Here is a 56,287-nt window from a genome sequence, read left to right as displayed (position 1 = left end):
CGCCCGCCTCGCGTGACGCTCAGCCCGCGGTCCTCATACGGTCTCGCCCGGTCCTCACACGTTGACGCCGAAGTCCGCGGCGATCCCCGCCAGGCCGGACGCGTACCCCTGGCCCACCGCGCGGAACTTCCACTCCGCCCCGTGCCGGTAGAGCTCACCGAAGACCATCGCGGTCTCGGTCGAGGCGTCCTCGCTCAGGTCGTAGCGGGCCAGCTCGGCCCCGTCCGCCTGGTTGACGACGCGGATGAACGCATTGCGGACCTGGCCGAAACTCTGCCCCCGGGCGTCCGCCTCGTGGATCGAGACCGGGAAGACGATCTTCGCGATCTCGGCGGGCACGCCCGACAGCGAGACCTTGATGGACTCGTCGTCCCCCTCGCCCTCGCCCGTCAGGTTGTCGCCGGTGTGCTCCACCGAGCCGTCGGGGCTGGTGAGGTTGTTGTAGAAGACGAAGTGCGCGTCCGAGACGACCTTGCCCGCCTCGGTGCACAGCAGCGCGCTGGCATCGAGGTCGTAGTCGGCGCCGGTCGTCGTCCGCACGTCCCAGCCGAGGCCGACCGTGACGGCGGTCAGTCCGGGCGCTTCCTTCGACAGAGAGACGTTGCCGCCCTTGGCCAGCGAGACTCCCATGGCTTCCTCCAGGTGTTGCCTGCGTTCCGGGGTCAGGACAAAATCTACAGAAGTGTAGAAGTTTGTGGGCCCGGCCCGCGGCGCCTGGCGACAGACCGCCGTCCGACCATCCGGATCCGGCCACTCGGCGACCGGTCGCTCAGTAAAATGCCCCGATGTCCCGGCGGGCGGGACACCCCGGCGTGATGGGAGGCGACGGCATGGGCGGCAAGCCCTTCGGGAAGGCGCCGGGCGCTGGAGGTGCCCGACGGCGCGGGCAGGGCGAGCTGGAGGCCCAGGTGCTGGCCGCTCTGCACCACGCGCCGGGACCGGCCACCGCCGCCTGGGTGCAGGAACGACTCGGCGGCGACCTCGCGTACACGACCGTGATGACGATCCTGTCCCGGCTGCACGCCAAGGGGGCCGTCACCCGCGAGCGGGCCGGCCGTGCCTACCTGTGGACCCCGGCCGCCGACGAGGCCGGGCTCGCCGCGCTGCGGATGCGCCGCGTCCTGGACGGCGAACCGGACCGGGACGCCGTACTGACCAGCTTCGTCTCCGCGCTCTCGGCGCACGACGAGCAGCTGCTGCGCACCCTCCTCGACCGCGCCACGGCCGCGGAGTCTCCCGCGGGCCCCGGCCGGCACCACCCCTCGGACGAAGCGCGCGGAGGCTGACCGGTGGGCGTCTTCGTGTTCCTGCCGCTCGTCCTGCCGCTCACCGCGCTGCCGATCGCCCGCCTCGCGGAGCAGCACCTGCACCCGCGCGCCACCACCCGCCTGCTGACGCTGCTCGCCACCGTCCTGGGCCTGTGCAGCACGCTGTGCCTGGCACTGCTGATGGTCGTCGGCACCGCACAGCTGCCCGGCAATCCGCTGCCCGACGGCTGGTCGGACCCCGAGGTGCGGGCCGCGGTCCCCTATGCCGAGGTCGCCGGTGCCGCCGCGATCCCCCTGCTGGCCGCCGCGCTCACCGCGTGCGGCGCCGCGCTGCGCCGGCACCGCAGGATCCGGGCCCGTACCCACCGCGCGCTGGACGTGCTGCCGGCCGGCGCCGACCCCGCGGTGCTGCCGGACGACGATCCGTACGCCTACGCCGTGCCCGGCACCCCGGCCCGGCCCGGCCGCCCCGCCCGGCCCGGCCGGATCGCGGTCTCCCGCGGCATGCTGCGGAGCCTGGACGGCGACGAGCGGCGCGCCCTGTTCGCCCATGAACGCGCGCATCTGCGCTGCCGCCACCACCGCTATCTGCTCGCCGTACGGCTGGCCGGCTGTGCCAACCCGCTGCTGCTGCCGCTGCGTTCCGCGGTCTCCTTCGCCACCGAGCGCTGGGCGGACGAGGAGGCGGCGCGGGTGGTCGGCGACCGGCGGCTGACCGCGCGCGCCGTGGGCAAGGCCGCGCTGATCTCGCGGCCCGCGCCCGCTCCGGAGCTGGCGCACTTCGCACTGCCCGGTCCGGTGCCGCGCCGGGTGGCGGCGCTGCTCGCGCCCGTACCGCCCGCCAGGCGGTGGCCGCCGGCGCTGACCCCGGCGGGCCTGGCGGCGCTGATCGCCGCCGCGGGCACGGCCGCCTCCGCGCTCTCCGCGCTCAATGCGGCGGTGGCGCTGTTCCTCGTCCTCAAGGCGGCTACGCCGCTGTGACCGCCGGCCGGTCCGCTCGCCAGGGCGCGCCCGGCGATCAGTGGCGCACCGGCCCGGACTGCGCCCGGTTCGCCGTTCCCGGGGCGGCGAGCCCGCTCTAGCGGCACACTGATCTCCGGCCCTCCCGGGGACACGCACCGCGGACCGCTGCGGCCGGCGGCACGATCGGGAACTTCTACGACCCTGTAGAACTCCCGGTAGAGTTGCGCGGACATATGCGTCAACAGGCGTTTCCGGAGGGGGAGATGGCGACGAGGTGCGGACTCCTGAGCTGGGACTGCCCGCCTCCAGAGGCGGAGGTGCGATGGGTCTACCAGCCCGTGGAGGTCCAATACCCGGACGGCGGCTGGGAATTGGGCCGGATCAGCGCCTGGTGGACGGACGACGCGGGCGAGCTGTGGTGCCGCCTGCGCACCCTGCCCGGCGGTACGGGTCCGCAGTGGTATCGCTACGACCCCGAGTCCATCCGGCTGCTGCCCAGCACCGGCATCTGACCCGTCGCTTCCACCGGTCACCGCTGAGGGCGCTCCCCGGCGCTGTTTCACGTGAAACCGTGCCCTCCCCCGCACAGCACGACTCGCATCGTTCGCACCATCAGCAAGATTCGCATCACTCGCACCATCAGCAAGAGAAGGATCAGAAGGGCCATCGGCGTGCATGACAGGCAGACGCACCAGCGGACGGCCCGGCGGGGCGGCGGCGCACCCGGCTCGTCCCGTACCGGCAGCACTGCCTCCCGTGCCGCCGACGACGACTCCCGGGCGGCCCGCGACGGCTCCCGGGCGGTCCGCGACGGTTCACGGGCGTCCGGTGCCGGATCCCGCCGTAAGCAGTCGGCCGATGCGGACCGCAGCACCCAGGAGACCCGGCGGACACGCCGCGCCGGTGGGGTACGCATGACCCGCCGCGGGCGCATCGTCGCCTGGACCGGCGGCGCACTCGGCGTTCTGCTGCTCGGCGCGGCGGGTGTCGGCGTCTGGGCCTACATCCAGCTGGACGGCAACATCCGCGGCGCAGACATCAGCATCGACGGCAAGCGGCCGACCAACCTCAGCCCCGGCTCCAAGAACATCCTGCTCGTCGGCTCCGACAGCCGCGCCGGCGCCAACGCCAAGTACGGCAGGGACCTGACCACCATGCAGTCGGACACGCTGATGGTGCTGCACATCTCCGCCAACCACGAGTGGGCCACCGCGCTGTCCTTCCCCCGTGATTCCTGGGTGCAGATCCCCGCCTGCACCCGCGGCAACGGCACGAAGTCGTCCCCGCACCACTTCAAGATCAACGAGGCGTTCTCGATCGGCGGGGACACCGGTGAGATCACCAAGGCCGCCGCCTGCACCATCAAGACCGTCGAGCAGAACACCGGACTGCGCATCGACAACTTCGCCTCGATCGACTTCCAGGGCTTCAAGGGCATGGTCAACGCCCTGGACGGCATCGAGGTCTGTCCCAAGCACGCCATCCACGACAAGAAGGCCCACCTCGACCTGGAGGCGGGCTGCCAGACCGTACGAGACGAGAAGGCGCTCGGGTACGTGCGTACCCGCTACAGCGTCGGTGACGGCTCCGACCTGGGCCGCATCGGCCGGCAGCAGGAGTTCATGAAGGCGCTGGGCGAAAAGGCGCAGGAGAAGCTGACCAGCCCCGGGGCTCTCTACGACTTCCTCGACTCCGCGACCAAGTCCGTGACCACCGACAGGGATCTGGACAGCATCGACGCGCTGACCGACCTCGCCTCGACGGTCAAGGACATCCCCAGCGACCGCCTCACCTTCCTGACCGTGCCCAACTACTACCGCGAGGCCGACGTCCCCACCGACAAGGCCAATGTGGTCTGGCAGTATCCGCAGGCCGCCCGGCTCTTCAGCGACCTCGCACATGACCGCGAGATCGGCGCCGCCGGAAAGAAGAGGCTCGCCGAGGCCGCCAAGAACCCCATCACCGCACACTCCGTCCAGGTGCGCGTCCTCAACGGCACCGGCGTCCCCGGGCAGGCCGCCTCCGCCGCCGAACAGCTGCGGAAGCTCGGCTTCACGGTCATCGCCACGGGCAACGCGCCGGCGACCGACAGGACCACCCTCACCCACCCCGCCGCGCTCAAGGCCCAGAGCGAGGTGCTCGCCGCCCGCCTCCCCGGCATCAGGACGGCCGAGTCGGCCGACGCGGCGCCGGGTGCGGTGACGCTGACGATCGGGCCGGACTTCGCGGCGAAGTCCGGCGGGTAGGCCGTCCGGCAGCCTCCCGCAGGGTGCGGCCTTCGGCCAAACCGGCTTCTCCACAGCCGAGTTGAGTGGTACTTCTCTGTCCTGCGGGGTGTCGCCGGATACTGGGGGGACTACATGACCGGGCAGGACCGCAGGGCCGACGTGGACCGCAGGACCGACGTGGACCGCGTCGGCGACCTGACGCAGATGCGGCATCTGGCCGCCGAGGTGGAGAAGATCGCCACCGAGGCCAGGGTCGGCGCGCAGCGGGCACAGCGCCGGGGCAAGCTCTGGAACGCCACTCATCTGGTCCTCGGCTTCCCGGCGGCCGTGCTCGCCGCGGTCTCCGGCGCCGCGGGACTCGCCTCGTCGGACGCGCGGGTTCCGGCCGCCGTTCTGGCGCTGCTGGCCGCCGGCTTCTCGGCGGGGGCCGCGTTCCTGCGCGCCGAGGCCCGGCAGCTGGCCAATCTGCGCAGGCGGTACGCCTGGCAGGAAGTGGAGGTACGGGCGAACCTGGCGCTGGCGCGCGAGGCCTATATGAGCGAGGACGACCTGTACGACGCGCTGTCCCAGCTGCTCGAACTGCGCAGGGCCGTGCCGTCGAGCGCCATCGTGTTATCCGAGCTGCCCACTCCGCCACCACCGGCGAACCCGCTCCCGCGCGGCTGACGGCCCGACCGTCCGAGTCCGTGGGGACAGAGCGTCCAGGATTTGGGGACAGAGCGCCCAGGATTTCCGGCGCGCGGGCTCTGACCTGCGGCTCAGGCGGCGCACAGCGACCGGCGCAGGCCCGCCCGGCGTCCGTACCGCAGGTCATGCCGTACGGACGCAGGGCGCGGCCACCGCGCGTCAGGCCCTCAGGCGCTCCACCGGCTTGGAGGTGTGCACCTCGATGTCGTGTGCGGCCCGCTGCAGCAGCTGATGGCTGAGGTCCGACATCGAGCGGGCCACCGCCAACTCGTCCCCGATGGCCGGGACGTTCTGGTCGGCGGGGTTGCAGCGAGCCGTCCCCTGGCCGACCATCTGCCCGCCCTCCTTGCCGCGCAGCCTGGCCTCGGCTCTGACCTCGCTGCCGGACTCGGTGATGGTGATCTCGGCGTTCCATGTCTTCGTCGTCACCGGAAGCCTCCTCATACGTCCCTACGCAGCAAGGACCTGCCCCCAACAGAATCGTCGCACCGCCCACCACGGACCGCACCTGGGGCTTACCGCACCCCAAGTGTGGGGTTTACCGCATGGTCGCCGCCGCGACGGCCGCCGTAGCCTGACGTACGTGGCCGCAGAGCGGGGAGAGGGCCACCGATCTCAGCAAATTTCCAGCACACCGGGGGACTTCATGGGCAAGCGCGTCCGCATCATCGGGGCCGTTGCGGCGGCCTGCGTCGGGGCATGGGGCATCAGCGCCTGCGGACTGCTGCCCGGCGAGACCTTCGAGGACGACGCCGTGGTGTCGAAGAAGATCACGGCCATACGGCTCGACGGCGACTCCGGCGGGGTCACGGTGCGCGGCGGCAAGAGCGGCGGCAGGGTGTCGGTCCACCGCTCGGTCACGTACCAGGGCGACCGGCCGGAGGAAGCGACGCATCGCGTCGAGCACGGTGTGCTGGTGCTCGGCGACTGCGGCAACGACTGCTCGGTGGACTACACCGTCGAGGTGCCGGCGGGCCTCCCGGTGAGCGGGGAGACCTCGAACGGCGCGGTGAGCCTGACCAAGGTCGGCGCGGTGGACGTGACCACCAGCTCAGGAGCCATCGAGCTGGACGGCGTCAGCGGTGCGGTCGACGTACGGACCAGCAATGGCCGGATCACCGGACGCGGCCTGTCGGGCAAGCACATCGGCGCGGAGACCTCCAACGGGGACATCGACCTCACCCCTGCCAACGCGCAGAACGTCCGGGCGAAGACGTCCAACGGCTCCGTCACGGTGAAGGTGCCGAAGGGCCCCTACCGAATATCCGCGGAGACCAGCAGCGGCACCAAGGACATCGGCGTGGCCACCGACCCGGCGGGCCGCTACCGGCTGGACCTGATCACCAGCAACGGGGACATCACCGCGAAGTCCGCCTGACGTCCCCCGGGGGCGGCCGCGCACGGGCCCGGTCCGCCCCCGCCGCCGCCTCAGTCCTCGCCCTCCAGCTCCCCTTCCGTCTCCAGGAAGGCCTCGCGCAGGGCCGCCAGCGTCTCGGCGTCCGGCTTCTCCCACATACCGCGGGATTCGGCCTCCAGAAGGCGTTCGGCGATGCCGTGCAGGGCCCAGGGGTTGGCCTCCTGGAGGAACGCGCGGTTCTCGGGGTCCAGGACGTAGGTCTGGGCGAGCTTGTCGTACATCCAGTCGGCGACCACACCGGTGGTGGCGTCGTAGCCGAACAAGTAGTCCACGGTGGCGGCGAGTTCGAAGGCGCCCTTGTAGCCGTGGCGGCGCATCGCCTCGATCCAGCGGGGGTTGACCACCCGGGCGCGGAAGACCCGGGAGGTCTCCTCGACGAGGGTGCGGGTGCGGACCGTCTCGGGGCGGGTGGAGTCGCCGATGTAGGCCTCGGGGGCCTTGCCCTTGAGCGCCTTGACGGTGGCGACCATGCCGCCGTGGTACTGGAAGTAGTCGTCGGAGTCCGCGATGTCGTGCTCACGGGTGTCGGTGTTCTTGGCGGCGACCGCGATGCGCTTGTAGGCGGTCTCCATCTCGGTGCGGGCCGGGCGGCCTTCGAGGCCGCGGCCGTAGGCGTAGCCGCCCCAGACGGTGTAGACCTCGGCGAGGTCGGCGTCGGTGCGCCAGTCGCGGGAGTCGATCAGCTGGAGCAGGCCGGCGCCGTAGGTCCCCGGGCGGGAGCCGAAGATCCGGGTGGTGGCGCGGCGTTCGTCGCCGTGCTCGGCGAGGTCCGCCTGGGCGTGGGCCCGTACGAAATTGTCGGAAGCCGGCTCGTCCAGGCCGGCGGCCAGCCGTACGGCATCGTCCAGGAGGCCGATGACGTGCGGGAACGCGTCGCGGAAGAAGCCCGAGATGCGGAGGGTGACATCGATGCGGGGCCGGCCCAGCTCGGCGAGCGGGATCGGCTCCAGGCCCGTCACACGGCGCGAGGCGTCGTCCCAGACGGGGCGGACGCCCAGCAGGGCGAGGGCCTCGGCCACGTCGTCGCCGCTCGTCCGCATCGCGCTCGTGCCCCACAGCGAGAGGCCGACGGACTGCGGCCAGTCGCCGTTGTCAGTGCGGTAGCGCTCCAGGAGGGAGTCGGCGAGTGCCTGGCCGGTCTCCCAGGCGAGCCGGGAGGGGACGGCCTTGGGGTCGACGGAGTAGAAGTTGCGGCCCGTCGGCAGGACGTTGACCAGGCCGCGCAGCGGGGAGCCGGAGGGCCCGGCCGGGACGAAGCCGCCGTTGAGCGCGTGGACGGCGTGGTCGATCTCGTCCGTGGTGGCGGCGAGGCGCGGCACGACCTGGCGGGCGGCGAAGTCGAGGATGCGGGCGACCGCGTCCGGGTGGCCGTCGGCGACACGGGCCACCGCCTCGGGGTCCCAGCCCGCGTCCTCCATCGCCTGGACCAGGGCGCGGGCCGTGTCCTCGGCCTCATCGGCGGTGGTACGGGTCGCGGCGGACTCGTCGAGTCCGAGCGCCTCCCGCAGACCGGGGAGGGCCTGTGTGCCGCCCCAGATCTGCCGGGCCCGCAGGATGGCGAGCACGAGATTGACGCGGGCCTCGCCGGTGGGCGCGCCGCCCAGGACGTGCAGACCGTCGCGGATCTGGGCGTCCTTGACCTCGCACAGCCAGCCGTCGACATGCAGCAGGAAGTCGTCGAAGCCCTCGTCGTCGGGGCGTTCCTCCATGCCCAGGTCGTGGTCGAGCTTGGCGGCCTGGATCAGCGTCCAGATCTGGGCGCGGATCGCGGGCAGCTTGGCCGGGTCCATGGAGGAGATCGCCGCGTACTCGTCGAGCAGCTGCTCCAGGCGCGCGATGTCGCCGTACGACTCGGCACGGGCCATCGGCGGGACGAGGTGGTCGACGAGGGTGGCGTGCACCCGGCGCTTGGCCTGGGTGCCCTCGCCGGGGTCGTTGACGAGGAAGGGGTAGACGAGCGGGAGGTCGCCGAGCGCGGCGTCCGGGCCGCAGGCGGCGGACAGGCCCGCGTTCTTGCCGGGCAGCCACTCCAGGTTGCCGTGCTTGCCGAGGTGGACCATGGCGTCCGCGCCAAAACCGCCGTCCTCCTGCGGGGCCGCGATCCAGCGGTAGGCCGCCAAGTAGTGGTGCGAGGGGGGCAGATCGGGGTCGTGGTAGATCGCGATCGGGTTCTCGCCGAAGCCGCGCGGCGGCTGGATGAGGACGAGCAGATTGCCGCGGCGCAGGGCGGCGAGGACGATGTCGCCTTCGGGGTTCCGGCTGCGGTCGACGAACATCTCGCCGGGCGGCGGCCCCCAGTGCTCCTCGACCGCGTCGCGCAGCTCCTGCGGCAGGGTGGCGTACCAGCGGCGGTAGTCCGCGGCCGGGATCCGGACCGGGTTGCGGGCCAGCTGCTCCTCGGTGAGCCACTCCTGGTCGTGGCCGCCGGCCTCGATGAGGGCGTAGATCAGCTCGTCGCCGTCGCCGGATTCCAGTCCGGGTACGGGCTCGACGGCCTGGTCGCCGAAGTCGTAGCCGTCCGCCCGGAGGCGGCGCAGCAGGGCGACGGCGCTGGCCGGGGTGTCCAGGCCGACCGCGTTGCCGATGCGGGAGTGCTTGGTCGGGTAGGCGGAGAGCACCAGCGCCAGGCGCTTCTCGCCCGCCGGGATGTGGCGCAGCCGGGCGTGGCGTACGGCGATACCGGCGACCCGGGCGGCGCGCTCGGGGTCGGCGACGTACACCGGAAGGCCGTCCTCGTCGACCTCCTTGAAGGAGAACGGGACGGTGATCAGGCGCCCGTCGAACTCGGGGACGGCGATCTGGCTGGCCGCGTCCAGCGGCGAGAGCCCCTCGTCGTTCTCCTCCCAGGCGCTGCGCGGCCCGGTCAGGCACAGGGCCTGGAGGATCGGCACGTCGAGCGCGGCCAGCGCGCCCGCGTCCCAGGACTCGTCATCGCCGCCGGCGGAGGCTTCGGCGGGCTTGGTGCCGCCGGCGGCCAGGACGGTGGTGACGATCGCGTCGGCCGGGCGGAGGGCGTCGATCAGCTCCGGCTCGGGCGCGCGCAGCGAGGCGACGAAGAGCGGGCGGGCGCGGCCGCCCGCCTCCTCGATCTGCTCGCACAGGGTCCGTACGAAGGCGGTGTTGCCGCTCATGTGGTGGGCGCGGTAGTAGAGCACGGCGACCAGCGGGCCGCTCTCGTTGCGGCCCTCCCAGTCGAGGGGGCCCCAGGCGGGCGCGGGCGCCGGCGGCTCGAAGCCGTGGCCGGTCAGCAGGACGGTGTCGGAGAGGAAGCCGGCGAGCTGGCCGAGGTTGGCGGGGCCGCCGTGCGCGAGGTAGGCGTGCGCCTCGGCCGCGATGCCGACGGGGACGGTGGACTGCTCCATGAGCTGGGCGTCGGGGGCCTGTTCACCGGTGAGCACGATGACCGGCCGGTGCTGGTCCTCGGCGAGCAGCAGATCCAGCCCCTCCTGCCAGGCGCGGATGCCGCCGAGGAGGCGTACGACGACCAGGTCGGTGCCCTCCAGCAGGGCGGGCAGTTCGGCCACGTCGAGGCGGGCGGGGTTGGCGAGTCGGTACGGCACCGGGCCCGTGGCCGCGCGGGCGCTGAGCAGGTCGGTGTCGGAGGTCGACAGCAGCAGAAGCATGCGAGCGCAGGCCTTCCTCGGGGTGTCCGCGCCCCGGGTGGTCGTATGGACGGCGGGAGTTCCTGGCTCACCCGGCACGGGCCGGGTTCACAGTGGCGGGACCGCACCGGACTCTCACCGGGCTTCCTCCCTTGGGCCGTAGGCCCGGCGCCGTCGCTGGCGTCCGGCGGGCCAGCCGACCCACCGACCTGCATAGTAAGGGCTGCGGACGGGCAAGGTAAGCGGGCCTGGGGGCCTGCCCCGCCGGGGCGCGGGCCGGCGCCTCCAGATCCGGTTCGGGGCCGGGGCCACGGCCCGGTCTGGCGGCGCCCCGTGACCGGATCCGCCGGGGGTCCATGGCGGGATCCGGTCGGGTCCGTGGCCGGATCCGCCCCGGATCGGTCGCGCATCGTCGTGGGTATGCTCGCCGCCATGCCGCCCTCCCCCTCGATACGGCCCCCCGGGGCCGAACCGCCCGTACGGGATCGCGGTGACGCCTGCCCGGGAGCGCTGCGGCTGCACTCGGCCGCCGACGGGCATCTCGCCCGAGTGCGCCTGCCCGCCGGAGATTTGACGGCCCGTCAGGCCACGGCGCTGGCCGATGCCGCGGAACGGCTCGGCGACGGCCACCTCTCCCTGACGTCCCGGGGGAACGTGGAACTCCGCGGGCTGCCCGACGGCTGCGGCGGCCCCCTCGCCGGCCTGCTGCGCGACGCCGGTCTGCTGCCCTCCGAACGCCACGAACGGATCCGCAACATCCTCGCCTCCCCCTTGGCGGGGCTGGACCGACACACCCCCGCTGACGTGCGGTTGTGGGCCCGGCGCCTGGATGCGGCGCTCTGCGCGAGCGAGTCCGCGACCGCGCTCTCTGGCCGTTTTCTCTTCGTCCTGGACGACGGACGGGGCGATGTGGCGGCGCTGGGCGGGGATGTGACCTTGGTCGCAGAATCGCACGGCGCGGGCGGGCGGCCCGGTGGCACCGCGCTGCTGCGGGTCGGTGACGATCCTGCGGCGCTGCGGATCGCCGGCCCGGACGTGCCCCGCGCCGCGCTCGCCGCCGCCGAGGCCTTCCTGACCGCCGCCGAGGCGAGCGGCAGCGGCGCCTGGCGGGTCCGCGAACTCCCCGGCGGGCACGGGCTGACGGCCGCGTCCGTGGCGGACGGGCTGCGGGCGGCGGGCGTCGCGGCGGAGCGGGCGCACGGCACGGCACAGGCCACGGACACCGCGGCGGAGCGGGCGGACGGTACGGCACAGGCCACGGACACCGTGGCGGCGCGCACGGCCGAGGCGGTGTACGCGGACTCCTCCGCCCCCGGCATCGTCGAGGGCCCCGACGGCAGCTGCGCCCTCTCGGTCCTGGTGCCGCTGGGAAGGCTGTCGGTGGCCCAGTGGCGCCTGGTGACCGCCGTCGCCGCCGATGACGGGTCCGGCGCGCTGCGTCTCACGCCCTGGCGGGGCGTCGTCCTCCCTGGCCTGGCCGCCGGCACGGCCGCCGCCAGGCTGCGCGAGCTGTCCGCCGCCGGCCTGATCACCGACCCGAACTCCCCCTGGCGCCACGTCAGCGCCTGTACCGGCCGCCCCGGCTGCGCCAAGTCCCGCACCGACGTACGGGCCGACGCCGCGGCGGCGATCGCGGCGGGGGCCGCCGTACCCAGCGCCCCGCCCGCCGCACACAACCCCGCGGACCGGTCCGTTCACAAGCCGTCCGTGGGGGATCTCACGCTCCCCGTCCACTGGTCGGGCTGTGAGCGCCGCTGCGGCCACCCCCGCGGCAGCTGGATCGACGTCCTGGCGTCAGCGGGCGGCTACCGGATATCGGTGGTACGGCCCGAGGCCCACCCCACGGCACCGGCACCGGCACCGGCACCGGCACACCCCGCGACATCGTGAACCCCGCGTCCCCCTCTCCCCACCTCCCCGTCTCCCCATGAACCAGACCGACCAGCCCGACCGGCCCGACCGGCCCCCTCAGTTCGACCAGCCCGACCAGCCCGATCAGCCCGACCAGCCACCTCAGTCCGTCCCCGACACCCCCGAGGCCACAGTGACCGCGTTCGACTACGAGAAGGACGGTGCGGCGATCTACCGCCAGTCCTTCGCCACCATCCGCGCCGAGGCGGATCTCGCCGGGCTGCCCGCCGACGTCAGCCGGGTCGCGGTCCGGATGATCCACGCCTGCGGCATGGTCGACCTCGTACGCGATCTGGCCTTCACCCCCGATGTGGTGGCCAACGCCCGCAAGGCGCTGCGCGCCGGCGCACCGATCCTCTGCGACGCCAACATGGTCGCCAGCGGCGTCACCCGTAAGCGGCTGCCGGCCGACAACGAGGTGCTGTGCACGCTCGCCGACCCGTCGGTGCCGGAGCTGGCCGCCCGGATGGGGACCACCCGCAGCGCCGCCGCCCTGGAGCTGTGGCGGGACCGTATGGAAGGCGCCGTGGTGGCGGTCGGCAACGCGCCCACCGCGCTCTTCCGCCTGCTCGAAATGATCGAGGAGGGTGCCCCGCGGCCGGCCGCGGTGCTCGGCATACCCGTCGGCTTCATCGGCGCGGCGGAGTCCAAGGACGCGCTGATCGCGCACCCGTCGAAGCTGGACCACATCGTGGTGCGCGGACGCCGGGGCGGCAGCGCCATGGCCGCGGCCGCGATCAACGCCCTGGCGAGCGAGGAAGAGTAAGCGTGAGCGAGCAGCAGGAAACCGGCGCCGAAGAGCAGCAGTCGGCGCCCGGCGCGGGAAACCACCAGCGGGCCACCGACCGCGGCGCCCCAGGGGCGACCGCCCCCGGCCGCCTATACGGTGTGGGCCTCGGCCCCGGCGATCCGTCCCTCATGACGATCCGGGCCGCCGAAGTCATCGCCGAGGCCGATGTCATCGCGTACCACAGCGCCCGGCACGGACGCTCGATCGCGCGCTCCATAGCCGCCGGGCATCTCCGCGCCGACCACATCGAAGAAGCGCTGATCTACCCGGTCACCACCGAGTCGACCGACCACCCGGGCGGTTACCGCGGTGCGCTGGACGAGTTCTACGAGGCCGCCGCGGCCCGCCTCGCCGCGCACCTCGATGCCGGCCGCACGGTCGCCGTCATCTCCGAGGGCGACCCGCTCTTCTACGGCTCCTACCAGCACATGCACAAGCGGCTGGCCCACCGGTACCCGACCGAGGTCATCCCCGGCGTCACCTCGATCAGCGCCGCCGCGGCCCGTCTGGGCAGGCCGCTCGCCGAGGCCGACGAGGTCCTCACCATCCTCCCCGGCACGCTCCCCGAGGAGGAGCTGACGGCCCGTCTCGCCGCCACCGACACGGCCGTCGTCATGAAGCTCGGGCGCACCTTCCCCACAGTCCGCCGCGCCATGGAACGCTCCGGCCGCCTCCCCGAGGCGCACTACGTCGAACGCGCCACCATGCCCGGCGAACGCACGGACAGACTGGCCGAAATCGACTCCGACACCGTCCCCTACTTCTCCGTCTCGGTCGTCCCCAGCCGCATCGCCGGTCCGCCGCCGCCCGCCGCCCCCTCGTCCGGACAGGGCGAGGTCGTGGTCGTGGGCACCGGCCCCGCGGGCCCCCTGTGGCTCACCCCGGAGTCCCGTGGCGCGCTCGCCGCCGCCGAGGACCTCGTCGGCTACACCACGTACCTGGACCGGGTGCCGGTCCGCCCCGGCCAGCGCCGCCACGGCTCCGACAACAAGGTCGAGTCCGAACGTGCCGAACTCGCCCTCGATCTGGCCCGCCGCGGCCGGCGGGTGGCCGTGGTCTCCGGCGGCGACCCGGGCATCTTCGCGATGGCCACCGCGGTCCTCGAAGTCGCCTCCCAGGAGCCGTACCGCTCCGTCCCCGTCCGCGTCCTGCCCGGCGTCACCGCCGCCAACGCGGCCGCCGCCCGCGCCGGCGCCCCGCTCGGCCACGACTACGCGGTCATCTCCCTCTCCGACCGCCTCAAGCCGTGGGAGGTCATCGCCGCCCGCCTCCGCGCCGCCGCGAGCGCCGACCTGGCCCTGGCCCTCTACAACCCCGGCTCCCGCACCCGCACCTGGCAGGTCGCCAAGGCCCGCGAACTCCTGCTGGAGCACCGCGCCCCGGACACCCCGGTCATCCTCGCCCGCGACATCGGCGGCCCCGAGGAATCGGTCCGCACCGTCGCCCTGACCGACCTGGACCCGAACCAGGTCGACATGCGCACCCTGCTCCTCGTGGGCTCGTCGCAGACACAGGTCGTACGACGCGACGACGACACCGAGGTCGTGTGGACGCCGCGGCGCTATCCGGAGCAGCCGGAAAAGTAGGGCGGCCGCATTGAGGGCGTGACCCCTGTAATGGGCAGGGGCCACGCCACCTCACTTGGACCAGTACGGGTCACGCACGTCCGGCGCATAGTCCGGTCCGCCATCGGGCGCCTTGGGGAATTTGTCGCCTTCTTCTCCCCGAATGTCACCGCTGACCGCGTCGGATGGAACGTCAATGCTGGCACTGATGGAAATGTTGCCGTAGCCACCCACGCGGAAATTAATAACGCAACCGTCCGCGGCTGTAGCGGAAAACGACGGCCCTTGGGGAATCATTTCACCGATCTCATACCCAGCCGCCCGCCACTGAGCATAGATATCCTTGATCAGCTCGGTAAGTTTCGCCTTTGACACCTTGGTGCGTACGTAACGTTTCCGACTAACACCAACTTCACCATTCGCCGTATTCGTGAACGAATTCCTGCGCTCCGATACGTGGGCAGGACCCTCGCGCCATTTGATCCTGGGGCGTATCGCCTTGAAGGTGTCGTCCAAAACAGAGTCGATCTGCTTGACGGCCTGTTTCACGTTGGCTCGCTCGGGGTCATCCCCTCGGAAGACCGAACAGCCACCAAGACAGCCGGATACAAGCATCACACCAGCGACCACCCGGGCGAATTTCCATCGCCTCATCGACTTCATCACCTCCCTTGGGGGATAACCTTTTCAGGTCGTACGACGCGACGACGACACCGAGGTCGCGTGGATGCCTCGGCGCTATCCGGAGCAGCCGGAGAAGTAAGGCGGCCGCATGAGGGCGTGGTCCCTTGTGATGGGCAGGGGCCACGCCACCTCACTTGGACCAGTAGGGGTCACGCACGTCCGGCGTATAGTCCGGGCCGCCATTGGGCGCCTTGGGGAATTTGCCGCCTTCTTCCCCTTTGACCGGTCCACCAGTCCCAGGCGATACGGCACCAACACTGACCGAGAATTTAACACTACCGAATCCGGTCACTCCGAATCTAATAATGCAGCCGTCTGGCGCAGTGCCAGAAAATGTAGGCTCTTGCGAATGCACTTCGCCAATCTCGTACCCCGACGTCGTCCATTCGCTGCGAACCGTCTCCATCAGTTCTGTAAGCTTCGCCTTCGACACCTTGGTACGCACATATCGAGTCCTGCCAACGCTCACTTCCCCATTATCCGTGTTAGTGAACGAATTCTTGCGCACCCTCGCCTCAGCGGGACCATCACGCCATTTAATTCGGGGACGTATGCTCTTGAAAGTGCCATCCAGAACAGCGTCGATCCGCTTTACAGCCTGATTCACATTCATAGTTGGCTCGGGATCACTCCGCAACACGGAGCAGCCACCAAGGCAGCCGGATACAAGCACCGCACTGATGGCGAGCGCGGAAAACCTTCGCCTTCCAACCACGCTCATCGCCCCTCCTGATCCCTGAAACGTGCAATAGGGGCACCGGGGAGAAGTTCCCAATCAGTTGGGGCATGAGTGACCGGATCACTATCCGCCGCGCCTACCCAGACATGGTCTGCACCCACCCCAAGCTGCTCCCCCCGCTGGGCTCTCTTCGCCATGGACGGCTGCCGCGCGCAACGCAGCCGGGTCGACATTGGTGGTCGACATGATTCCCCCGATTCCCCGTTTTGTTCGGCCTTCGGAGCCCGGCGCCGGGGAGGGCACACACCAGCGAACTCCCCCCGGGGCTGGACGACCTGTCACCCTACGTGATGGCTTCGGGAGAGCCCTTGCCGCAATGGCGCGCGATTCAGCCAACCTGTGTCTCTAGTTCGAGGTCGGTCCGAGACGGCCGGTCTTCACGGTGCGTATGAACGCCGACCAGGCGTCGGGCGGGAAGAGGAGAGCCGGGCCAGCGGGGTTCTTGCTGTCGCGGACGGGAATGGTGGCGGCAACACCCTCGGCGATCTCGATGCAGTTGTCATCTCCGCCGTCGCTGTAGCTGCTCTTGCGCCATACCGCACCAGCCAAGTTGGGCATCGTCTTCATGGCCTGCTCTCCTCCACCAACTGTTGGATGAACGCCAGTGAGTCACGGGGCGACAGCGCCGCATCTCGCAGGCGATCGTAAGCCAGTCGGTAACGCTGGACTTCTTCCGGCTCCTCGATCAATTCGCCCGTCCTGTTGCCTTCCAAGTAGGCAACAGCCCTGTCATCCGGCGTCCACAGGAGCGCGAGCGGACCGCCCGACAAGCCTTGTACCCCAGCGGCGAAGGGAAGCACCTGGATCGTGATGTTTGAGGCTTGGGTGACCTCTGTGATGTGTGCCAACTGGTCATGCCAGACCAAGGGGTCCTGCACCGGACGCCGCAGAACCGCCTCATCGAGAATGAACCGGACGCTGGGCGAGGGGCTGCGGTGCAGCAGATCCTGCCTGCCCAGGCGGGCGGCAACGTTCTCTTCCAGCTCGTCAGGGCTTATGGGCGTCGGCGCCAACGACAGCGCGATCCTTGCGAAGTCCTCGGTCTGCAACAGGCCCGGGACGATCAGCGAGTACTTGTGGATGATCGCAGCCTTGGCCTCGTACCGCATGAACGCCTTGTACTGGTCCTTGAACGCATCCAGTCGCGCCAGCCTCCACAGCCGCACCAGTAGCCCACCTGTGCCGTACACCCGGTCCAGCGCCTCCATGACCGGCAGTTTGGAGAGGCGTTCGCCGGTCTCCAGGCGGTGGAGGTATGTGCGGTCATAGTTGGTCTCCTCGGCCAGCTGGGCCAGCGATCTGCCGGACGCCTCCCGTAACCGGCGGAGTTCGCAGGCGAGGACCCAGCGCGCGGAATCCTCGGTCTCGGAATTCTTTTCGACCATCTTCGAGCCCCCTGTTGCCCTTTCTCGCGACAACGCCGACTCCCTTTCGCGAGTGGCTCCCGAGCCACAACTCTAGGGCCGTACAAGGAAATTGGCAGCCCAGTCAGGACTCGAACGGAGACGAGAAGGAATGGGAAATCTGGAGCGTGGTCGTGGCCCGGCGGCCGAGCGGGTCAAGGACGCCGAGGAGGCGCGGGACGAGCTGCGGACGGCTCTGAAGGGAGTGGGGATCACGCTGCCGTCGCTGTCGCTCGACGGCGTCTCGCTGGCCGGGGATTATCCGCGTCCGCTGGTGGAACTGGGGCGTTGTACACCTGATCTTGCCCGGCGGCTCGCCGCGACGCTTCGCAAAGGTGTGCCTCGTGGGTGATGAGAACGATGAAGACGATGAGGGCGAAGCAGCGGGCTGTGCGTCGAATGAGAATGAGGAGGAACGGGCAGTGGTAGCCGCTCAGCGGCGTGCGGAATTGCAAGAGCGGGTCCGGGAGGCGAATCGCTTCAGTCTGCTGTGCCGGAACCCTGGAATCAGTCTGCTGTGCCGGAATCCTGGAAAGTGAACAGCTGTCGTAGCCACGCAATCGCCTCTCCCGGGTCCGGCGCCACGGGAATTCCCTCGGGAGTCGGGGGGCGGCGGACGATCACCACCGGAATCCCCGCTTCCCGCGCGGCCGTCAGCTTGGCGGACGTGGCCGTTGCGCCGCTGTCCTTCGTCACCAGGGCGTCGATGCGGTGGGTGCGGAGCAGGGCCCGTTCGCCGTCCAGGGTGAAGGGGCCGCGGTCGAGCAGGACCTCCATGCGGGGCGGGTGCGGGGCCTCGGGCGGGTCCACGGAGCGGACCAGGAACCAGTGGTCGGTGAGGTGGGCGAAGTGGGCCAGGCCCATGCGGCCCGTGGTGAGGAAGATGCGGGTGCCGAGGGCGGGGAGGGTGGCGGCCGCGTCGGCCAGGGAGGTGACCTGGTGCCAGGTGTCGCCGGGTTCCGGTACCCAGCCGGGCCGGCGCAGGGCCAGCAGGGGAACATGGGCGGTGCGGGCGGCCAGGGCCGCGTGGTGACTGATCGTGTTGGCGAAAGGATGGGTGGCGTCGATGAGCGCGTCCACCGCATGCTCGCGCAGCCAGCGGGCAAGGCCCTCGGAGCCGCCGAACCCTCCGATGCGGACGTCCCCGGCGGGGAGCCGGGGCGCGGCGACCCGGCCCGCGAGCGAGGTCGTCACCCGCAGGGCCGGCTCCGGTGCCAGCATCGTGGCCAGGCGGCGGGCCTCCGTGGTGCCGCCGAGGATCAGTACGTGGTGCACCGGGCGGGCTGCGTCGTTCATGGGATGTGGGTTCCTCCGTGGCTGAAGAGCAACCGAAGAGTACGGGGCAGGGTACGGGGAAGGCCGCGGGAGGGCGCAGTGCCCAGCTCGCGCACACCGGGCTGCGGCACGGCTGGACGACCGGTGCCTGTGCGACGGCGGCGAGCACGGCCGCGTACACGGCGCTGCTGAGCGGCGATTTCCCGGACCCGGTGACGATCACCTTGCCGAAGGGGCAGACGCCGTCCTTCGCGCTGGCGGTGGAGGAGCTGGCGGCCGGTGCCGGCAGCGCCATGGCGGGGGTGGTGAAGGACGCCGGGGACGACCCGGATGTGACGCACGGTGCGCTGATCCGGGCCAGGGTGCGGGCGTTGCCGGCCGGGTCGGGGGTGCGCTTCACGGCCGGTCCGGGCGTCGGGACGGTGACGCGGCCGGGGCTGCCCCTGGACGTCGGGGAGCCGGCGGTCAATCCCGTACCGCGGCAGATGATGCGCGAGCACCTGGCGGAGGTGGCGCGCCGGTACGGGGGCGCGGGCGCGGCGGCGGACGTCGAGGTGGAGATCTCCGTCGATCACGGGGAGGAGATCGCGCGCAGTACGTGGAACCCGCGGCTGGGCATCCTGGGCGGGCTGTCGATCCTGGGGACCACCGGGATCGTGGTGCCGTACTCCTGCTCGGCGTGGATCGATTCCATCCGGCGTGGGGTGGATGTGGCGCGTGCGGCGGGGCGGACGCATGTGGCCGGGTGTACGGGGTCGACGTCGGAGAAGGTCGCCGTCGCGCTGCACCGTCTGCCCGAGGACGCGCTGCTGGACATGGGCGACTTCGCGGGGGCGGTGCTGAAGTACCTGCGGCGCCATCCCGTGGACCGGCTCACCATCTGCGGCGGGTTCGCCAAGCTGTCCAAACTGGCGGCCGGGCATCTGGATCTGCACTCGGCGCGGTCCCAGGTGGACAAGGGGTTCCTCGCCGAGCTGGCCCGGCGGGGCGGAGCGGACGAGGCGCTCGCGGGGGCGGTGGCCGAGGCCAACACGGGGCTGGCCGCGCTGCAGTTGTGCGCGGCGGCCGGCGTTCCGCTGGGGGATCTGGTGGCGGCGACGGCGCGGGACGAGGCGCTGGCCGTGCTGCGCGGCGCGCCCGTCGCGGTCGATGTCATCTGCATCGACCGGGCGGGGATGGTGGTGGGACGGGCGGAGCCACGGGGGCCGGGCCAGGGCCCGCGTCCAGGTCAGGCTCCGAGCCGGTGAGGCTTCCCCGCACTCCTCACCGGCCGTTCCCTGCCGCCTTCACCGGCCGCCGGCGTCACTCCTCACCGGCCGTCCGGGGAGTTCCTCAGTGGCTACCGCCGTAGTTCCTCCCGTGGCTCTTCTCGTAGGGGATGCCCAGCCGCTCGTGCACACAGGAGTCGTCGATCCCGGCCAGCCGGCTCACGGCCGTCCCCAGGGCGCAGGCGGTCAGCCGTACCGGGCTGTCGTTCAGCCACTCCGGGCGCTGCTCGCGGTACTCCGGGCGCTGCTCGCGGGCCTCGGGCCGCCGCGAGATGTCCTGGGTGGGGGTGCTCTCGTGCATCGTCGGCGAGCGGTCGCCCGCCGGTACGGGGTCGGCGGCCTTGGCCTGCGGGCGGTTGTGCGTGTCGTCGGCGCCGGCGACATCGCCGCCGAAGAGGGTCAGCAGGGCTGCGGCGGCAACCGATCCGGCGGCCAGTCTCGTGCGCATCGTGGCGTACTCCTTTGACTTGGGTGACGCGGTCCCCGTGTGGATGTGCACCGTCCTTACCGGCATCGGCACAGCAGATAACGGACATTCACCCCGATGCGGTGATGTGATCAGTCAGACGCCGCAGGGCCCGTGCCGCAGGATCCGTGCGGCCGCTCCCGGTCCGCCGAGTACAGATGGCTGTCGCGGAACTGCTCGGCGCCCAGGGTGCGGCCGACCATGATGACCGCCGTACGGACCACGCCCGCGGCCTTCACCTGACCGGCGATGTCGGACAGCGTGCCGCGCAGCACCAGTTCGTCGGGGCGGGAGGCCATGGCGACGACGGCGGCCGGGCAGTCGGGGCCGTAGTGCGGCAGGAGTTCGGCGACGACCCGGTCGACGTACATCGCGGCCAGGTGCAGCACCAGCAGCGCGCCGCTGCGCCCCAGGGTGGCGAGGTCCTCGCCCTCGGGCATGGGGGTGGCGCGCTGGGCGACGCGGGTGAGGATGACGGTCTGGCCGACCGTGGGCACGGTCAGCTCGCGCTTGAGGGCGGCGGCTGCGGCGGCGAACGCCGGGACGCCCGGCACCACTTCGTACGGCACTCCGGCCGCGTCCAGCCGGCGCATCTGCTCGGCGACCGCGCTGAAGACGGACGGGTCGCCGGAGTGCAGCCGGGCGACGTCGTGGCCCTCCTGGTGGGCGCGGACCATTTCGGCGGTGATGGTGTCGAGGTCGAGCTGCGCGGTGTCGATGAGCCGGGCGCCGGGCGGGCATTCGGCGAGCAGCTCGCGCGGCACCAGGCTGCCGGCGTAGAGACAGACGTCGCAGGAGGCGAGCGTACGGGCGCCGCGCACGGTGATCAGGTCGGCGGCGCCGGGACCCGCGCCGATGAAGTGGACGGTCATGGTGGACGGACTCCTGGGAGGGGGACCAGAGGGGGACCAAGGGCGGACGGACATGCGGGCGAGGGCGGGGCGCGGGCGCGGCGGCGGCCCGCCGCGGGCGTCACCTCACGACGGCCCCGCCGCGGGCTTCACGGCGGCCCACTGGGTGACCGGCATCGCCTGCCGCCACCCCGTGAAACCGCCGACCGGTACCGCGTGGGCGACCGCGAGGCGCACCAGTTCACCGCCGTGCCGCCGGTACCACTCGGCGAGCAGCGCCTCGGACTCCAGCGTCACGGTGTTCGCGACGATGCGGCCGCCCGGGGGCAGCGCCTCCCAGCAGGCGGCCAGCAGGCCGGGGGCGGTCAGACCGCCGCCGATGAACACCGCGTCCGGTGCCGGCAGGCCGTCCAGCGCGGCGGGCGCGGGGCCGTGCACGACGCGCAGTGCCGGTACCCCCAGAGCGCGCGCGTTACGGCCGATCCGCTCGGCCCGTGCCGGGTCGCGCTCGACGCTGACGGCGCGCACGCTGCGGTGCGCGCGCAGCCATTCGATGGCGATGGAGCCGGAGCCGCCGCCGATGTCCCACAGGAGTTCGCCGGGGGCGGGGGCCAGCGCGGCGAGCGTGGCGGCGCGCACATGACGCTTGGTGAGCTGGCCGTCGTGCTCGTACGCGGTGTCGGGCAGGCCGGGGACGGTGGACAGGGCCGGGGTGCCGGGCTCACGGACGCAGTCCAGCGCGATGACGTTGAGGGGGTCGGCGGGCGGCGCGTCCCAGTCGGCGGCCGCCCCTTCCACCGTCCGCTCGCGCCCGGAGCCGAGTTGTTCCAGTACGCGCATACGGGTGGGGCCGAAGCCCTGTGCCCGCAGCAGGCCGGCGACCTCGGCGGGGGTGCCGGGCCCGGCGGACAGCACGAGCAGCCGCCGGCCGTCGTAGAGCGCGCGGGCCAGGTTCTCGGTGGGCCGCCCGACGAGCGTGACGACCTCGGTGTCCTCGACGGGCCAGCCGAGCCGGGCGCAGGCGTAGGAGACGGAGGAGGGGTGCGGGAAGACGCGCAGCCGGGGCGGACCGCCGCCCGGCCGGCGGCCTGCCGCCGCGACGTCCTGCTCCGCTTGCGCCTCCTGCTCCGCCAGCACCTCGGTCAGCGTCCGCCCGATCCCGTAGAACATCGGGTCGCCGCTGGCCAGCACGCACACCCGGCGTCCGGCGTGCGCGGCGAGCAGCCCCGGGACGGCGGGGCGCAGCGGCGAGGGCCACGGGACGCGCTCGCCGGGGCACTGCGCGGGCAGCAGCGCGAGCTGGCGCGCGCCGCCGATCAGCACCTCGGCCGCGCGCAGCACCTGTTGGGAGGCGGCGGGCAGTCCGTCCCAGCCGTCGGCTCCGATGCCGACGACCGCGAGGGGTTCCCCAGCGGCCGGTGGGGGCACCTGCCCGCGGTGGCCGGGGGAGGGTGGTGCGGGGCTCACTGCCGATGACCTCTTGCGTCGGGACGGGGTGGGTGGCGGGTGCCGAACTCTACTGACCGGGAGGCCGGGGCCCGCGACCGGGCCCGGCCCGCCCGGCACTCCGCGGCTCTCCCCCGCCGCAAGGTTTCCGCAAGGGTGCGGCAAGGCTTTCGTCCAGCCGTACGGGCACGTCCTTGGTGGCGGGCTGTCCCGGACCGCGGTTCCGGGCCACGTCGACATCGAGCAGACGAGCAGACATGGGGGATGCCATGACGGCATTGCGGGTGTTCGAAGGAAGGCAGCACCAGTTACGGGAATGGCTGACGCTCACGGGACGGAAGCGGGTCCTGATCGTCGTGCACACCGTGACGTACGGCAAGCGGCTGGCGGAGGTCTGCTCCCTGCTGGAGTCGGATCTCCGGGTCCAGGTGGTGTTCACCGCCCCGCCCCACCCGTTCGGGGACGGCGTGGCGCGGCTGCTGGAGCGGCTGGGCGGCGCCGTGCTGCCGTGGGACGAAGCGGTCCGGATGGAGTTCGACCTGGCGCTGGCGGCCGGGCCGCGCGAGGTGGAGAAGGTGCGCGCACCGCTGATCATGCTGCCGCACGGCGCCAACTTCCTGAAGCGGGTCACCGAGGGAGCCGACACCCGGGTGGCCGGGCTGGCACGGCAGGACCTCGCACCGGCCGGACGGGAGCTGCCCGCCGCGGTGGTTCTGGCGCACCGGGACGACCTCGACGGGCTGGCGCGCTCCTGCCCGGAAGCGCTTTCGGTCGCCTCCGTGGTCGGTGACCCGGTGCACGACCGGATGGTGGCCAGCCTGCCCCGGCGCGGCGCCTACCGCCGTGCGCTCGGGCTCGCCAAGGGGCAGCAGCTCACCGCCGTCGTCTCCACCTGGGGGACCCGGTCCTCCTTCGGGGCGATCGAGGCGCTGTTGCCGCGGCTGCTGGAGCTCGTGGGCCGCAACCGGCGGGTGGCGCTGCTGGTGCATCCCAACGTCTGGTCGGGGCACGGGGCCCGGCAGGTGCGGGCCTGGCTGGCGCAGTGTGTACATCGCGGCCTCGCGGTGGTGCCTCCGGAGGCGGACTGGCGGACCGTGCTGATCGCGGCGGACACGATCATCGGGGACCACGGATCGGTGACCCTGTACGGGACGCTGACCAAGGCGCCGATCCTGCTGACCGCCTCGCCCGAGCAGGAGATCAACCCGGCCTCACCGGCCGCCGCGCTGGCCCGGACGGCGCCCGCGCTGTCGCCGGCCCACCCGCTGAAGAGCCAGCTGGCGTACGCGACTTCCGAGTACCACCGGCATCAGCGGGAGGAGTACGGGGCGATCGCCGCGCGGATCACGTCCGAGCCGGGCCGGTTCAGCCGGAACATGCGCCGGCTGCTCTACCGGCTGCTCGGCCTCGGCCAGCCCGCGCACCCCGCCCCCACCCTGCCGCTGCCGCCGCCCCCGTCCCTGGCGTCCTGGGCCGCCGCACCGCACGGCAGCTGCGGGACGGGGGTGTCGGCATGAACCGGGTACCGGCCACGGTGGCGCCCTGGGGTGCCCGGGGACAGCGGCGGGTGAGGGTGTGGCAGGGCAGCAGGGCGATCGCGGTGTCGGTATCGGTAGCGGTACCGGGAGCAGGGGGTGAGGGGGCCGTGGGCGGAAGGTCCCCGGACTCCGTCGGCTCCTCCCTGCCGGCTTGTGCCTGGTTCGGCGGGAAGGGGAACGGCGGGACGCGGACCGGTGGCGGTCACGGTGCGGTGCCCGCCGCTGTCGACGACCACTTCGCGGTGGACGACCACTTCGCGGTGGACGCCGAACGCTGCACCGAGGAGCGCTGGCTCGCCTGTGCCGATGTGCTGCACGGCAGCCGCCCGTGGCCGGCCGAGAGCGCGGTCGGTTGGCTGCGGGACGCCCTCGGCCGGTACACCGGGTGCCGGCTTGCCGGGCTGCCGCTGATCGGGGGCGGCTGGGCGGTCGCGGAGCGCATCGGACCCTGTCGGCTGCTGCGGTCGGCGTTCCTCCGGCCGACGCTGCCGCACCCCGCTCGGGGCCGGGCGGCCTGGGAGTACTCCTTGATGGCGTCGTGCCTGTACGGGCTGGTCGTGACCGGGTACGCGCTGGAAGGGCTGCTGCCGCTCACGGTGCTGGCGCTCGCCCCGTCACCGGCGGACGGCCACCGCGGCCTCTCCGCCCGGGTGATGCCTCATCAGTGAGGTTGTGGAGACGCTGCCCTGGCTGGTTCAAGCGTCTTGAGGGTCTGCTGGATGCGCCGCGATACCGGCCAGCAGGCCCTCCACCCGCCGCGCGTCCGACGGGCTCTGCCGCGCGTACAGCTCCCCGGCGCGGGCGAAGCAGTCCCGTGCCACCGGGAGATCCGCGTGCTCCACGGCGCTCATCGCGAGCATCTCCAGCGTGCGGGCCTGCCAGGGCGTGGCCCCGGCTGCCTCGAACACCGCCAGGGCCTCCCTCAGCTCGGCCGCCCCGGCCTCGTACGCGCCTTCGACGGCACGGGCCCGCCCGTGGAAGGCGAGCGCGCGGGCGGCGTCATAGGGGTCGTCCACGGCCAGCAGGGTGCTGCGGGCCAGGTCGAAGTACTCCGCGGCGCGCCGCCCGTCCCATTCCGCGGCCGGGCTCTCCAGTGCCATCTCGCCCAGCACGATGCGCGACAGCGCCGTCCCCCGCGGATAGCCGACGGCCTCCCAGGTGGCGATGGCCTGGTTCAGGAAGGCGCCGGCTTCGGGGAAGCGGCCCGCCTGCCGCAGCGCCGAGCCGATGCCGTGCAGCGCCTGGCCCTCGTCCCGGGCGTCCCCGGCCTCGCGGGCGGCGTCCAGCGACCAGGAGAACCAGGTGATGGCGTCGTCGGTCCGTCCGGCGACGCCGAAGCCGATGGCACCGGAGTTGAGCATCTGGCGCTCCGCGGCACGGTCGCCGCCGCGCCGGGCGGCGCGCAGCCCGATCTCGTGCGCCTCCAGCCACAGGTCGTGGTAGCGCAGCCGGTGGAACAACGGCCAGAGCGCGTCGACCAGTTGCCAGGCCGTGTCGTCCCAGCCGGCCTCGTACGCCGTCCGTACCGCCGCGAGCAGATCCCGGCGGTGTGTCTCCAGCCAGGTCAGGGCGCCGGGCGCGTCGGTGAACGGGAAGGGCAGGCCGTCCGGGGGGAAGGCATAGGTCCGGCGAAGGGTCAGCTGGATCGGGGACAGGTGCCGTTGGGCCTGTGTGGCGGTGGCCAGGTACCAGTCGCAGGCACGTCTGCGCACCTCGGCGCGGTCCTCCGGACGTTCCTCGGACCGCCCCTGTTCCTCGGCGTGCAGGCGGACGAGGTCGTGGAAGCGGTAGCTGTCCGGGCCGATGTCCTCGACGAGGTTGGCCTCGACCAGTACGTCCAGCAGTCGCTCGGCCTCGGCGAGCGGGACCGCGCAGGCGGCCGCGGCGGTCCGGGCATCCAGCGCGCGGGCCGGCAGCAGTGCGAGCCGGCGGTAGAGCCGCGCCGCCTCGGGAGCCAGCACCGCGTAGGACTCGTCGAGGGCGTGGTTCACGGAGGGCTCTCCTTCTATCGCCAGTGCGGCCAGCTGGCCCTGCCGGGTGAGCGCCTCCACCAGCGAGCGCACCGGCTGCCGGGGGCGGGAGGCCAGGCGGGCGGATGCCAGGCACAGGGCCAGCGGGAACCCGCCGCACAGGGCTATCAGCTGGCGGGTCTCCTGCGCCTCGCTGCGTACCCGGTCGGCGCCGACCCCTCGGGACAGCACCTCTTCGGCGGCGGCCTGGTCGAGCAGCCCGAGCTGGTGGTAGAGCGCGCCGTCGGCCCGTAATCCCGTGAGGCGGTGTCTGCTCGTCGCCACGATCAGGCCGCGGTGGCCGCCGGGAAGCAGCGGACGGACCTGGGCGGCGGAGAAGACGTTGTCCAGCATCACGGAGACCCGGAGGCCGACGGTGACCGAGCGCCAGAGCGCGGTCTGCTCCCCCAGGTCCGCCGGGACCGGGCCCATGCCCAGTGCGCGCAGAAATTGGCCGAGTACTTCGGACGGCGTGGCGGGTCCGTCGGCTGCGTGGCCCCGTAGGTCCGCGTACAGCTGACCGTCGGGGAACTGCTCGGCGGTGGTCCGCAGCCAGCGGGACACCAGCGCGGTCTTCCCTATCCCGGCCGGTCCGGACACCACGATGAGCGGCGCCGAGTCGGCTGGGCGGCGGGCGCACAGCGCATCGAGCGTGGCGAGGTCGTGCTCGCGGTCCGTGAAGTGCGGGGAGACCGGCAGGAGTTGCCGGGGAACGGGCAGCCGGGGCGCGGAGCCGGGCGCGGTGCGGTCGTGGAAGTGGACGCCTCCGTGGATCGCTCCCGCCTGGACGCTGGGGCCCTCTATCCTCGCCGAACCCCCGATGGCGTTGGCGTTGTGCATGCCGTGCCCGTGCCCGTCCTGGTGCATCCGCGGCCCCCGTCCCGGTACGTCATGGATCGATTCAGCATTCCCCGGGGACATCGGCAGGAGTCCCCGTCGGCGGCTGCCGCCGGAGCGACGCGTGCAATTCGGCCAGGCCTCAGGGGGCGCGGGGACCACGACCGCGAGCCGCCCTGGGGCCACTCGCTCCATGAGGCCTTCTGGTCTCCGCCTCGGACGAGTGCCATGCTCGCTGCAACAGATGGTGCGCCGTTCAGGGGGAGGCGCTGATGGATATCTACGTACTCGGCCCCATTTGTCTCGGCATCCAGGACGACAGAGTCCCGCTCGGCTCCGACAAGGAACGCTGCATCCTGGCCTCGCTCGCCCTGTCGGCGGGCCGTCCCGTGGCCCTGCAGACCCTCATCGACCGGCTGTGGGACGGCACCCCTCCCGGCAAGGCCCGGGAGTCCGTCCACACCTATGTCTCACGGTTGCGCAAGACCCTGCGGACCTCCACGGCGACCAGCGTTCCGGTGATCTCGCAGCATGCGCACACCTACACCCTGGCCATCGCACCGGACCGGGTCGACTGGCACCGCTTCAAGAAGCTGACCACCCAGGCGCGGGCCGCGTCCGACGACGGGAACGAGGCCGCCGCGGCCACGCTGCTCCACGAGGCCGACGCCCTGTGGGACGAGGAGGCGCTGGCAGGCCTGCCCGGCCTGTGGCCGGAGCGGATCCGGGCCAGGCTGGCGGAGGAACGGCTCGTCGCGGCCACTTCGCGGGTCGCGGCGGAGCTCCGCCTGCGCCGGTTCCACAGCGCGGTCGGCCCGCTGTCCTCGCTCATCGCCCAGCACCCTTACGACGAGCTGTTGTTGGAATACCTGATGCTGGCCTATTACGGCTGCGGCCGGCACGCCGACGCACTGCGGGTGTACCAGCAGGCTCGCCGCCGCCTGCGCGAGGAGCTCGGCGCCGACCCGAGCACTCAGCTGACCCGGGTCCACCAGCAGATCCTGTGCCGGGCGCCGCTGCCGGAACTGATTCCCTACCCGGCGCACGCACGTCCGGCGCCCGCAGCGGAGCCGACCGCGCGGGCCGCCGCGGTCCCGCCCCGCGTCGCGGCCCCCGCACCGGCACCGGCATCGGCACCTGGGGTCGCCGCTCCGCGGAATCTGCCCCGGCACACCGCACTCGTCGGCCGCCGGGCCGAGATGCGCCGGCTGTGCGCCGCGGTCGATGACGCCGCCGGCGGTCGTGACGGCGGGCCGGCTCCCGCGGTGATCGCCCTGGAGGCGATCTCCGGAATGGCGGGGGTGGGCAAGACGGCGGTGGCGGTCAGCGCCGCTCACCGCCTGGGCGAACGGTTCCCCGACGGGCAGCTCTACCTCGATCTGCGTGCGCACGCCGGCGTCCAGGATCCGCTGAACGCGGGGGCGGCGCTGTCGACGCTCCTGCGTCTGCTGGGGGTGGCACCCGACGCCATTCCCGGCGAGATCGAGGAGCGAACCGCTCTGTGGCGCACCCTGCTGGGGCGGAAGCGGGCCGTGGTGATCCTGGACGACGCGGCCAGCACCGACCAGGTGCGCCCGCTGCTCCCCGACAGCGGCTCGCCGTCGCTCGTCATGATCACCAGTCGCCGCCACCTGGCCGGTCTGCCCGGTGCGCACTGGCTGGCGCTCGATGTGCTGCCGCCGGACGACGCGACGGCGCTGTTCCGGAAGTTCGCGGGCCGAGAGCGCACCCGCGACGCCACCGCGGTCGACCACATCGTCCAGCTGTGCGGCTATTTGCCGCTGGCCATCGAAATCGCCGCCAATCGGTTCAATGCCCGGCCGTCCTGGACCCTTGCCACACTCTGCGAACGGCTCTCCTCCGGCCCGGGAAGGCTGGGCGAATTGTGCGACGGCTACTCGGAGATAGCCCGCGCTTTCGAGATGTCCTACCAGACCCTGACCGGCACTCAGCAGAGTGTGTTCCGGCATCTCGCACTCCATCTGGGCGCCAATTTCGGGCCGCATGCGGCGGCTGCACTGGTGAACCTTCCGGTGGCGGAAACGGAGCGGCTGCTGGAAACGCTGCTGCACTGCCACCTGCTCCAGGAGCCCACCCCGCACCGTTACCGCTTCCACGATCTGCTGGGGGAGTTCGCGCGGGCGCTGGTGTTCTCCGAGGACACCAGGGAGGAGCGCGACCGGGCCCTTCGCCGGCTGGTGGACTTCTACCTCCATGCGGCCGACACCGCCGACACCTTGCTCTACCCCCGCCGCCTCCGGCTGCCGCGTCTGCATCCCGGCACCGCCGTGCCGTCGCCCTCCTTGCCGCCCTTACGGCATGCGGACGACGCCAAGGAATGGCTCACGGTGGAACGCTCGAACCTCCTCACCGTGGAGTGCCATGCCCGTACGCACGGGCCGTCGGACCGCGCCGCACTGCTGAGCCATGCCCTGTCCGGGTTCCTGGACGCCGAGTGCCACTGGACCGACACCGACCGGATGCAGCGCCACGCCGTCGACCACTGGGAGCGGGTGGGCGACCGGCACGCCCTGTGTCTGGCCCTGCTCGACCTGGGCGCGACCCATGCCAACACCTCCCGCTATCCGCAGGCCGAGGAGGCGGCCCGGCGGGCGCTCGATCTGGCACGGGCGGTGGACGCCCCTGACGCCCAGGCCGAGGCGCTGCGCGCCCTGGGGATCCTGCAGTGGCACCTCGGGCGGAACCACGCGGCACTCGACCTGCACCAGGAGGCACTGCAGATCCAGCGCCGATCGGGCGACGCATGGGACCTGGCACGTTGCGAGAACAACATCGGCATTTCGCTGATCTATCTCGGCGAACACCGCGAGGCCCTGCAATACGTGACCAGCGCCATCCAGCACTTCCGACTCACCGGCGACGAAAGGAACGTCGCAAAGTGCATTAACAACCTCGGGGATTTGCATATGCGCATGGGAGATTCCGTCACCGCGCGCCGCTCTTACGAGGAGTCCCTTGCGCTCGCCGCTTCACTCGGAAATCTCGCGGACCAGGCCGCCACCAAGGCGAATATCGCCGGAATCCTCATCGCGTCCCCGAACCCGCAGGACCTCGCGTCCGGCCTCGACATGTTCCAAGAATGCCTCGTCATCTTCCGCCGGCTGGGCGACCGCCGGAACGAGGCCAACACCCTCATCGGGATCGGCACCGCACACCACCGCCTCGGCCACTACGCACAGGCCGCCGGGCACCACGCCAAGGCGCTGGAGCTGGCCCGGGACATCGGCGCGGCACACGAGGAGACGCAGGCCCTCCACCGACTCGGCGCGGCCGAGGCCGCCCTCGGGGACCTCGGCGCCGCCGCCGGGCACGCCGAGATGTCACTGGCCCTCGCGGAGCGGATCCAGGCACTGGACCAGAAGGCCTGGGCGATGGACACGCTGGCAGGCGTACGGCTGCGGGAAGGGCGGTACGACCTGGCCCGGGAATTGTTGGCATATTCGCTTGGCATATTCAAATCCCTGGACCCGTCCGAAGCCTCCCGAGTCAGCCGCCGACTGGCCCTCCTCGCTGAAACGGAAAGCGACAACAACCCCGAGGAGCAAACCTCCTAAATACCCCCACAACGGACTGCACTTTGCGCTCGCGATCGATATCCCGCGAGGGATTTGCCAGCCCGCCCACACGGTGATCCAATACGTATTCCTCGTCCTTCCCGATCTCCGAGGAATGAAATTGCGCACCTCCAGAACCGGCTGCCGAGTGGGCACCGCAGTGATCACCAGCGCGGTGGCGGTCGTGGCCCTGCAGGCCCTTACCGCACCTTCCGCAGCAGCGGCCCGGCCCGACGCCGCCCAGACCGAACTCGACACCGCGGTCACCCGCAACACCTCGGACGCCATCTGCATCCCGACGTTGCACCGCGGCGACTGACACCGTGTGCGCGGACCCCGACCGGACAGTCGGGGTCCGCTTCCGTTCCCTTCCCACTCCCGCTTCCGCCGCTCTGACCAGGCACGATCGCCCGTTCGACGGTAATGACAACGGTCACCGGTGCAGCCTTTGGATCTTTCGCCGAAGTGCGGTTTGCTTCCCAGCCAGGGAGCCAGGAAGGAGCGCGCCATGACCGAGCACGCCCACAGCCACGGGCACAGCCACAGCCACGCACACGGGGTCTCGCCGGACGCCGACCGGCGCTGGCTGCGCGCCGCGCTCATCCTGCTCACCGCGTACATGGCGGTCGAGGTCGTCATCGGTGTGCTGGCGCAGTCGCTGGCGCTGATCTCGGACGCCGCCCATATGCTCACCGACGCGGTCTCGATCGTGCTGGCGCTGATCGCGATGCGGCTGGCCGCGCGGCCGGCCCGCGGCGGCTACACGTACGGGCTCAAGCGCGCCGAGATCCTCTCCGCGCAGGCCAACGGCATCACCCTGCTGCTGCTGTCGGTCTGGCTGGCGTACGAGGCGGTGCAGCGGCTGATCGAGCCGCCCGCGGTGACCGGCGGGCTGGTGCTGGTCACCGCGCTGTCCGGGATCGTCGTCAACCTCATCTGCACCTGGCTGCTGTCCAGGGCCAACCGCTCCAGCCTGAACGTCGAGGGCGCCTACCAGCACATCCTCACCGACCTGTTCGGGTTCGTGGCGACCGCCGTCTCCGGTCTGGTCGTGCTGACGACGGGCTTCGCGCAGGCCGACGCGATCGCCACGCTGGTGGTCGTCGCGCTGATGCTGCGGGCCGGTACCGGGCTGGTGCGCGAGTCCGGGCGGATCTTCATGGAGGCCGCACCGGCCGGCATCGACCCGGACGCGATAGGCGACCACCTGGTCGCCGAGAACGAGGTCGTCGAGGTGCACGATCTGCACATCTGGCAGATCACCTCCGGTCAGCCGGCGCTGTCCGCGCACATCCTGGTGGCGCCGGGCGGCGACTGCCACAAGGTCCGCCGGAGTCTGCAGGAGCTGCTCAGCGGGGAGTACGGCATCACGCACGCCACGCTGCAGGTCGACCACGTCGGCGAGGACGGCGCGGCGGACGAGGTGCTGACGCTCGGCCCGCGGCCGGAACCCGGCTCGGCGCCGCCCGGATCGCCGGCGCTCCCCGGCGAACACTGCGAGGACGCACACGGCCCGGTGCACCGGCCGGGGCCGCACGAGCACTGACGCGGCGCACGCCGTTGCGGTGCCCGCGCCCGGCCGACGCCCGCGCCCCGCACTCGGGTGAACCCGGACCGGGTGCGGGCCGCCTGCCGCCGGTGACGGGCGTCGCGGTGCTCGGATGACGGCATGAGAACCGCCGTTGTCTGCGCGCTGCTGTGCGCCGCTTCGCTCCCCGCCCCGTCCGTCGCCGCACCCGCCCCGCAGGCGCCCCCCGCCGTCTCGGTGTCGGTGGCGGTGACCGACGGCGCCGACGACACCGAGACCGGCCGACGGCTCGAATACCGCATCACCGTGCACAACATGGGCGCCGACGAGGTCCCCGGGGCCCGCGTCGAACAGCGGATGCCGGCCACCACGACCTCCGCCACCGCACCCGGCGGCACCGTCCAGGGCGAGGGGACGGGCGGCCGGAAAGTCGTCTGGCGCGCCGATCTGCCCGCGCACGACATCCAGGTGTTCACCGCCACCGCCGTCCTCGGCGACCGCCCCGGCCGCGCCACCGCCGCCCCCGGCACCCTGCGCGCCGCCGCCACCGCCTGTGTCTACGTGGGCGACTCCTACGCCCCCGCGGCCTGCTCCGGCGATCTCGACGACCTCCCGCTGACGGGCGGGGAGGGCGGCGGCAACGACGGATGGGGGTGGTGGGCGGTGACCGCCGCGGCCGCGGCGCTGCTCGGGCCCGGGGTGGTACGCACGGTGCGCAAGCGGCGGGCGGCGGCACCCCCGCGCTGAGCCACCTCGCGCGCCCGGTCACCCATTGGCACCGGCCCCGCTCGCGCGCCACAGCCCTACGGACTTGCCTGGAAGGTGGCCGTAGGGCAGGGCTCACGGGAGGACGACGCGATGTCAGCGAGGGTCCTGGCGTCGGCGCGGGGCCTGGCCGGCGGGGTGCTCCTGCTGGTCGGCGCGCTCCTGCTGCCGCTCGGGCTGGCCGCCACCTGGGCACGCGCCGAACTGACCGAGACCGACAGCTATGTGGCGACGGTGGCGCCACTGGCCGCCGACGCCGCCGTGCAGCAGGCCGTCGTCGACGACGTGACGGACGGGGTGATGGCGCACATCCAGCTCGACGGTCTGCTGAAGGGGCTGCTCAAGGCCGTACCGCGCGCGGAGCGTCCGGCAGTGCGCCGCCACTTCACCCACGGCATCCGGGAGTCCGTCGCCAAACAGGTGCGCCAGGTCGTCACCGGCAGCGGGTTCCCCGCGATGTGGCAGGGGGTGCACCGGACCGCCCACCGGTCCCTGGACGGCACCCTGGCCGCCCCCGGCAATGCGGCGGTCACCCTCGACCTCACCCCTGTCCTGGCACGCGTCAAACGTCAGCTCTCCGACAACGGCGCCGGCATGGGGGTGGACTTCGTCCGCCGGGTGCCGCGCTCCGGCGTGCAGGTGGTGCTGCTGGAAGCCGCGCACGTACCCCGGGTCCGGGCCGTCTACGACGTCGTCCACCACGGGGCGCTGCTGCTGCCGCCGGCCGCGGCGCTGTGCCTGGCCGGCGGACTGCTGCTGACGCGGCGCCGCCGCCGCGCACTGATCTGCGCCGGCACGGCCTGCGCCACGGCCGCCGCCCTGCTGGCCGCCGCCCTCGCCCTGCTGCGCGGCCGCGCCCTGGACGCGCTGCCGCCGGTGATCTCCCGCCCCGCGGCGGGCGCATACGCGGATGCGCTGACGGGGCCGTTGCGGACGGGGGTGTGGCTCATCGTCGCCGCGGGCGCGCTGACGGCCGTACTGGCGGCGGCGGGGCCTGTGGCGGCGCGGGCCTGGCGCGCGCGGCGGAGCACCGCGGGCCGTGGCTGAGGCCGCGGGCCGTGGCTGAGGGCCGCCGGATCTGCGGCGGGAACGTCTGCGGGCGGCCGGTCAGATCGCCAGAACCGTCTTGCCCTGTGCCCGCCCCGTGCGGCTGGCCTCCAGGACCTCCGGGGCCTCTTCCAGGGAGACCTCGCGGCCCACGAGGACGGTCAGGCGGCCCGCGTCGACATGGCCGGCCAGGATCTCCAGGAGTTGCGGGGAGGGGCGGTTGACGAAGTTGAAGCCGCGCAGGTTGCGTTCGGTCAGGTCGTCGGCGTCGGCGGAGCCGATGAGGGAGACGGCGGTGCCGCCGTCGCGCACGGTGCGGGTCAGCTCGGCGAACTCGGCGGGGCCGCTGACCATGTCGATGAGGACGTCCACACCGTCCGGGTGGGCGGCGAGGACCTGGTCGGCGAGCGGGCCCGCGGTGTGGTCGACGGTCTGCGCCGCGCCCAGATTCCGCATCAGCTCCGCCATGGCCGGGCGGGCGGTGGCGATCACCTCGGCGCCGCGGCCGGCCGCGAGCTGGGTGGTGAAGGTGCCGACACCGCCGGTCGCGCCGACGACCAGCACCCGCTTGCCGTCGCCGATCCGGGTCTCCTCGACGAGGTTGTACGCGGTCATACCGGCCGTCGGCAGCGCCGCGGAGGTCGCATAGGTGACGCTGCGGGCGGCGTGCGCGATGCGGTCCTCGTCGGCGAGGGCGAGTTCGCAGTACGAGCCACCGCCCTGCTCGGGGCGCTGGAACTGGCCGAACACCGCGTCGCCGACGGTGAACCGCCGTACGCCGGTACCGATGGCGAGCACCTCGCCCGCCCCGTCCGTCCCCAGGACGAGGGGGAAGGCGGCCTTGACCGCATCCCCGAACTCGCCGTCGGCGAGCCTCCAGTCGACGGGGTTGAGTCCGGCGGCGGCCAGCCGCACCAGGACCTCACCGGGCCCTGGCTCGGGCTGCGGCAGTTCCATGAGCTGCGGCTGTTCACCGAATGCGCTGACTGCTACGGCTCTCATCGTGGCGTTCCCTTCCACCCTTCCGACCGGTGGCCGAAGTGGATCGTAAGCACGCCGGTGCGGCCGGACGCGGCAGGTGCAAAGGCGGTGCGGCGGAAGCAACTCGTACGGCCCCGCGAAAAAGTTCCGTACGGACAGCGCCTTCTTCGGGATCAGACCGCCTGGAGGGCGAGCGCCGGAGACAGCCGTGCCGCCCGCACCGCCGGGTAGAGGCCCGCGACCGTTCCGATCACCAGCGTCGCGCCGGGGCCGGTGACGCCGAGCCGCTGGGCGGCCATGTGGTCGAGGACGACGGCGGGGTAGCGGCCGTTGGCGGCGTTGAGCCAGGTCCGGACGCCATGGTGCCGCGCAGGGTGCGCAGCAGCCCCTCGTCGGCGGCCTTGACCGTGATGCCGCCGGCTCTAAGGGCCGGGCGAGGACTCCCCGGCCGCCGGGCGGCGTCCGGCTCCAGCGTGGTGAATTCCCTGGTCCGCGGGGTCGCGGCGAAAGACGTTTACCTCGGCGAAAGGTGCCCCTCGGGTACACATGACCGCATGCGCGTTCTGGTGGTGGAGGACGAGGAGTTCCTCGCGGACATGATCGGCGCGGGTCTGCGCCGCGACGCGATCGCGGCGGACATCGCTCATGACGGCCGCGAGGCGCTGGCCAAGCTGCGGCTCGGCGCGTACGACGTGCTCGTCCTGGACCGCGATCTGCCCGGGCTGCACGGCGACGAGGTCTGCCGGCACGTGGTGGAGCAGGGGCTGCTGACCCGGGTGCTGATGCTCACCGTGTCCGGCACGGTCCACGACCGGGTGGCGGGACTCGGGCTGGGCGCCGACGACTACCTGACCAAGCCGTTCGCGTACGAGGAGCTGCTCGCCCGGGTGCTGGCGCTGGGCCGGCGGGCCCGCCCCGCGCTGCCCCCGGTCATCGAGCGGGCCGGTGTCACCGTCGACACCGCGCGCCGGCTGGCGGTGCGCGACGGGCGGCCGCTGGCCCTGTCGCGCAAGGAGTTCGGGGTGCTGGAGGTGCTGCTGCGCGCCCAGGGCGCGGTGGTCAGCGGCGACGATCTGATCGAGGAGGTGTGGGAGGAGCACACCAGCTACCGCACCAATGCCGTCCGCGTCACGCTCAGCAAGCTGCGTGCCAAGCTCGGCGACCCGCCGGTGATCGAGACCGTGCCGGGCGCCGGGTACCGGATGTGCGACGGGCCGGGCGGGCGCCGGTGAAGGCCCACTGGCTGCCGGGCAGCGAGCGCGTCCGGCTCACCGCTCTCTACGGCGGGCTGCTGGTGCTGGCCGGCGTGATGCTCATCGGCCTGGTCTACGTCCTTGTGAGGGAGGGCCTCTACTCCAGCCTGAGCACCGCCGTCACCACCGCCACGCCCCGCGACCCGGCCCCGTACGTCACCGGGTCCGTGCCCGCCCTCGGCTGGCGTGGTGGATGGCCGGCCGGGTGCTGCGCCCGGTCGGGGTGATCACCCGCACCGCCCGCCGGCTGTCCACCGCCAATCTGCTGGGGCCCCCGCCGGGCGAAGGCTGGGGGAGGATCGCCCTGGACGCCCCGCCCGGCGAACTCAAGCAGCTCGCCGACACGTTCGACGGCATGCTCGACCGGATCGAGCATCTGGTCTCCGCCCAGCAGCGGTTCGCCGCCAACGCCGCGCATGAGCTGCGCACTCCGCTCGCCGTGCAGCGCGCCGCCGCCGAGATCGGCCTGGCCGACCCGGACCCGGCCAACGTACGGCGGATCCGCGGCAAGCTGATCGAGGTCGGCACGCCCCGGGCGAGGCGCCGGACTGGGCCTGTCGATCGTCGCCTCCATCGCCCGCGCGCACGGCGCCACCGCCGGCGCGCACCCCAACCCGGGCGGCGGTCTGACGGTCCGGGTCTCCTTCCCCGACCGGCAGGTGATCTGACGGCCCGTGGGCCGCCGTCCAGCGGGCCCACCCGATTGCCCGGATGACGGGACCCGCCACCGGCACCGGGATTCAATGGCGCAATGATCCGGTTCGAGTCCGTCACCAAGCGCTATCCCGACGGGACCACCGCCGTCGACGACCTCTCCTTCGAGGTCGGCGAGGGGGAGCTGGTGACCCTGGTCGGACCGTCCGGCTGCGGCAAGACGACGACCATGATGATGGTCAACCGGCTCATCGACCCCACGCACGGGCAGATCTACGTCGACGGTTCGGACGTCGCCGGCGTCGACCCGGTCAAGCTGCGCCGCCGCATCGGCTATGTCATCCAGCAGACCGGGCTCTTCCCGCACCGCACGGTCCTCGACAACACGGCCACCGTGCCCTTTCTGACCGGCTGGAAGAAGGCGGCGGCACGCGAGCGGGCCGCCGAACTCCTGCACCTGGTCGGGCTGGACCCGGCCGTCTACGGCTCGCGCTACCCCGAGCAGCTCTCCGGCGGTCAGCGCCAGCGCGTCGGGGTGGCCCGCGCGCTCGCCGCCGACCCGCCCGTCCTGCTGATGGACGAGCCGTTCGGCGCGGTCGACCCGGTCGTCCGGGACCGGCTCCAGAAGGAGTTCCTGCGGCTGCAGTCCACGCTCCACAAGACGGTGCTCCTCGTCACCCACGACATCGAGGAGGCCATCCGGCTCGGCGACCGGATCGCGGTCTACGGTGCCGGGCGCATCGAGCAGTACGACACCCCCGCCAGCGTCCTCGGCGCCCCGGCCACGCCATACGTCGCCGAATTCGTCGGCACCGACCGGGCGTTGAAGCAGCTGTCGGTGACCGGTATCGACCGCGGCGACCTGGAACGCCCGCCGTTTGCGCGCCTCGGCGAGCCGGCCGCCGAGGCGGCGGGACGGCTCAGGGCCGAGGGGGCCCGCTGGGCGGTGGTGCTCGACGAGGACGGCGAACTCCACGGCTGGGTGGGCACGGAGGAGCTGACCGGGGCCGCCGGTACGGTCGCCGGTCATGCCCGCCGCATGGAGGCATGGGTGCCGGTCACCGGCACGCTCAAGGCAGCCTTCAGCGAGATGCTCAAGCACGACGCCGGCTGGATCGCGGTCCTGGACGGCCAGCGCTTCCTGGGCGTGCTCACCCCGACCAAGCTCCATGAGGCGCTGCGCCGCACCATCGGCTCGGACGAGCGGGGGGTGCCGCGGGAGCGGGCAGAGGTGGATTCGGTGCCCACCGAGTGAGCGTGCCCGCCGTCGGCACCCGGCGCATGTTTCACGTGAAACGCCAACTCGGCCCTGCCGTGCCGTGTTTCACGTGAAACGCCAACTCTGCCCCGCCGTGCCATGTTTCACGTGAAACACCGCCTCTGCTCGGCGACGCGACGTTTCACGTGAAACACCGGCCCGCTCACCGGCCTTTGCTCCTCATCCCTTCGGCAGCAGCCCCTTCGACACGAGGTAGCTGCGCGCCACATCCGCCGGCAGCCGCCGCCAGCTGTCTACCTGCTCATTGAGGTGCGCCAGATCGGCGGTGGTCAGGACCTTGTTGAGGCGGTTGAGGGCGGCGGCCGGGCGTGCGCCGCCCGCGCGGGCGCGGTTGACGACGGGGAGGACGTAGTCGGCGTTCTGCAGCTTCTTGTCGTCGGCGAGCAGCACCAGCCCGAACTGGTCGAGCGTGGCATCGGTGCTGGTGGTCAGCACCATCTGGTCCTGCCCGTTCTGCACGGCCTGCTTGGCGGGGGTGGTGCCGACCCCCTTCGGGTCGATGGCGGTGATGTTGATCCCGTACTTCTTCCGCAACCCCGGTGCGCAGAAAGGCCGCTGGACGCATTCATCGCCCGCCGCGAGACGCACCGGCAGCCGGGCCCGGCCCAGATCGCTGAGGGTCTTGAGGTGGTGCCTGCGGGCGTATGCGGCGCTGACCGCGAACGCGTTCTGGTCGACGGCCCGGCCGGGCGGGAGCACGGTCAGGCCCCGCGGAACGGCGAGCCGGCGCAGCGCCGCCATGGTGGCGCCGAGGTCGGGCGAGGCGACCGGGGCCGCCTTGGAGCCCTTGTTCTTGGCGTTGAGCCAGTCCGCGAAGGTCGCGGCGTACTCGGGAACGACATCGATCTGCCCGGCCTCCAGAGCGGGTTCGTACAGCTCGCGGTTGCCGACGGTCAGGACATGGGTCCGGTAGCCGGCGTGGTCGAGCAGCGCCGCATACATCCGGGCGAGCAGCTCGCTCTCGGTGAAGCCGGCCGAGCCGATCGCCAGATCGCGGCTGTCCCCTGGCGGGGCGGTGATCGCGGAGCGGGTCTCCAGCGAGGGGCCTTTGCCGCAACCGGCCAGCCCCAGCGCCGCGAGGGCCCCGGCAGCCGCGAGGACCGCGCCCGCGGCCCTCACCGGATCCGCCCCCGCGCCCACCCGGGCGCATACCGCTCCACGAGCTCGAAGACGGCCTCCATCAGCAGCGCGAACACCGCGACCAGTACCGCCCCGGCGACCACCTGCGGGGTGCTGGCCAGGTTGAACCCCGCGGTGATGATCCGGCCGAGCCCCCCGCCGCCCACCAGCGCGGCGAGCGTGGCGGTGGCCACGAGCTGGACCGCGGCGATCCGGATGCCGGTGAGCACAAGGGGAAAGGCGAGCGGCACCTCGACCCGCCACACCAGCTGCACCCCGGTCATCCCCATGCCCCGCGCGGCCCGCACCACGTTCTGGTCCACCTCGCGCATCCCGACGTAGGCATTGGTCAGCAGCGGCGGGATGGCGAACAGCACCAGCGCGATGACCGTCGGCCACTGCCCGGACCGTCCGATGGGGGTGAGCATCAGCAGGACGAGTACGGCGAAGGTCGGCACCGCGCGCCCGATGTTGGCGAGGTTGACCGCCAGCGCCCCGCCCCGCCCGAGGTGGCCGAGGGTCAGCGCGATCGGCAGTGCGATCAGGGCGCTGATGACCAGGCAGGCGAAGGTGAGGACCAGATGCTGTTCGAGGCGGTGCCAGACGCCGTTCTCACCGGACCAGTTGGCGCCCGTGGTCAGCCATGTCCAGACCGCGGCGAGGGTGTTCATGCCCGCCGCCCGGGAGCCGCGGCCGGCCGCCCGGTCCCCGCGGTGGCCCGGACCCGCACCCGTGCCCTGCGGTTCGCCCGCCGCCAGGGCGTGAGCAGCCGTTCCGCACCGAGCAGCAGCAGATCGAAGACGACCGCGATGATCACGCACAGCACGGACGCGGTGAGCACCTGCGCCTTGAAGAACGAGTTCATCCCGGCGTAGATGAGGTTGCCCAGCCCGCCGTACCCGACGATCGCACCGACGGTGGTGAGCGCGACCGCCGAGACCGTGGCGATCCGCAGCCCGGCCATCGCGGCGGGTACGGCCAGCGGAAGCTCGACGGTCAGCAGCTGGCGCATCGGCCCGTACCCCATGCCGCGGGCGGCTTCCTTGGCCTCGACGGGCACGCCGTCCAGCCCCGCCAGGATGTTCCGGACGAGCAGGGTGAGGGAGTACAGGGCGAGGCCGACCACGACGAGGGTGGCGGAGAGGCCGTAGACCGGCAGCAGCAGCGAGAACATCGCCAGCGACGGGATCGTGTAGACGACCGTGGTGATGCCGAGCACCGGCCCGGCCGTCCAGCGCCGGCGACGGGCCAGCAGCGCCAGCGGGACCGCGATCACCAGCCCGAGCGCCACCGAGACCACCGTCAGCTGGAGGTGCTGGGCGACCGCGTCGAGCAGGATCTGCCGGCGGGTGCTCAGGTAGTCGCCGCAGATCCAGTCGTTACGGGCCAGGCAGTCGTCCGGCGGCGGTGCGGTCACGGTACGAGTCCACCCGGCGCGCGGCGGGGTGTCGCGACGGACGCGTCCAATCGGGCCTGCACTTCACACGCCGCTTCGCGCCCTCCCCTGTGCACCTAGCGCTGCACACGCCGCGTACACACCCCACGTATACACCCAGTGTGTACCACCTGTGTATAGTCCCTCGGAGTCCAGCGACCCGTCCGTCCGCAGGGAAGAGAGACCCGCATGCCGAAGCAGATTCGCCCGGCCCGCAGCACGTCCATAGCCGGGCTGCTGGCGGCCACGTCCCTGGTCCTGGCCCTCAGCGGCTGCGCCACGTTCGACGTCACCGCGCCGGCCGACGCCCGCGCCGACGCCCCGGCAGCGGACGCGAAGGCGGCGGCGAAGGACGCGAAGAACGGACAGGGCGGCAGCGCGGACGTCGACTGCGCCAAGGCCAAGTGCGTCGCGCTCACCTTCGACGCCGGCCCCAGCGAGAACACCGGCCGCCTGCTGGACATCCTCAAGAAGGAGAAGGTCCATGCGACCTTCTTCATGCTCGGCAAGAACCATGTGGAAAAGCGCCCCGCCGAGGTGAAGCGGATCGACGCCGAGGGCCATGAGCTGGCCAACCACACCTGGTCGCACCAGATCCTGACCGAGATCACGCCCGAGGAGACACGGCGGGAGCTCTCCCGCCTCCAGGACGCGGTACGCAAGATCACCGGAAAGACGCCCCAGCTGATGCGCCCGCCGCAGGGCCGGACCGACCGGGAGGTCTCCGAGATCAGCAAGGATCTCGGCCTGGCGCAGGTCCTGTGGAGCGTGACCGCCAAGGACTACCAGACCAACGATTCGGCCCTGATCACCAAGCGGGTGCTCGACCAGACCGAGCGCGACGGCATCATCCTGCTGCACGACATCTACAAGGGCACCGTGCCGGCCGTCCCGGGCATCCTCAAGGAGCTCAAGAAGCGCGGCTACACGATCGTCACGGTCTCCCAGCTGCTCTCCCCGGCGAAGCCGGAGCCGGGGATGGTGTACCGGCCGTAGGGCCTGTCCGATGGGTCAGGCCGGAGAGGCCCGAGGGCCGGTCGGCGGGGCGCGGATACGCATGAGCCCGGCCCACGCACAGGGGACGTGGGCCGGGCTCACGGGCGCGCGGAAGGCCGCGGTCAGTCGCGCGGACGCTCCGCCTCCACCCGTCGGCGGCCGTTCTCGTCGGACGTCGGCGCCTTGCTCGGGGCACCGCCCTGGCCGGGCTGGGCCCCCGGCTTGCCCGGCGGGGCGACGGCCTCGGTGTCCTGCGGGAACGTCAGCTGCTGGCTCTGCCACTCCAGGGCCGGTACGACCTCGCGCCGCCAGGTCGCGAACTGGTGGCTGCCCTGCGGCAGGATGATCGAGTCGACCGCCATCGGCGACTTGGCGGCACGGAGGAACTTCATGGTGGGGCCGTAATTCGCCTCGCCCTTGCGGCTGCTGGCCACCAGCGCGGACACCTGCGGCGCGGGCAGATGCTTCAGCCGCCACAGCAGATCGTGCTCACGCTCCCGCTGGGCGCCGGCCGCACCCGGACCGAAGAGGCTTCCGGTCGTCAGGTCGTCCTTGATGGCGTAGTCGCCGGAGAGCGAGACCGCCGACGTGTACACCTTCGGGTTGCGCATCGCCAGCTGCAGCGAGCACGTACCGCCGGACGAGTACCCGAACGCGCCCCAGGCACTGGGGTCACGGCCCACCCGGTAGGCCGACTTCATGGCGTCCGGCAGGTCCTTGGTGAAGAACGTCTCGGCCTGCGGGCCGCCCGGCACATCCACGCACTCGGTGTCCCGCGGCGGCGCGATCGTCGGCCGGACCATCACGATCACCGTCGGCTGCATCTTGCCCTGCGCGATCAGCCGGCCCGCGTTCTGCGGCACCTGGAGGTGCTGTGCAAGGTTCATGATCCCGCCGGGGTAGCCGCTGATGACGACCATGACGGGGAACCGCTGCCGGCGGAACTGCTGCTGGAAGTACTGCGGCGGCAGATAGATGAAGCCCGGGTTGATGGCCCGCGTACGGCGCCCGACGATCCGTACGGACTCGACCTTGCCCACCTTGTCGGCGGGCCCCTTGGGCAGACCGGTCACCCGATCGAGACCCTGCGGCCCGGCCGGTTGGACCAGCCCGCCCTTCATGCTGCCGACCGAGGCGTACTGCCCGCCGCCCTGGCTCACGGACACCGGCGCCTCTTCGTTGTTGCCCAGCAGCTCGTCCCAGTTGCCGTAGAACTCGAAGTTCGCGTTCACGGCGAGGGCGAGCGCGCACACGATCGACAGCTGGGTGACCACGATGGCGCCCAGCCTGCCCAGTACGGCACGCGCGCCGCGCTTGGCCAGCCGGGGCCAGAGCCACACTGTGGCGACCACACAGGCCACCGCCAGCAGGACCACCGTGTATTCGAGCGACTGACTGGTCAGCCCCATGCGCCCACATCTCCCGTCACCCTCAGAAGGGTTGTTGCCTTCTTACCGGCCGCCTAGGCACAACGGACGGCTCAGGACAATGGTCACCGGAGGAGACGGGCACACCTGCGCATCGGATACCTGAACGACCCAGTTCTTACCCAGCGCTTGCCACTTCGTTTCCGGGGCGTGATGTAGGTACGCCACAGGAAGGTGCACTCCGGTCAACTCGCTCGCCTCTAGTCAACTCCCCCACCCTCAAGCAACTTTCGCACCAGATATCAACTGCCCCAACTCGCATCAACTCCCCCAACTTTGTCCACTCTGCCCACTCCCCCCACTCCGCCAACTCAACCGACTCCGTCAACACCCGTCCCGGCGAGCCATGGCGACGTGTGAAACATGAACAGGCGGTGAATCCGGGACCCCGCGGCGGGCGCGGGCACAGCGGCCGGATTCGTTCCTTACGAATCCCCGTTCAGCGCCGTATGCAGGGCCGATGCACCCCCGGCAGGACGTCGGCCCCCTGGCCGAAACCACATCCCCCGCCATACCCCCCGGATAGCCCAGCACACGAGGCGCGGGGTCCCACGATGAGGCCGGTACCGGCCGCTACGCTTACGTATCCGTCCTGGTCAGGGACATGTCTGTGCTTCACGGACATACGCCGCACCCACCACACGCAAGAGAGGTTCGCCGATGGGCATTCGGAGTCTGCTGCGCAACGCTTTCGGTCGCTCCAAGGCGACCCGTGAAGAAACCGGCGCGGCCCCGAGCGGCGCCGGCAAGCCGGAGGCCGCGACCATCCCGGAGGCGCGCGAGGAGTCCGCCCCGGCGCCCGCCCCGGAGGCCGAGGTCCCCGCCGCCCGTACGGCCCCCTCGGAGACCCCGGACGCGGCCCCCGCCCCGGCGCCGACGGCCGCCACCCTGCCGGCCCAGAGCAGCCCGGTGGACCGCGCGGAGCCGTCCGTACGGGATGAGAAGCCGTCGTCCGTACGGGACGAGAAGCCGTCCGTAGAGGACGAGGACGCGGTACGGGAGGAGGCCGCCGGCGAGGCCCCCGCGCCTGCCGAGCCCACCGCCCCTGAGACGCCGAAGGCCGACGAGGAGCCCGGGACGGAGGCGGCCACCGGCACGTCCGAGAGCACTCCCGAGAGCACGCCCGAGAGCACTGCCGACGACAAGGCCGAGCCGCGGACCGCGTCCGCGCCGCAGCCCGAGTCCGAGAACCAGGCCGACGACAAGGCCGACGACAAGGCCGGGGCCAGCGCCGACGCCGCGTCCGGGGACGAGCCCGAGGCGAACGCGCCGACCGCCCTCTCCGACCTCGTCAGCCAGGCCTTCGACAACCCGAACCCGGAGCCGAAGGCCGCCGCCGAGGCAGCCGCGGAAACCGCAGAGGCGAAGGACGGAGAGAAGGCCGACGCGACGGTCGAGGCGAAGGACGCGGCGGAGGGTGCGCCCGAGTCGGCGCCGAAGGCCGAGGCCGAGGCGGGCAAGGACGAAGCCGTGGCGGCCGAGGACGAGGTCCAGGACGGCCAGGACACCGAGGTCGTGGCAGACGCCGCTGACGCCCCCGCCACCGCCGCCACCCCCGACGCGCCCGCCGCCCTCGCCACCACCGCCCCGGCCCTCCTCGGCCTCTACCGGTCCGCCGCGGCCACCCTGGACAAGCACGGCCTCGCCACCCAGCGCGCCACCGTCTATCTGGTCCTCGACCGCTCCGGCTCGATGCGCAACTACTACAAGGACGGCACGGTCCAGAACCTCGCCGAACAGGCCCTCGGCCTCTCCGCCCACTTCGACGACGCCGCCACCGTCCCCGTCGTCTTCTTCTCCACCGACGTCGACGGCACCGCCGACCTTGACCTCACCAACTACGAGGGCCGCATCGAGGAACTGCACGCCGGCCTCGGCCACATGGGACGCACCAACTACCACTGGGCCATCAACGCCGTCGTCGAGCACTACAAGGAGTCCGGCAGCACCGCCCCGGCCTTCGTCATCTTCCAGACCGACGGCGCCCCGACCTCCAAGCCGGCCGCCGAGCGGGCCCTGTGCGAGGCGGCCGAACTGCCCATCTTCTGGCAGTTCATCGGCTTCGGTGACCCGGAGGCCAAGGGCTTCGACTTCCTCCGCAAGCTCGACGACCTGACCGTCCCGGAGAAGCGCGCCGTCGACAACGCCGGCTTCTTCCACGCCGGCCGGGACCCCCGCAGCCTCTCCCACGACGAGCTCTACCAGCAGCTGATGGTCGAGTTCCCCGAGTGGCTCACCGAGGCCCGCACCGCCGGCGTCCTCAAGGACAACTGACCCACCGCCCCGGCACCACCGCACCACCCACCGGCCGCGGCCGGGCCCCACGGCCCGCCGCGGCCGCTGCCGTATCCGCTGCCGTCTCCGCACAGGGCCCTGCCCCCGCCACACAGAGCCGTCTCCCCCCGCCAAGGCCGCACAGTAGGCACCCGCTCGCCCCTCTCCGTAGGCTGAATGGGTGGACCGCCCCGTTGTGTCCGCCCCTGCCGACGCCCGGCGCTGGTGGGCGCTGGTGGTGATCGCGAGCGCGCAGCTGATGGTCGTGCTGGACGCGAGCATCGTGAACATCGCCTTGCCGTCGGCCCAGCGGGATCTGGGGATCTCGGACGCCGACCGGCAGTGGGTGATCACCGCGTACACGCTCGCGTTCGGCGGGCTGCTGCTGCTCGGCGGGCGGATCGCCGATCTGGTGGGGCGGAAGAAGACGTTCATGCTCGGGCTGGTGGGGTTCGCCGTCGCGTCGGGGCTGGGCGGCGCGGCGACGGGCGCCGGGCCGCTGTTCGGGGCGCGGGCGATGCAGGGCGCGTTCGCGGCGCTGCTGGCGCCGTCCGCGTTGTCGTTGCTGACCACGACGTTCACCAAGGGGAGGGAGCGGAGCAAGGCCTTCGGGATCTACGGGGCGATCGCCGGCGGAGGTGCGGTGATCGGCCTGATCGCGGGCGGGCTGCTCACCGAGTACCTGAATTGGCGCTGGTGCCTGTATGTGAACGTGCCGGTCGCCCTGGTGGCCCTCGTAGGAGCGTCGGTGTTCCTGCGGGACGTACCGGAGCGTGGGCGGGTCTTTCTGGACGTACCCGGTGCGGTGCTGGGGTGCGGCGGTCTGGTGGCGATCGTCTACGGGTGCGGTGAGGCGACACCCCGGGGGTGGGGGGACGGACTGGTCGCGGGGATGCTGGTGGGAGGTGTGGTGCTGCTGGGCGTCTTCGCCTGGTGGCAGACGCGGGCGCGGCATCCCCTGTTGCCGCCGCACATCGTGCGGGACCGCAATCGTGGCGGCGCCTTTCTGACCATGGCACTGGCGGTCGTCGCGATCTTCGGGATGTTTCTGTTCCTGACCTACTACCTGCAGACCGTGCTCGGATATTCACCGGTCAGGACGGGGATGGCGTTTCTGCCGATGGTCGGGGCGATCGTGCTCGGGTCGACGCAGATATCGGCGCGGCTGCTGCACCTGGTCGCGCCGCGGTCCCTGATGGTGCCGGGTGCGCTGCTCGCGGCGGCGGGGCTGTTCACCCTGACGTTCCTGACGGCCCGGCCCGCGTATGTGTCGCATGTGCTGCCGGCCGAGCTGCTCGTCGGGCTGGGGATGGGGCTGACGTTCATGCCGGTCATGGCCACGGCCACGACGGGGGTCGCACCGCATGACGCGGGCGTCACGTCCGCGACGGTCAACACCGCGCAGCAGGTGGGCGGTTCGCTCGGTACCGCGCTGCTGAACACGATCGCGACGTCGACGGGCGCCGCGTACCTCGCGGACCGGCTGGCCGAGGCGGCCCGCAGGGGCGGAGGTCAGGGCCTCACCCCGGCGGTCCGGGACGGGATCGCGAAGGCCGGGGTGGTGCACGGGTTCACCGTGGCCCTCGGGGTCGGCTCGGCGATCATGCTGCTGGCCGCCCTCGTCGCCGGGCTGCTGGTCACCGGCCGGGCCCCGCGGCAGCGGCGGGGAGCGGGCCGGGGATAGGGCGCACCGCCTCCGCGCTCCCCCGGAAAAAGCCCGCGCCGGGGTCCCCACCCCGTCCAGTACGATATTGACGTTCCGTAAAGCAAATCCTCACTCACCGTAGCGACTTGGGAGCAGCCGGCAATGGCTCGACACCTCATCACCAGCGCCCTTCCGTATATCAACGGGATCAAGCACCTGGGCAACATGGTGGGGTCCATGCTCCCGGCGGACGTGTATGCCCGCTATATGCGGCAGCGCGGCCACGACGTGCTCTACATCTGTGCGACGGACGAGCACGGGACGCCCGCCGAGCTGGCGGCCAAGGAGGCCGGGCAGTCGGTCGACGCCTTCTGCGCGGAGCAGCACGACAAGCAGAAGGCGATCTACGAGGGCTTCGGCCTGGAATTCGACTACTTCGGGCGGAGCTCGTCCCCGGAGAACGTCGAGCTCACCCAGCACTTCGCGCGCAAGCTGCAGGAGAACGGCTTCATCGAGGAGCGGGCCATCCGCCAGGTCTTCTCGATCGCCGACGACCGCTTCCTGCCCGACCGCTACATCGTCGGTACGTGCCCGCACTGCGGCTACGACAAGGCGCGCGGCGACCAGTGCGAGAACTGCACCCGGGTGCTGGACCCGACCGATCTGATCGATGCGCGGTCGGCGATCAGCGGCAGCGGTGAACTCGAGGTGCGGGAGACCAAGCACCTGTTCCTGCTCCAGTCGAAGCTGCAGCACGAGGTCGAGGGCTGGCTGGAGGGGAACGGCAGCAAGGAGTGGCCGACCCTCGCCTCCTCCATCGCGCACAAGTGGCTGACGGAGGGGCTCCAGGACCGGGCGATCACCCGCGACCTGGACTGGGGCGTCCCAGTGCCGGCCGATGTGTGGCCGGAGCTGGCGGCCGAGGGCAAGGTCTTCTACGTGTGGTTCGACGCCCCGATCGAGTACATCGGCTCGACGAAGGAGTGGGCGGACCAGGCGCCCGAGGAGCGCGACTGGAAGTCGTGGTGGTACGAGGCCGAGGACGTCCGCTACACGGAGTTCATGGCCAAGGACAACGTTCCGTTCCACTCCGTGATGTTCCCGGCGACGCAGCTGGGCACCCGCGAGCCCTGGAAGAGGGTCGACTTCCTCAAGGCCTTCAACTGGCTCAACTACTACGGCGGGAAGTTCTCCACCTCCCAGCGGCGCGGCATCTTCACGGACGCGGCGCTGGAGCTGCTGCCGGCGGACTACTGGCGCTACTTCCTGATGGCCAACGCCCCGGAGTCCGACGACACCTCCTTCACCTGGGAACTCTTCGCGTCCTCCGTCAACAAGGACCTGGCGGACACGCTCGGCAACTTCGTCAACCGGGTGCTGTCGTTCTCGCGGAAGCGCTTCGGCGACGAGGTTCCCGCGGGCGCCGAGGCCGGGGCCGCGGAGCAGAAGCTGGGCGAGGAGATCGCCGGACTGCTCGCGGAGTACGAGGGCCACATGGAGGCCCTGCAGTTCCGCAAGGCGGCCGCCTCGCTGCGCGCCCTGTGGAGCGCGGGCAACTCCTACCTGGAGGAGAAGGCCCCGTGGCTGGAGATCAAGACCGACAAGGACGCGGCCGCGCTGACGCTGCGTACCGCGATGAACCTGATCCATCTGTACGCGGTGGTCTCCGAGCCGTTCATCCCGGCGACGGCGAAGGCGATGCGGGGCGCGTTCGCCCTGGAGAACGACACGGCGGTGTGGGTCTCGCCGGACGAGGCGAAGGCGCTGGCCTCGGTGCCGGCCGGGGTTCCGTTCACGGTGCCGCCAGTGCTCTTCGCGAAGATCACCGAGGAGGACCTGGAGTCCTACCGCGAGCGCTTCGGCGGTGCGGAGCAGTAAGCACGGCAGAACAGTAAGCAGACGGAGCGGCGCGGACGACCATGTCCGTGCGGCCCACGCGCCCGTCCGGTCCTGGTGGCCGGGCGGGCGCGTGCATAGCGGCCGGCCGTACCCGCGGTCCGCGATGTCGCGTCACGGCCGGGCCGCCGGGGACACATAGGCGTCCAGGCGCTTCAGGCCCGGCGTCGGCGGGAGGCGGACCGGGCGCCAGCCGCGGGCGTAGTCCGGCGGTGAGCCGTCGGCGGCCAGGACGACGGCGGCGGGGTGGTGCACGCCCAGCCGGGTCAGGTCGGCGGGGGTGATGCTGGCGTCATGGCCGCCGGGCTGCCGGGAGGCGCAGCCGATCCGGTACGCCACCCGTACGGCCTCCTCGCCGCTCACCGCGCACGGCGGCCGTACTCCGGCGGCGCGCAGCGTCCCGACGATCCGGTCGATGTCGGTCTGGGCGCGTACGGTCGCCCGCTGCATCTTGTGCAGGATCGCCAGCTGCATCGCCTCATGGCCCAGCAGCGCGATGACCAGCACGGCCACCGCGGTGGCGTGCCGGCGGCGGGGCAGCAGGGTCAGCCAGTACAGGAACCACGCGGCGGGCATCAGCAGCAGGGCGTAGGCGGGCAGCAGGAAGCGCGGGGCGGCGTAGCCCACCGTCAGGAGGTAGGGCGCGGCCAGGAAGAGACCGACCAGGGCCGGGAGGGCGATGGGGCCCGGACCGTAGCGGTGCCGCGCGCCGCCGGGGTCGCGCAGACTCGGCACCGGCCAGACCGGCCCGTACGGGTGCGCCGCCCCGTCGAGCCCGAGGCCGACCGCCTGGAGGGGGTTGATCCCGAGCGTGTCCAGGCGGACGGGTTCCAGTCCGAGCTCACGGGGGCCGCCGGGCTCGCGCCCGCGCGGCGTCGGCCACACCGGCCCGTAGCGGTGCAGCGTGCCCCCGGGCTCGCGGGCGCGTGCCGCGGCCCACACCGCCCCGGCGACCGCCAGCGGCAGCGCGAACCACCATCCCGCCGTCACCGGGTACTTCCAGGACAGGTCGCAGGGGCGGCACAGCGTCTTTCCCTGCAGTGCCCGTACGTGGTCGCCGAAGGACGGGTGCCAGCCCAGGCCGCCCTGGATCTCCGCGGCCTGGCGCAGCCGCGTCACCGGCCCGCCGTAGGAGACATACGCCTCCACGACCCACTCGGCGCAGCCGAGGGCCAGACCTGCCGGGACCGCCAGCAGCACCGTCGAGCGCCGCCAGGCCGGCACACACAGCGCCGCGGCCAGCAGCGGTACGGCCAGCCACACCGCGTCGACGGGGCGCATCAGCGCGGCCACCGCCACCGCGACGGCGAGACCGACCGCCGCGCCCCGGCCGGCGCCCGGGGCCAGCTGCGCCGCCGGCTGTCGTACGGCCAGCAGGAAGCAGCCCGTGGCGACGAGTGCGGCGTAGCCGGTCCACAGGTTGGGCATCGCCTGCGGACCGTAGAAGAGCGTGACCCACAGACCGGCGAAGAGCGCGCCGCCCAGGGCCGGCACCGGCGCCGGCAGCAGACGCCGCCAGATGCACAGGGTGAGGAGGAAGGCGGCGCCGGAGAGCACCGCGAGGTAGCAGTGCAGGGCGGTGGCCGATGTCGTCAGGACGGCGGCCGGGGCGAGGAGGAGGGTGACACCGCGGGCGCGCGGGGCACTGAAGAACGCGGCCGGAGCGTGCGAGTCGACCTGGCTGACATAGACCGTCTCGTCCCATCCCAGGCCGGGCGTGATGAGGGCGAGGTAGAGCTGGCCGGCGGTGAAGACGACGGCCAGGGCGATGAGCCAGGGCAGGTCGCGGACCTGGGCGAAGGGCGCCGTACGGGACCGTGAGCTGCGGCCGGGCGCACGGGGGAGGAGGGTGGCTTGCTGCATGGGCACCACAGTGCGTGCGGTGCGCGATCACGGCCACAGGTGTGGTGCGGTTGGAGCACCCGGCTCACACAGGCGGTGGGGGAGCACGTCCGGCACACGGCTGAGGGCGGTGTTTCACGTGAAACACCGCCCTCAGTCCGTTCCGAGGCGCAGCCCCGCCGGTGACGCCTACTTCGCCTGCGGCTTGCGGACGTTGAGGTGGAGCTCCTTGAGCCGGGCCTCTTCCAGCTCCGTCGGCGCGCCCATCATCAGGTCCTGCGCATTGCCGTTCAGCGGGAAGGCGATGGTCTCGCGGATGTTCGGCTCGTCCGCGAGCAGCATGACGATGCGGTCCACGCCGGGGGCGATACCGCCGTGCGGCGGGGCGCCGAAGCGGAAGGCGCGCAGCATGCCCGCGAACTTCTCCTCGACGGTCTCACGGTCGTAGCCCGCGATCTCGAAGGCCTTGATCATGATGTCGGGCTCATGGTTCCGGATCGCGCCGGAGGACAGCTCGACGCCGTTGCAGACGATGTCGTACTGCCAGCCCAGGATGTCCAGCGGGTCCTTCTCCTCCAGGTCCTTCATGCCGCCCTGGGGCATGGAGAAGGGGTTGTGGGAGAAGTCGATCTTGCCGGTCTCCTCGTCCCGCTCGTACATCGGGAAGTCGACGATCCAGCAGAAGCGGAAGACGTTCTCCTCGAAGTGGCCGGCCCGCTTCGCGGCCTCGACGCGCACCGCGCCCATGATCTTCGAGACCTCGTCGAACTCGCCCGCGCCGAAGAACACCGCGTGGCCCGGCTCCAGGCCGAGGCGCTCGCTGAGAACCTTGACGTTCTCCTCGGTGAGGAACTTGGCGATCGGGCCGGTCAGCGCGCCGTCCGCACCGACGCGCACCCAGGCCAGGCCCTTGGCGCCGTGCTGGATCGCGTACTCGCCGAGCTGGTCGAAGAACTTGCGCGGCTGGTCCTGCACGGCCGGCACCGGCAGCGCACGGACGTGCTTGCCCGCGAACGCCTTGAACTCCGAGCCCTCGAAGACATCGGTGATGTCGACCAGTTCCAGCTGGGCGCGCAGGTCCGGCTTGTCGGAGCCGTACTTCAGCATGGCCTCGCGGAACGGGATGCGCGGGAACGGCGAGGTGACGTGGCGGCCGCCGCCGAACTCCTCGAAGAGCTCGGTCATCAGCCGCTCGACGGGCTGGAAGACGTCCTCCTGCTCGACGAAGGACATCTCGACGTCGAGCTGGTAGAACTCGCCCGGCGAGCGGTCCGCGCGGGCGTCCTCGTCACGGAAGCACGGGGCGATCTGGAAGTACCGGTCGAAGCCCGAGATCATCAGCAGCTGCTTGAACTGCTGCGGGGCCTGCGGCAGCGCGTAGAACTTGCCCGGGTGGAGGCGCGAGGGCACCACGAAGTCGCGGGCGCCCTCCGGGGACGTGGCGCTGAGGATCGGCGTCGCCATCTCGTTGAAGCCGAGGGCCGTCATCTTGTGACGGATGGCGGCGATGACCGCCGAGCGCAGCATGATGTTGCGGTGCATGCGCTCGCGGCGCAGGTCGAGGAAGCGGTACTCCAGGCGCTTCTCCTCGTTGACGCCGTCGTCCGCGTTGATCGTGAAGGGGATCTGCTGGGCCGCGCCCAGGACCTCGACCTCGGCGGCCTCGATCTCGATCTCGCCGGTGGGCAGCTCCGGGTTCACGTTGTCCGCGCCACGGGAGACGACCTTGCCGTCGACGCGGACGACCGTCTCCTTGGTCAGCTTGTCCAGCGCCTCGGCGGCCGCGGTGCCGGGGCGGGCGACGAGCTGCGTGATGCCGTAGTGGTCGCGCAGATCGATGAAGAGGATGCCGCCCAGGTCACGACGATTGTGCAGCCAGCCGCTGAGGCGGACGTCCGTGTCGACGTCCGCGGCTCGGAGCTCGCCGCAGTTATGGGACCGGTACCGGTGCATCGCTCATCCAAGTCGTCGCGAGTGTCGAGGTGAGGAGTTGTCGGGAGCGGAGGAGAGGGATCGGAGCACGGGCTCACACGCCCGGTCGCTCTCCCCGGCGGTCACCCGAAAGGCCACCCCAGGATTGACATAACCGCTCCAGGTTACCGTCCCGGCCCCCACGCCTTCGTTGACATATACGCATCAGCGCTTCGCCGGGGTGAAACGGGGGTCCTTCACTGGGACGATGGTCACGTTCCGCTCGCTGGTCGGGCTACGTCAAACGCACATAAAGTGATGCAATGCGCACCAAGGACCTCCTGGCCGCCATCGCGACCGGCCTGTGGCGCTGGGACAACGCATCGGGACGGGTCAGCCTCGATGCCGAGGCGGCCCGGCTGCTCGGGTTCCCCGCCGAGGCGGTGGAGCTCAGCGAGGCCGCCGTACGCTCCCGTTTTCATCCCGTCGACTTCGCGGAGATCAACGGGATAGTGCAGCTCGCGGTGTCCGAGGAGACGCTCGCCGAGGCCCGGCTGCGCATCGTCGACGAGCACGGGCGGGTGCAGCGCATCGTCCGCTCCCGCTCCCGGCCCCGGGTCGTCGACGGCGACTTCGAGCTGGTCGGCACGCTCCAGGAGGTGCCCGAGCCACTGCCCGGGACGTCCGCCGCGCACACCCCGATCACCGGTGACTGGCGCCGCTCCCGCGAGGCGTTTCTGCTGGACGCGGGGCGGGCGCTGGCCGAGGCGCGGTCCACGGCCGAGGTACTGCGGGTGGCGGCGGGGCTGTCCATGCCCGGGTTCATGCCGGACGGCCTGGCGGTCTTCGGCATCGAGGGCGACCGGATCTCGGTCATCGGCCACCACGGCCACCGGCCCGGCGACGAGAAGCCCTTCCTCAACATGGCGCTGGAGACCGACTATCCGGCCGCCGAGGTCATCCGCACCGGCCGGGCCATCTATCTGCCCACGCCCGAGGACTACAGCCGCCGCTACCCGAGCACCTGGCCGCTCGCGGCCCGCTTCGGCCGTACGTCATGGGCGTTCCTGCCGCTGGTCAACGCGGGCCGGACGATCGGCGCCTGGATGGCGGGCTTCGCCCAGCCGGTCGCCTTCACGCCCGACGAGCGCTCGGTGCTGACCACCGTCGCCCGGATGCTGGCCCAGGCGCTGGCCAGGGCCGGTGTGCAGGAGGAGCAGCAGGAGCTGTCCCTGGGGCTGCAACGCAGCATGATGCCGACGGTGCAGCCGGACATCCCGGGGATGGCGGTCGCGGCCCGCTATGTCCCGACCGGCGGCGGGCTGGAGGTCGGCGGCGACTGGTACGACATGATCCCGCTGCCGTCCGGACGGATCGCGCTGGTCATCGGGGACGTCCAGGGGCATGACGTACGGGCCGCGGGCCTGATGGGACAGCTGCGGATCGCCCTGCGCGCCTACGCCTCCGAGGGCCACCACCCCGATGCGGTGCTCTCGCGCGCCTCGCGCTTCCTGGCCGGGATCAACGAGACCGAACTCCGCGGCCACGGCGAGGACCAGCGCTTTGCGACCTGTCTGTACATCGAGGTGGATCCGGCGACCGGGCTGCTGGACATCGCGCGGGCCGGCCACCCCGATCCGGCGATCCGCCTGTCCGACGGCACGATGCTGGTCCGGCCCACCGCGGGCGGGCTGCCGCTGGGCATCGTCCCGGACGCCGACTACCCCACCACCCGGCTGGTGCTGGAGCCCGGCGAGACCATGGTGGTGTGCACCGACGGGCTGATCGAGACCGGCGGCCACGACCTGGAGACCGGCTGGGCCCGGCTGCGCGACATCATCGAGGCGCATGAGGTCGGCGAGGACGACCAGAGCCTGGAGCGGCTGGCCGATGCCCTGGTCCAGGCCGTGCACGGCCCGTCCTCGCACCACACCACCGGACCGCTGGTGGACCGCCGCGAGGACGACATCGCCCTCCTGCTGCTCGGCCGCGAGGCCGCCAGCTGCGGGGTGGGCAGCGGCGGACTGCTGACGCAGCAGCCCGTACGCCGCACCGTGCTCGCCGTCGCACAGGCCGAGCCGGAGCGGATAGCCGAGGCGCGCCGGCAGATCCGCGATGTGCTGCACGACTGGGCCGACCGGGACCAGGTCGACTCGGCGGTGCTGATGGTCTCCGAGATCGTCACCAACGTTCTGCTGCACACCGACGGGGATGCGCTGCTGGTCGCCGAGATCTCCGGGGCCCGGGGCGCCCGGCGGATCCGGGTCGATGTCTGCGACAGCAGCGATGAGCTGCCGCACCGCCGCAGCCCCGGCGAGCTGGCGTCCTCGGGACGCGGACTGGTGCTGCTGGAGCTGCTGGCCGGGGCCTGGGGGGTGGATCCGCGCGGGGACGGCAAGTCCACGTGGTTCGAGCTCTACGAGGACGCGGGGGATGCGGCGGTTCCGGTGTCGCCGGAGCCGGAGTCGGAATCGGAATCGGAGTCCGAGCCCGCGGCGTAGTGCTTGCGCAGCTCGTGGAGGACGCCGGTGACGGCCGCGGTCAGCGGTACGGACAGCAGCATGCCGAGGATTCCGGCGAGGCTGGCGCCCGCGGTGATCGCCAGCAGCACGGTCGCCGGATGCATATGGACCGTACGGCTCTGGATCATCGGCTGCAGCACATGGCCCTCCAGTACCTGCACCGCCAGCACGACGCCCAGCGCCCAGAGCGCGATCACAAAGCCACGGTCCGCGAACGCCACCAGGACCGCCACCGCGCCGGAGATGAACGCGCCGAGGTAGGGGATGTAGGCCCCGACGAAGACCAGCGCGCCCAGGCCCCAGGCGCCGGGGACCTTAAGGATCAGCAGTCCCACGGTGATGCAGATGGCGTCGATCAGCGCGATGAGGGTGGTGCCGCGCATAAAGCCCTCGATGGACTGAAAACCGCGGCGGGCCATCCGTTCGAGCTGCGGCGCCGAGTTCCCGGGCGCCCAGTCCTGCAGCGCGCCTACGGCCTTGCCCGAGTCGCGCAGAAAGAAAAAGGTCAGCAGCAGGGCGAGGATGGCGGCGGCGATGAACTGGCCGACGAGGCTGACGCCCGCCAAGAGCCCGGAGGCCGCGGTGCCACCGAACTTGGTGACCAAGCCCTTGGCGTTGGAGAAGAGGTCGTCCAGCGAGGTACCGGCCGTACCGAAGCGCTTGGAGAGGTCCTCGGCGGCCTCCTTGAGGGAGGCGACGATCTGGTCGCCGGTGTCGACCAGCGCGTTGACGACGATGTATCCGGCGCCGCCGACCACCAACACCAAGACGGCGCAGGTCAGCCCGGCCGCCATCGATCGGTTGAGCTTCATCGCCACCAGCCGCCGATAGAGCGGCCCGAGGAGCGCACTGCCGAGCAGCGCCAGCAGTACGGGCGTGACCGCCGCGCTCAGGAAGACGCACAGCCACACGCCGAGGGCCAGCACCGCCGCGATCAGCAGCGCCACCAGGCACCAGGCCGCGGCACGGCGGGCCGCGAACGGCAGCAACGGCTTCTCGGGCAGCGGCCGTCCGCCCTCAGCGCCGCTCCGGTCTTGATCCGAGTCGTTTCGCACCCGGACAGTCCACCACGGCGAGCAGCCCCGAAGCGGGCCATGCAACGGGCCGGGGGCGGTGTTTCACGTGAAACACCGCCCCCCCCCCCAACGCCCGACCGACCCCGCCGCAGCCCACGCCCCCGGGGATGCAGGC

At 72.0% G+C, this 56,287-nt stretch carries 48 protein-coding genes and 1 riboswitch; of the genes, 27 read left to right on the top strand and 21 right to left on the bottom strand.

The genetic code is table 11. From position 1 onward, the window contains the following. Window positions 1-54: 54 nt before the first annotated feature. Window positions 55-630 (bottom strand): TerD family protein, encoded by a 576-nt coding sequence (locus tag ACWD6P_RS22915; protein ID WP_451446001.1) that lies wholly within the window; start codon window positions 628-630, stop codon window positions 55-57. Window positions 631-830: 200 nt separating this feature from the next. On the opposite strand from ACWD6P_RS22915, the gene ACWD6P_RS22910 reads away from it, so the two are divergent. The 5 genes from ACWD6P_RS22910 to ACWD6P_RS22890 all read left to right on the top strand — a co-directional run bounded on the left by ACWD6P_RS22910 (window position 831) and on the right by ACWD6P_RS22890 (window position 5,125). Then, entirely contained in the window at window positions 831-1,286 is a 456-nt protein-coding gene (locus ACWD6P_RS22910; protein WP_451446015.1) for a BlaI/MecI/CopY family transcriptional regulator, read from the top strand. Between the two features lie 3 nt (window positions 1,287-1,289). Next, the gene (locus ACWD6P_RS22905; RefSeq protein ID WP_451446000.1) at window positions 1,290-2,249 is read left to right on the top strand and encodes a M56 family metallopeptidase; all 960 of its coding nucleotides are present in this window, start codon (window positions 1,290-1,292) and stop codon (window positions 2,247-2,249) included. A 245-nt stretch (window positions 2,250-2,494) separates the two neighbouring features. Continuing rightward, the gene (locus tag ACWD6P_RS22900; RefSeq protein WP_451445999.1) at window positions 2,495-2,743 is read left to right on the top strand and encodes a hypothetical protein; all 249 of its coding nucleotides are present in this window, start codon (window positions 2,495-2,497) and stop codon (window positions 2,741-2,743) included. A gap of 402 nt (window positions 2,744-3,145) precedes the next feature. After that, window positions 3,146-4,477, top strand: coding sequence for an LCP family protein (locus tag ACWD6P_RS22895; protein ID WP_451446014.1), 1,332 nt, complete (start codon window positions 3,146-3,148; stop codon window positions 4,475-4,477). A gap of 114 nt (window positions 4,478-4,591) precedes the next feature. Continuing rightward, window positions 4,592-5,125: a hypothetical protein gene (locus ACWD6P_RS22890; RefSeq protein ID WP_451445998.1), complete on the top strand. Its 534-nt coding sequence runs from the start codon at window positions 4,592-4,594 to the stop codon at window positions 5,123-5,125. A gap of 180 nt (window positions 5,126-5,305) precedes the next feature. Here ACWD6P_RS22890 and ACWD6P_RS22885 read toward each other — a convergent pair whose 3' ends face one another. Further along, entirely contained in the window at window positions 5,306-5,575 is a 270-nt protein-coding gene (locus ACWD6P_RS22885) for a DUF1876 domain-containing protein (RefSeq protein WP_451445997.1), read from the bottom strand. Between the two features lie 217 nt (window positions 5,576-5,792). On the opposite strand from ACWD6P_RS22885, the gene ACWD6P_RS22880 reads away from it, so the two are divergent. After that, window positions 5,793-6,524 (top strand): DUF4097 family beta strand repeat-containing protein, encoded by a 732-nt coding sequence (locus ACWD6P_RS22880; protein ID WP_451445996.1) that lies wholly within the window; start codon window positions 5,793-5,795, stop codon window positions 6,522-6,524. 50 nt (window positions 6,525-6,574) lie between these two features. On the opposite strand, the gene cobN is transcribed toward ACWD6P_RS22880, so the two are convergent. Continuing rightward, window positions 6,575-10,186: a cobaltochelatase subunit CobN gene (gene cobN / locus ACWD6P_RS22875; protein WP_451445995.1), complete on the bottom strand. Its 3,612-nt coding sequence runs from the start codon at window positions 10,184-10,186 to the stop codon at window positions 6,575-6,577. Window positions 10,187-10,234: 48 nt separating this feature from the next. Then, a riboswitch (cobalamin riboswitch) is annotated at window positions 10,235-10,341 on the bottom strand. Window positions 10,342-10,597: 256 nt separating this feature from the next. On the opposite strand from cobN, the gene cobG reads away from it, so the two are divergent. The 3 genes from cobG (at window position 10,598) to cobJ (ending at window position 14,452) form a co-directional block, all read left to right on the top strand. Next, the gene (cobG, locus tag ACWD6P_RS22870) at window positions 10,598-12,055 is read left to right on the top strand and encodes a precorrin-3B synthase (RefSeq protein ID WP_451445994.1); all 1,458 of its coding nucleotides are present in this window, start codon (window positions 10,598-10,600) and stop codon (window positions 12,053-12,055) included. A gap of 154 nt (window positions 12,056-12,209) precedes the next feature. Further along, window positions 12,210-12,842, top strand: coding sequence for a precorrin-8X methylmutase (locus tag ACWD6P_RS22865; RefSeq protein WP_393485555.1), 633 nt, complete (start codon window positions 12,210-12,212; stop codon window positions 12,840-12,842). A 2-nt stretch (window positions 12,843-12,844) separates the two neighbouring features. Then, the gene (gene cobJ, locus ACWD6P_RS22860; RefSeq protein ID WP_451445993.1) at window positions 12,845-14,452 is read left to right on the top strand and encodes a precorrin-3B C(17)-methyltransferase; all 1,608 of its coding nucleotides are present in this window, start codon (window positions 12,845-12,847) and stop codon (window positions 14,450-14,452) included. Window positions 14,453-14,503: 51 nt separating this feature from the next. Here cobJ and ACWD6P_RS22855 read toward each other — a convergent pair whose 3' ends face one another. The 4 genes from ACWD6P_RS22855 to ACWD6P_RS22840 form a co-directional block, all read right to left on the bottom strand. After that, window positions 14,504-15,094 (bottom strand): hypothetical protein, encoded by a 591-nt coding sequence (locus ACWD6P_RS22855; protein WP_451445992.1) that lies wholly within the window; start codon window positions 15,092-15,094, stop codon window positions 14,504-14,506. 151 nt (window positions 15,095-15,245) lie between these two features. Next, window positions 15,246-15,836, bottom strand: a complete 591-nt coding sequence (locus ACWD6P_RS22850) for a hypothetical protein (protein ID WP_451445991.1) — start codon at window positions 15,834-15,836, stop codon at window positions 15,246-15,248. Window positions 15,837-16,199: 363 nt separating this feature from the next. Next, window positions 16,200-16,421, bottom strand: coding sequence for a DUF397 domain-containing protein (locus ACWD6P_RS22845; protein ID WP_451445990.1), 222 nt, complete (start codon window positions 16,419-16,421; stop codon window positions 16,200-16,202). After that, entirely contained in the window at window positions 16,418-17,239 is an 822-nt protein-coding gene (locus ACWD6P_RS22840) for a helix-turn-helix domain-containing protein (RefSeq protein WP_451445989.1), read from the bottom strand. The genes ACWD6P_RS22845 and ACWD6P_RS22840 overlap by 4 nt, the downstream gene beginning before the upstream one ends. A gap of 130 nt (window positions 17,240-17,369) precedes the next feature. On the opposite strand from ACWD6P_RS22840, the gene ACWD6P_RS22835 reads away from it, so the two are divergent. Next, window positions 17,370-17,609 (top strand): hypothetical protein, encoded by a 240-nt coding sequence (locus ACWD6P_RS22835; RefSeq protein ID WP_451445988.1) that lies wholly within the window; start codon window positions 17,370-17,372, stop codon window positions 17,607-17,609. 155 nt (window positions 17,610-17,764) lie between these two features. Here ACWD6P_RS22835 and ACWD6P_RS22830 read toward each other — a convergent pair whose 3' ends face one another. Further along, window positions 17,765-18,553, bottom strand: coding sequence for a cobalt-precorrin-6A reductase (locus tag ACWD6P_RS22830; RefSeq protein WP_451445987.1), 789 nt, complete (start codon window positions 18,551-18,553; stop codon window positions 17,765-17,767). A 17-nt stretch (window positions 18,554-18,570) separates the two neighbouring features. Here ACWD6P_RS22830 and ACWD6P_RS22825 point away from each other — a divergent pair, with 17 nt between their 5' ends. Beyond that, the gene (locus ACWD6P_RS22825) at window positions 18,571-19,779 is read left to right on the top strand and encodes a cobalt-precorrin-5B (C(1))-methyltransferase (RefSeq protein WP_451445986.1); all 1,209 of its coding nucleotides are present in this window, start codon (window positions 18,571-18,573) and stop codon (window positions 19,777-19,779) included. Window positions 19,780-19,864: 85 nt separating this feature from the next. Here ACWD6P_RS22825 and ACWD6P_RS22820 read toward each other — a convergent pair whose 3' ends face one another. The 3 genes from ACWD6P_RS22820 to cbiE form a co-directional block, all read right to left on the bottom strand. Further along, entirely contained in the window at window positions 19,865-20,248 is a 384-nt protein-coding gene (locus tag ACWD6P_RS22820) for a hypothetical protein (protein WP_451445985.1), read from the bottom strand. 110 nt (window positions 20,249-20,358) lie between these two features. Continuing rightward, window positions 20,359-21,138 carry a precorrin-4 C(11)-methyltransferase gene (gene cobM / locus ACWD6P_RS22815; RefSeq protein WP_451445984.1) on the bottom strand — a complete coding sequence of 260 codons (780 nt, stop codon included), beginning with the start codon at window positions 21,136-21,138 and terminating at the stop codon, window positions 20,359-20,361. A gap of 105 nt (window positions 21,139-21,243) precedes the next feature. Then, window positions 21,244-22,584 carry a precorrin-6y C5,15-methyltransferase (decarboxylating) subunit CbiE gene (gene cbiE, locus ACWD6P_RS22810; protein WP_451445983.1) on the bottom strand — a complete coding sequence of 447 codons (1,341 nt, stop codon included), beginning with the start codon at window positions 22,582-22,584 and terminating at the stop codon, window positions 21,244-21,246. Between the two features lie 248 nt (window positions 22,585-22,832). Here cbiE and ACWD6P_RS22805 point away from each other — a divergent pair, with 248 nt between their 5' ends. Together ACWD6P_RS22805 and ACWD6P_RS22800 are read left to right on the top strand one after the other, a co-directional pair. Next, complete coding sequence (locus ACWD6P_RS22805; RefSeq protein WP_451445982.1) at window positions 22,833-24,080, top strand: hypothetical protein; 1,248 nt, start codon at window positions 22,833-22,835, stop codon at window positions 24,078-24,080. 233 nt (window positions 24,081-24,313) lie between these two features. Further along, window positions 24,314-24,769 carry a hypothetical protein gene (locus ACWD6P_RS22800; RefSeq protein ID WP_451445981.1) on the top strand — a complete coding sequence of 152 codons (456 nt, stop codon included), beginning with the start codon at window positions 24,314-24,316 and terminating at the stop codon, window positions 24,767-24,769. A 27-nt stretch (window positions 24,770-24,796) separates the two neighbouring features. Here the strand turns inward: ACWD6P_RS22800 and ACWD6P_RS22795 are convergent, their stop codons facing one another. After that, on the bottom strand, window positions 24,797-26,977 hold the full coding sequence (locus ACWD6P_RS22795; RefSeq protein WP_451445980.1) for an AAA family ATPase: 2,181 nt from the start codon (window positions 26,975-26,977) through the stop codon (window positions 24,797-24,799). Window positions 26,978-27,219: 242 nt separating this feature from the next. Here ACWD6P_RS22795 and ACWD6P_RS22790 point away from each other — a divergent pair, with 242 nt between their 5' ends. The 5 genes from ACWD6P_RS22790 (at window position 27,220) to ACWD6P_RS22770 (ending at window position 33,862) form a co-directional block, all read left to right on the top strand. Next, window positions 27,220-30,522 carry an AfsR/SARP family transcriptional regulator gene (locus ACWD6P_RS22790; protein ID WP_451445979.1) on the top strand — a complete coding sequence of 1,101 codons (3,303 nt, stop codon included), beginning with the start codon at window positions 27,220-27,222 and terminating at the stop codon, window positions 30,520-30,522. Window positions 30,523-30,643: 121 nt separating this feature from the next. Continuing rightward, on the top strand, window positions 30,644-30,841 hold the full coding sequence (locus ACWD6P_RS22785) for a hypothetical protein (protein ID WP_451445978.1): 198 nt from the start codon (window positions 30,644-30,646) through the stop codon (window positions 30,839-30,841). 189 nt (window positions 30,842-31,030) lie between these two features. Beyond that, the gene (locus ACWD6P_RS22780) at window positions 31,031-32,068 is read left to right on the top strand and encodes a cation diffusion facilitator family transporter (protein WP_451445977.1); all 1,038 of its coding nucleotides are present in this window, start codon (window positions 31,031-31,033) and stop codon (window positions 32,066-32,068) included. Between the two features lie 123 nt (window positions 32,069-32,191). Further along, window positions 32,192-32,797, top strand: coding sequence for a hypothetical protein (locus ACWD6P_RS22775; RefSeq protein WP_451445976.1), 606 nt, complete (start codon window positions 32,192-32,194; stop codon window positions 32,795-32,797). A 111-nt stretch (window positions 32,798-32,908) separates the two neighbouring features. Then, window positions 32,909-33,862 carry a hypothetical protein gene (locus ACWD6P_RS22770; protein WP_451445975.1) on the top strand — a complete coding sequence of 318 codons (954 nt, stop codon included), beginning with the start codon at window positions 32,909-32,911 and terminating at the stop codon, window positions 33,860-33,862. Window positions 33,863-33,922: 60 nt separating this feature from the next. Here the strand turns inward: ACWD6P_RS22770 and ACWD6P_RS22765 are convergent, their stop codons facing one another. Further along, a complete protein-coding gene (locus tag ACWD6P_RS22765; RefSeq protein ID WP_451445974.1) occupies window positions 33,923-34,864 on the bottom strand; it encodes an NADP-dependent oxidoreductase in 942 nt (313 codons plus the stop codon). Between the two features lie 152 nt (window positions 34,865-35,016). Next, window positions 35,017-35,142 carry a hypothetical protein gene (locus tag ACWD6P_RS22760; protein WP_451446017.1) on the bottom strand — a complete coding sequence of 42 codons (126 nt, stop codon included), beginning with the start codon at window positions 35,140-35,142 and terminating at the stop codon, window positions 35,017-35,019. Window positions 35,143-35,397: 255 nt separating this feature from the next. On the opposite strand from ACWD6P_RS22760, the gene ACWD6P_RS22755 reads away from it, so the two are divergent. Genes ACWD6P_RS22755 through ACWD6P_RS22740 form a run of 4 tightly spaced genes read left to right on the top strand, consistent with a single transcriptional unit; the run spans window position 35,398 to window position 38,005 of the window. Continuing rightward, window positions 35,398-36,075, top strand: a complete 678-nt coding sequence (locus ACWD6P_RS22755; protein WP_451445973.1) for a response regulator transcription factor — start codon at window positions 35,398-35,400, stop codon at window positions 36,073-36,075. Next, a complete protein-coding gene (locus ACWD6P_RS22750) occupies window positions 36,072-36,323 on the top strand; it encodes a hypothetical protein (protein WP_451445972.1) in 252 nt (83 codons plus the stop codon). Before ACWD6P_RS22755 ends, ACWD6P_RS22750 begins: the two co-directional genes overlap by 4 nt. Next, window positions 36,290-36,811, top strand: a complete 522-nt coding sequence (locus ACWD6P_RS22745; RefSeq protein ID WP_451445971.1) for a histidine kinase dimerization/phospho-acceptor domain-containing protein — start codon at window positions 36,290-36,292, stop codon at window positions 36,809-36,811. Before ACWD6P_RS22750 ends, ACWD6P_RS22745 begins: the two co-directional genes overlap by 34 nt. 36 nt (window positions 36,812-36,847) lie before the next feature. Beyond that, window positions 36,848-38,005: an ATP-binding cassette domain-containing protein gene (locus ACWD6P_RS22740; RefSeq protein ID WP_451445970.1), complete on the top strand. Its 1,158-nt coding sequence runs from the start codon at window positions 36,848-36,850 to the stop codon at window positions 38,003-38,005. Window positions 38,006-38,188: 183 nt separating this feature from the next. Here ACWD6P_RS22740 and ACWD6P_RS22735 read toward each other — a convergent pair whose 3' ends face one another. The 3 genes from ACWD6P_RS22735 to ACWD6P_RS22725 are packed head-to-tail and all read right to left on the bottom strand — an operon-like array spanning window position 38,189 to window position 40,565. Further along, on the bottom strand, window positions 38,189-39,148 hold the full coding sequence (locus ACWD6P_RS22735; protein ID WP_451445969.1) for an ABC transporter substrate-binding protein: 960 nt from the start codon (window positions 39,146-39,148) through the stop codon (window positions 38,189-38,191). Continuing rightward, window positions 39,145-39,819 carry an ABC transporter permease gene (locus ACWD6P_RS22730; RefSeq protein WP_451445968.1) on the bottom strand — a complete coding sequence of 225 codons (675 nt, stop codon included), beginning with the start codon at window positions 39,817-39,819 and terminating at the stop codon, window positions 39,145-39,147. Before ACWD6P_RS22730 ends, ACWD6P_RS22735 begins: the two co-directional genes overlap by 4 nt. Next, window positions 39,816-40,565 carry an ABC transporter permease gene (locus ACWD6P_RS22725; protein ID WP_451445967.1) on the bottom strand — a complete coding sequence of 250 codons (750 nt, stop codon included), beginning with the start codon at window positions 40,563-40,565 and terminating at the stop codon, window positions 39,816-39,818. The genes ACWD6P_RS22730 and ACWD6P_RS22725 overlap by 4 nt, the downstream gene beginning before the upstream one ends. 207 nt (window positions 40,566-40,772) lie before the next feature. Between ACWD6P_RS22725 and ACWD6P_RS22720 the strand changes: the two genes are divergently transcribed. Next, complete coding sequence (locus tag ACWD6P_RS22720) at window positions 40,773-41,579, top strand: polysaccharide deacetylase family protein (RefSeq protein WP_451445966.1); 807 nt, start codon at window positions 40,773-40,775, stop codon at window positions 41,577-41,579. A 122-nt stretch (window positions 41,580-41,701) separates the two neighbouring features. Here the strand turns inward: ACWD6P_RS22720 and ACWD6P_RS22715 are convergent, their stop codons facing one another. Continuing rightward, window positions 41,702-42,988 carry an alpha/beta hydrolase gene (locus tag ACWD6P_RS22715; protein ID WP_451445965.1) on the bottom strand — a complete coding sequence of 429 codons (1,287 nt, stop codon included), beginning with the start codon at window positions 42,986-42,988 and terminating at the stop codon, window positions 41,702-41,704. 678 nt (window positions 42,989-43,666) lie between these two features. Between ACWD6P_RS22715 and ACWD6P_RS22710 the strand changes: the two genes are divergently transcribed. The 3 genes from ACWD6P_RS22710 (at window position 43,667) to metG (ending at window position 48,803) form a co-directional block, all read left to right on the top strand. Beyond that, window positions 43,667-45,280 carry a VWA domain-containing protein gene (locus ACWD6P_RS22710; RefSeq protein ID WP_451445964.1) on the top strand — a complete coding sequence of 538 codons (1,614 nt, stop codon included), beginning with the start codon at window positions 43,667-43,669 and terminating at the stop codon, window positions 45,278-45,280. A 235-nt stretch (window positions 45,281-45,515) separates the two neighbouring features. After that, entirely contained in the window at window positions 45,516-46,964 is a 1,449-nt protein-coding gene (locus tag ACWD6P_RS22705) for an MFS transporter (protein WP_451446013.1), read from the top strand. A gap of 123 nt (window positions 46,965-47,087) precedes the next feature. Then, window positions 47,088-48,803, top strand: coding sequence for a methionine--tRNA ligase (gene metG / locus ACWD6P_RS22700; RefSeq protein ID WP_451445963.1), 1,716 nt, complete (start codon window positions 47,088-47,090; stop codon window positions 48,801-48,803). Between the two features lie 132 nt (window positions 48,804-48,935). On the opposite strand, the gene ACWD6P_RS22695 is transcribed toward metG, so the two are convergent. After that, entirely contained in the window at window positions 48,936-50,684 is a 1,749-nt protein-coding gene (locus tag ACWD6P_RS22695) for a hypothetical protein (RefSeq protein ID WP_451445962.1), read from the bottom strand. A 168-nt stretch (window positions 50,685-50,852) separates the two neighbouring features. Continuing rightward, window positions 50,853-52,616 (bottom strand): aspartate--tRNA ligase, encoded by a 1,764-nt coding sequence (aspS, locus tag ACWD6P_RS22690; protein ID WP_451445961.1) that lies wholly within the window; start codon window positions 52,614-52,616, stop codon window positions 50,853-50,855. Between the two features lie 281 nt (window positions 52,617-52,897). Here aspS and ACWD6P_RS22685 point away from each other — a divergent pair, with 281 nt between their 5' ends. Then, the gene (locus ACWD6P_RS22685; protein WP_451445960.1) at window positions 52,898-55,075 is read left to right on the top strand and encodes an ATP-binding SpoIIE family protein phosphatase; all 2,178 of its coding nucleotides are present in this window, start codon (window positions 52,898-52,900) and stop codon (window positions 55,073-55,075) included. Here the strand turns inward: ACWD6P_RS22685 and ACWD6P_RS22680 are convergent. Further along, the gene (locus ACWD6P_RS22680; RefSeq protein ID WP_451445959.1) at window positions 54,991-56,151 is read right to left on the bottom strand and encodes an AI-2E family transporter; all 1,161 of its coding nucleotides are present in this window, start codon (window positions 56,149-56,151) and stop codon (window positions 54,991-54,993) included. The two genes, ACWD6P_RS22685 and ACWD6P_RS22680, sit on opposite strands and share 85 nt — an antisense overlap. Window positions 56,152-56,287: the final 136 nt, after the last annotated feature.

It is taken from the genome of Streptomyces sp. NPDC002446 (assembly GCF_053595675.1).
This window is presented reverse-complemented; position numbering and strand designations above follow the sequence as displayed.

Excerpts from the sequence above, each read along its gene's own strand:
- ACWD6P_RS22915 (WP_451446001.1), bottom strand. The coding sequence starts at position 630 with ATGGGAGTCTCGCTGGCCAAGGGCGGCAACGTCTCTCTGTCGAAGGAA.
- ACWD6P_RS22910 (WP_451446015.1), top strand. The coding sequence starts at position 831 with ATGGGCGGCAAGCCCTTCGGGAAGGCGCCGGGCGCTGGAGGTGCCCGA.
- ACWD6P_RS22900 (WP_451445999.1), top strand. The coding sequence starts at position 2,495 with ATGGCGACGAGGTGCGGACTCCTGAGCTGGGACTGCCCGCCTCCAGAG.
- ACWD6P_RS22895 (WP_451446014.1), top strand. The coding sequence starts at position 3,146 with ATGACCCGCCGCGGGCGCATCGTCGCCTGGACCGGCGGCGCACTCGGC.
- ACWD6P_RS22890 (WP_451445998.1), top strand. The coding sequence starts at position 4,592 with ATGACCGGGCAGGACCGCAGGGCCGACGTGGACCGCAGGACCGACGTG.
- ACWD6P_RS22880 (WP_451445996.1), top strand. The coding sequence starts at position 5,793 with ATGGGCAAGCGCGTCCGCATCATCGGGGCCGTTGCGGCGGCCTGCGTC.
- cobN (WP_451445995.1), bottom strand. The coding sequence starts at position 10,186 with ATGCTTCTGCTGCTGTCGACCTCCGACACCGACCTGCTCAGCGCCCGC.
- cobG (WP_451445994.1), top strand. The coding sequence starts at position 10,598 with ATGCCGCCCTCCCCCTCGATACGGCCCCCCGGGGCCGAACCGCCCGTA.
- ACWD6P_RS22855 (WP_451445992.1), bottom strand. The coding sequence starts at position 15,094 with ATGAAGTCGATGAGGCGATGGAAATTCGCCCGGGTGGTCGCTGGTGTG.
- ACWD6P_RS22850 (WP_451445991.1), bottom strand. The coding sequence starts at position 15,836 with ATGAGCGTGGTTGGAAGGCGAAGGTTTTCCGCGCTCGCCATCAGTGCG.
- ACWD6P_RS22845 (WP_451445990.1), bottom strand. The coding sequence starts at position 16,421 with ATGAAGACGATGCCCAACTTGGCTGGTGCGGTATGGCGCAAGAGCAGC.
- ACWD6P_RS22840 (WP_451445989.1), bottom strand. The coding sequence starts at position 17,239 with ATGGTCGAAAAGAATTCCGAGACCGAGGATTCCGCGCGCTGGGTCCTC.
- ACWD6P_RS22835 (WP_451445988.1), top strand. The coding sequence starts at position 17,370 with ATGGGAAATCTGGAGCGTGGTCGTGGCCCGGCGGCCGAGCGGGTCAAG.
- ACWD6P_RS22830 (WP_451445987.1), bottom strand. The coding sequence starts at position 18,553 with ATGAACGACGCAGCCCGCCCGGTGCACCACGTACTGATCCTCGGCGGC.
- ACWD6P_RS22820 (WP_451445985.1), bottom strand. The coding sequence starts at position 20,248 with ATGCGCACGAGACTGGCCGCCGGATCGGTTGCCGCCGCAGCCCTGCTG.
- cobM (WP_451445984.1), bottom strand. The coding sequence starts at position 21,138 with ATGACCGTCCACTTCATCGGCGCGGGTCCCGGCGCCGCCGACCTGATC.
- ACWD6P_RS22805 (WP_451445982.1), top strand. The coding sequence starts at position 22,833 with ATGACGGCATTGCGGGTGTTCGAAGGAAGGCAGCACCAGTTACGGGAA.
- ACWD6P_RS22795 (WP_451445980.1), bottom strand. The coding sequence starts at position 26,977 with ATGCACCAGGACGGGCACGGGCACGGCATGCACAACGCCAACGCCATC.
- ACWD6P_RS22790 (WP_451445979.1), top strand. The coding sequence starts at position 27,220 with ATGGATATCTACGTACTCGGCCCCATTTGTCTCGGCATCCAGGACGAC.
- ACWD6P_RS22780 (WP_451445977.1), top strand. The coding sequence starts at position 31,031 with ATGACCGAGCACGCCCACAGCCACGGGCACAGCCACAGCCACGCACAC.
- ACWD6P_RS22775 (WP_451445976.1), top strand. The coding sequence starts at position 32,192 with ATGAGAACCGCCGTTGTCTGCGCGCTGCTGTGCGCCGCTTCGCTCCCC.
- ACWD6P_RS22770 (WP_451445975.1), top strand. The coding sequence starts at position 32,909 with ATGTCAGCGAGGGTCCTGGCGTCGGCGCGGGGCCTGGCCGGCGGGGTG.
- ACWD6P_RS22765 (WP_451445974.1), bottom strand. The coding sequence starts at position 34,864 with ATGAGAGCCGTAGCAGTCAGCGCATTCGGTGAACAGCCGCAGCTCATG.
- ACWD6P_RS22760 (WP_451446017.1), bottom strand. The coding sequence starts at position 35,142 with ATGGCCGCCCAGCGGCTCGGCGTCACCGGCCCCGGCGCGACGCTGGTG.
- ACWD6P_RS22755 (WP_451445973.1), top strand. The coding sequence starts at position 35,398 with ATGCGCGTTCTGGTGGTGGAGGACGAGGAGTTCCTCGCGGACATGATC.
- ACWD6P_RS22745 (WP_451445971.1), top strand. The coding sequence starts at position 36,290 with ATGGCCGGCCGGGTGCTGCGCCCGGTCGGGGTGATCACCCGCACCGCC.
- ACWD6P_RS22740 (WP_451445970.1), top strand. The coding sequence starts at position 36,848 with ATGATCCGGTTCGAGTCCGTCACCAAGCGCTATCCCGACGGGACCACC.
- ACWD6P_RS22730 (WP_451445968.1), bottom strand. The coding sequence starts at position 39,819 with ATGAACACCCTCGCCGCGGTCTGGACATGGCTGACCACGGGCGCCAAC.
- ACWD6P_RS22720 (WP_451445966.1), top strand. The coding sequence starts at position 40,773 with ATGCCGAAGCAGATTCGCCCGGCCCGCAGCACGTCCATAGCCGGGCTG.
- ACWD6P_RS22715 (WP_451445965.1), bottom strand. The coding sequence starts at position 42,988 with ATGGGGCTGACCAGTCAGTCGCTCGAATACACGGTGGTCCTGCTGGCG.
- ACWD6P_RS22710 (WP_451445964.1), top strand. The coding sequence starts at position 43,667 with ATGGGCATTCGGAGTCTGCTGCGCAACGCTTTCGGTCGCTCCAAGGCG.
- metG (WP_451445963.1), top strand. The coding sequence starts at position 47,088 with ATGGCTCGACACCTCATCACCAGCGCCCTTCCGTATATCAACGGGATC.
- ACWD6P_RS22695 (WP_451445962.1), bottom strand. The coding sequence starts at position 50,684 with ATGCAGCAAGCCACCCTCCTCCCCCGTGCGCCCGGCCGCAGCTCACGG.
- aspS (WP_451445961.1), bottom strand. The coding sequence starts at position 52,616 with ATGCACCGGTACCGGTCCCATAACTGCGGCGAGCTCCGAGCCGCGGAC.
- ACWD6P_RS22685 (WP_451445960.1), top strand. The coding sequence starts at position 52,898 with ATGCGCACCAAGGACCTCCTGGCCGCCATCGCGACCGGCCTGTGGCGC.